45 protein-coding genes are annotated in these 55515 nt (G+C 44.3%); 25 read left to right on the top strand and 20 right to left on the bottom strand.

The genetic code is table 11. The annotated features are described in order from the left end of the window. The coding region (locus CWC03_RS14775; protein ID WP_212748155.1) for a hypothetical protein at window positions 1–361 on the top strand (361 nt) is incomplete at its 5' end. A 19-nt stretch (window positions 362–380) separates the two neighbouring features. Here the strand turns inward: CWC03_RS14775 and CWC03_RS14770 are convergent. Beyond that, window positions 381–989: a DUF2057 domain-containing protein gene (locus CWC03_RS14770; RefSeq protein ID WP_138582539.1), complete on the bottom strand. Its 609-nt coding sequence runs from the start codon at window positions 987–989 to the stop codon at window positions 381–383. A 172-nt stretch (window positions 990–1161) separates the two neighbouring features. Between CWC03_RS14770 and CWC03_RS14765 the strand changes: the two genes are divergently transcribed. The 5 genes from CWC03_RS14765 (at window position 1162) to CWC03_RS14745 (ending at window position 11646) form a co-directional block, all read left to right on the top strand. Next, complete coding sequence (locus CWC03_RS14765; RefSeq protein ID WP_138582538.1) at window positions 1162–1533, top strand: histidine triad nucleotide-binding protein; 372 nt, start codon at window positions 1162–1164, stop codon at window positions 1531–1533. A 228-nt stretch (window positions 1534–1761) separates the two neighbouring features. Next, entirely contained in the window at window positions 1762–2418 is a 657-nt protein-coding gene (locus tag CWC03_RS14760; protein WP_095728838.1) for a helix-turn-helix transcriptional regulator, read from the top strand. 152 nt (window positions 2419–2570) lie between these two features. Then, a complete protein-coding gene (locus CWC03_RS14755; RefSeq protein ID WP_138582537.1) occupies window positions 2571–4730 on the top strand; it encodes an ATP-binding protein in 2160 nt (719 codons plus the stop codon). Window positions 4731–4862: 132 nt separating this feature from the next. Next, the gene (locus CWC03_RS14750) at window positions 4863–8201 is read left to right on the top strand and encodes an amidohydrolase family protein (RefSeq protein ID WP_138582536.1); all 3339 of its coding nucleotides are present in this window, start codon (window positions 4863–4865) and stop codon (window positions 8199–8201) included. 142 nt (window positions 8202–8343) lie between these two features. Beyond that, window positions 8344–11646 (top strand): methyl-accepting chemotaxis protein, encoded by a 3303-nt coding sequence (locus CWC03_RS14745; protein WP_138582535.1) that lies wholly within the window; start codon window positions 8344–8346, stop codon window positions 11644–11646. A 78-nt stretch (window positions 11647–11724) separates the two neighbouring features. Here the strand turns inward: CWC03_RS14745 and CWC03_RS14740 are convergent, their stop codons facing one another. Then, window positions 11725–12495, bottom strand: coding sequence for an amidohydrolase (locus tag CWC03_RS14740; protein ID WP_138582534.1), 771 nt, complete (start codon window positions 12493–12495; stop codon window positions 11725–11727). Further along, window positions 12483–13622 carry a methionine aminotransferase gene (locus CWC03_RS14735; RefSeq protein WP_138582533.1) on the bottom strand — a complete coding sequence of 380 codons (1140 nt, stop codon included), beginning with the start codon at window positions 13620–13622 and terminating at the stop codon, window positions 12483–12485. Before CWC03_RS14735 ends, CWC03_RS14740 begins: the two co-directional genes overlap by 13 nt. A gap of 102 nt (window positions 13623–13724) precedes the next feature. Between CWC03_RS14735 and CWC03_RS14730 the strand changes: the two genes are divergently transcribed. From CWC03_RS14730 to CWC03_RS14720, 3 genes are read left to right on the top strand one after another with little or no spacing between them, the layout of a single operon-like run. Then, window positions 13725–14339 (top strand): methylthioribulose 1-phosphate dehydratase, encoded by a 615-nt coding sequence (locus CWC03_RS14730; protein WP_010376449.1) that lies wholly within the window; start codon window positions 13725–13727, stop codon window positions 14337–14339. Beyond that, a complete protein-coding gene (gene mtnC, locus CWC03_RS14725) occupies window positions 14336–15022 on the top strand; it encodes an acireductone synthase (protein ID WP_138582532.1) in 687 nt (228 codons plus the stop codon). Before CWC03_RS14730 ends, mtnC begins: the two co-directional genes overlap by 4 nt. Continuing rightward, window positions 15019–15561, top strand: coding sequence for a 1,2-dihydroxy-3-keto-5-methylthiopentene dioxygenase (locus CWC03_RS14720; protein WP_138582531.1), 543 nt, complete (start codon window positions 15019–15021; stop codon window positions 15559–15561). The genes mtnC and CWC03_RS14720 overlap by 4 nt, the downstream gene beginning before the upstream one ends. 23 nt (window positions 15562–15584) lie before the next feature. On the opposite strand, the gene CWC03_RS14715 is transcribed toward CWC03_RS14720, so the two are convergent. The 3 genes from CWC03_RS14715 to mtnA all read right to left on the bottom strand — a co-directional run bounded on the left by CWC03_RS14715 (window position 15585) and on the right by mtnA (window position 19339). Then, window positions 15585–15980 carry a hypothetical protein gene (locus tag CWC03_RS14715; protein WP_138582530.1) on the bottom strand — a complete coding sequence of 132 codons (396 nt, stop codon included), beginning with the start codon at window positions 15978–15980 and terminating at the stop codon, window positions 15585–15587. A gap of 299 nt (window positions 15981–16279) precedes the next feature. Further along, entirely contained in the window at window positions 16280–18223 is a 1944-nt protein-coding gene (locus tag CWC03_RS14710; protein WP_138582529.1) for an alpha/beta hydrolase family protein, read from the bottom strand. Between the two features lie 93 nt (window positions 18224–18316). Beyond that, a complete protein-coding gene (gene mtnA / locus CWC03_RS14705) occupies window positions 18317–19339 on the bottom strand; it encodes an S-methyl-5-thioribose-1-phosphate isomerase (RefSeq protein ID WP_138582528.1) in 1023 nt (340 codons plus the stop codon). A gap of 120 nt (window positions 19340–19459) precedes the next feature. Here mtnA and mtnK point away from each other — a divergent pair, with 120 nt between their 5' ends. Next, a complete protein-coding gene (gene mtnK / locus CWC03_RS14700) occupies window positions 19460–20662 on the top strand; it encodes an S-methyl-5-thioribose kinase (RefSeq protein ID WP_138582527.1) in 1203 nt (400 codons plus the stop codon). Between the two features lie 75 nt (window positions 20663–20737). On the opposite strand, the gene CWC03_RS14695 is transcribed toward mtnK, so the two are convergent. After that, window positions 20738–22519, bottom strand: coding sequence for a DUF885 domain-containing protein (locus CWC03_RS14695; RefSeq protein WP_138582526.1), 1782 nt, complete (start codon window positions 22517–22519; stop codon window positions 20738–20740). 385 nt (window positions 22520–22904) lie between these two features. On the opposite strand from CWC03_RS14695, the gene CWC03_RS14690 reads away from it, so the two are divergent. The 12 genes from CWC03_RS14690 to CWC03_RS14635 all read left to right on the top strand — a co-directional run bounded on the left by CWC03_RS14690 (window position 22905) and on the right by CWC03_RS14635 (window position 33878). Next, entirely contained in the window at window positions 22905–23906 is a 1002-nt protein-coding gene (locus CWC03_RS14690; RefSeq protein WP_138582525.1) for a GGDEF domain-containing protein, read from the top strand. Between the two features lie 118 nt (window positions 23907–24024). After that, complete coding sequence (ubiE, locus tag CWC03_RS14685; RefSeq protein ID WP_138582524.1) at window positions 24025–24780, top strand: bifunctional demethylmenaquinone methyltransferase/2-methoxy-6-polyprenyl-1,4-benzoquinol methylase UbiE; 756 nt, start codon at window positions 24025–24027, stop codon at window positions 24778–24780. A gap of 8 nt (window positions 24781–24788) precedes the next feature. Next, window positions 24789–25403 (top strand): ubiquinone biosynthesis accessory factor UbiJ, encoded by a 615-nt coding sequence (locus tag CWC03_RS14680; protein WP_138582523.1) that lies wholly within the window; start codon window positions 24789–24791, stop codon window positions 25401–25403. Between the two features lies 1 nt (window position 25404). Continuing rightward, window positions 25405–27009: a ubiquinone biosynthesis regulatory protein kinase UbiB gene (ubiB, locus tag CWC03_RS14675; protein ID WP_138582522.1), complete on the top strand. Its 1605-nt coding sequence runs from the start codon at window positions 25405–25407 to the stop codon at window positions 27007–27009. Window positions 27010–27069: 60 nt separating this feature from the next. Continuing rightward, window positions 27070–27306: a Sec-independent protein translocase subunit TatA gene (gene tatA, locus CWC03_RS14670; protein ID WP_138582521.1), complete on the top strand. Its 237-nt coding sequence runs from the start codon at window positions 27070–27072 to the stop codon at window positions 27304–27306. 6 nt (window positions 27307–27312) lie between these two features. Continuing rightward, window positions 27313–27624, top strand: coding sequence for a Sec-independent protein translocase protein TatB (tatB, locus tag CWC03_RS14665; protein WP_010376473.1), 312 nt, complete (start codon window positions 27313–27315; stop codon window positions 27622–27624). A gap of 112 nt (window positions 27625–27736) precedes the next feature. Beyond that, window positions 27737–28480, top strand: coding sequence for a twin-arginine translocase subunit TatC (gene tatC / locus CWC03_RS14660; protein WP_138582520.1), 744 nt, complete (start codon window positions 27737–27739; stop codon window positions 28478–28480). Further along, window positions 28477–28977 carry a hypothetical protein gene (locus CWC03_RS14655; protein WP_138582519.1) on the top strand — a complete coding sequence of 167 codons (501 nt, stop codon included), beginning with the start codon at window positions 28477–28479 and terminating at the stop codon, window positions 28975–28977. The genes tatC and CWC03_RS14655 overlap by 4 nt, the downstream gene beginning before the upstream one ends. Then, window positions 28977–29753, top strand: a complete 777-nt coding sequence (locus CWC03_RS14650; RefSeq protein WP_138582518.1) for a TatD family hydrolase — start codon at window positions 28977–28979, stop codon at window positions 29751–29753. The genes CWC03_RS14655 and CWC03_RS14650 overlap by 1 nt, the downstream gene beginning before the upstream one ends. 8 nt (window positions 29754–29761) lie before the next feature. Beyond that, window positions 29762–31600 (top strand): sensor domain-containing diguanylate cyclase, encoded by a 1839-nt coding sequence (locus CWC03_RS14645; RefSeq protein WP_138582517.1) that lies wholly within the window; start codon window positions 29762–29764, stop codon window positions 31598–31600. 1 nt (window position 31601) lies between these two features. Then, a complete protein-coding gene (gene hemB, locus CWC03_RS14640; protein ID WP_138582516.1) occupies window positions 31602–32612 on the top strand; it encodes a porphobilinogen synthase in 1011 nt (336 codons plus the stop codon). Between the two features lie 186 nt (window positions 32613–32798). Then, entirely contained in the window at window positions 32799–33878 is a 1080-nt protein-coding gene (locus CWC03_RS14635) for a hypothetical protein (protein ID WP_138582515.1), read from the top strand. A gap of 234 nt (window positions 33879–34112) precedes the next feature. Here CWC03_RS14635 and CWC03_RS14630 read toward each other — a convergent pair whose 3' ends face one another. From CWC03_RS14630 to agaR, 7 genes are all read right to left on the bottom strand, one after another. After that, window positions 34113–34502, bottom strand: coding sequence for a hypothetical protein (locus tag CWC03_RS14630; protein WP_045987833.1), 390 nt, complete (start codon window positions 34500–34502; stop codon window positions 34113–34115). 244 nt (window positions 34503–34746) lie between these two features. Then, window positions 34747–36834: an elongation factor G gene (gene fusA / locus CWC03_RS14625; protein ID WP_138582514.1), complete on the bottom strand. Its 2088-nt coding sequence runs from the start codon at window positions 36832–36834 to the stop codon at window positions 34747–34749. A gap of 224 nt (window positions 36835–37058) precedes the next feature. Continuing rightward, window positions 37059–38210, bottom strand: a complete 1152-nt coding sequence (gene nagA, locus CWC03_RS14620; protein WP_138582513.1) for an N-acetylglucosamine-6-phosphate deacetylase — start codon at window positions 38208–38210, stop codon at window positions 37059–37061. Continuing rightward, window positions 38203–39111, bottom strand: coding sequence for an ROK family protein (locus CWC03_RS14615; protein ID WP_138582512.1), 909 nt, complete (start codon window positions 39109–39111; stop codon window positions 38203–38205). The genes nagA and CWC03_RS14615 overlap by 8 nt, the downstream gene beginning before the upstream one ends. Further along, window positions 39108–40226 (bottom strand): SIS domain-containing protein, encoded by a 1119-nt coding sequence (locus CWC03_RS14610; protein WP_138582511.1) that lies wholly within the window; start codon window positions 40224–40226, stop codon window positions 39108–39110. The genes CWC03_RS14615 and CWC03_RS14610 overlap by 4 nt, the downstream gene beginning before the upstream one ends. Beyond that, window positions 40223–41509 (bottom strand): D-tagatose-bisphosphate aldolase, class II, non-catalytic subunit, encoded by a 1287-nt coding sequence (locus tag CWC03_RS14605; protein WP_138582510.1) that lies wholly within the window; start codon window positions 41507–41509, stop codon window positions 40223–40225. Before CWC03_RS14605 ends, CWC03_RS14610 begins: the two co-directional genes overlap by 4 nt. Window positions 41510–41520: 11 nt before the next feature. Beyond that, window positions 41521–42291, bottom strand: coding sequence for a transcriptional repressor AgaR (gene agaR / locus CWC03_RS14600; protein ID WP_138582509.1), 771 nt, complete (start codon window positions 42289–42291; stop codon window positions 41521–41523). A 254-nt stretch (window positions 42292–42545) separates the two neighbouring features. Here agaR and CWC03_RS14595 point away from each other — a divergent pair, with 254 nt between their 5' ends. The 3 genes from CWC03_RS14595 to CWC03_RS14585 all read left to right on the top strand — a co-directional run bounded on the left by CWC03_RS14595 (window position 42546) and on the right by CWC03_RS14585 (window position 48198). Beyond that, window positions 42546–43916 (top strand): Gfo/Idh/MocA family oxidoreductase, encoded by a 1371-nt coding sequence (locus CWC03_RS14595; protein ID WP_138582508.1) that lies wholly within the window; start codon window positions 42546–42548, stop codon window positions 43914–43916. Window positions 43917–44019: 103 nt separating this feature from the next. Further along, the gene (locus CWC03_RS14590; RefSeq protein WP_138582507.1) at window positions 44020–46869 is read left to right on the top strand and encodes a TonB-dependent receptor; all 2850 of its coding nucleotides are present in this window, start codon (window positions 44020–44022) and stop codon (window positions 46867–46869) included. 39 nt (window positions 46870–46908) lie between these two features. Next, a complete protein-coding gene (locus CWC03_RS14585; RefSeq protein WP_138582506.1) occupies window positions 46909–48198 on the top strand; it encodes a DUF3472 domain-containing protein in 1290 nt (429 codons plus the stop codon). Here CWC03_RS14585 and CWC03_RS14580 read toward each other — a convergent pair. Genes CWC03_RS14580 through CWC03_RS14555 form a run of 6 tightly spaced genes read right to left on the bottom strand, consistent with a single transcriptional unit; the run spans window position 48195 to window position 54805 of the window. Next, complete coding sequence (locus CWC03_RS14580; RefSeq protein WP_130165138.1) at window positions 48195–48899, bottom strand: response regulator; 705 nt, start codon at window positions 48897–48899, stop codon at window positions 48195–48197. The two genes, CWC03_RS14585 and CWC03_RS14580, sit on opposite strands and share 4 nt — an antisense overlap. A gap of 2 nt (window positions 48900–48901) precedes the next feature. Further along, window positions 48902–50530 (bottom strand): sensor histidine kinase, encoded by a 1629-nt coding sequence (locus CWC03_RS14575; protein ID WP_138582505.1) that lies wholly within the window; start codon window positions 50528–50530, stop codon window positions 48902–48904. A gap of 21 nt (window positions 50531–50551) precedes the next feature. Beyond that, window positions 50552–52060, bottom strand: coding sequence for a tripartite tricarboxylate transporter permease (locus CWC03_RS14570; RefSeq protein WP_010606897.1), 1509 nt, complete (start codon window positions 52058–52060; stop codon window positions 50552–50554). 3 nt (window positions 52061–52063) lie between these two features. Continuing rightward, window positions 52064–52540, bottom strand: a complete 477-nt coding sequence (locus CWC03_RS14565; RefSeq protein ID WP_138582504.1) for a tripartite tricarboxylate transporter TctB family protein — start codon at window positions 52538–52540, stop codon at window positions 52064–52066. 60 nt (window positions 52541–52600) lie between these two features. Continuing rightward, window positions 52601–53563: a Bug family tripartite tricarboxylate transporter substrate binding protein gene (locus CWC03_RS14560; protein ID WP_138582503.1), complete on the bottom strand. Its 963-nt coding sequence runs from the start codon at window positions 53561–53563 to the stop codon at window positions 52601–52603. 12 nt (window positions 53564–53575) lie between these two features. Continuing rightward, window positions 53576–54805 carry an OprO/OprP family phosphate-selective porin gene (locus tag CWC03_RS14555; RefSeq protein WP_138582541.1) on the bottom strand — a complete coding sequence of 410 codons (1230 nt, stop codon included), beginning with the start codon at window positions 54803–54805 and terminating at the stop codon, window positions 53576–53578. Window positions 54806–55515 lie beyond the last annotated feature (710 nt).

The raw sequence follows: 55515 nt of genomic DNA, 5'->3' as shown, positions 1-55515 counted from the left end.
TTCTTATGCGCAGCTCAGGTTGATTAGGCTCTCTGAAAAAGTCTCATTGACTGAGAAAAAGATAGCAGAAGAATCCATCAAGATATGTAAAGACCTCATCGACTATGACATTTCCGATACGCACGCTGCAGTTTATGCGTTTTTCTCCAAATTCGAACGCTTAGAAAAGTTTAAAAGTCGTATGTATATCGAAGCATTGCGAGGTGAGAGTAAAGCCGTTCTAAACATGGCAGAAAACTCCCACCACAAAGAGTTTGTTATATTAACTCCCGAAGTAATCTTAGATGATTCACCCACGTCATGGTTGCTTGACCATAAGAATCTTTGCCGCAGCAAAATTATAACGATGAGAAAAACCTAACAATGCATAGATAAAGGGCTTAATTGCCCTTTATTTTTTCCAAAAACAACTGCTTTTGTTCAGGGGTTGCTTGTTGCCACCAATAGTCCAACATGCCAACCACATCTGGATGTGCTGACTTAGGCGCCGCTGGCGTTACGGCTCTTGTGGTAGTGCTTGGCGTTGAATAACGAGGTGCTGTGGATGTTGAAGGCTCACTTGCTATCGCTGTCGTTAATTTAGGTCTTTCTTGTGTCACCACCAATGTTGTCGCTAACGATTCGTTGGGTGCTTGCAACATAATCAACGGCTGATCTGCAAATGCCTTTGCCGCAACCACATTGTCAGGTCGGTTAAATTCAACCTGATACTCGCCGTCTTGATCGATACTTACTTTTGCCCAAAATGGCTTCGACTCTATGGTTTCGTGGTCGTCATAGCCCACTTCATACAAGTCGGTGTAACGCATTTTGACCGCATACTCCCCTTTTGCCAAGTCCAACTCTCGCACTTTGGAGAAGAATGAGTGTTCAATGGTTTTATCATCAACTTGCAAGGGAATAATTTCTTCAGGAAAACTTAGCAACGCAGCCTGTGAAAGCGGTGATAACAGTAAAACAGCGGTCGCAAGCGTATATTTTAAGCGCATCTATTCACTCCTTCGTGAGTACCAAATCATTATACCTAGATGAGATTACTGCATACCTGCTTATATCTCTACCCTTTTAATTGATGCGCAGCGGGATAACGCACCAAACCTATTGAGTCTCCTTGAGAGTTAGCTATGCTAGAGCAATTCAATATACAGATAAGGAAGGACCATGAGTTCAGAAACTATTTTTACCAAAATTATTAATCGAGAGATCCCAGCAGACATCGTTTACGAAGATGAACAAGCACTCGCGTTTAAAGACATTAATCCACAAGCACCATTTCATGTCTTAGTTATTCCTAAAACAGCAATTGCAACCATCAATGACGTGACTGAAGAAAATGCTCATCTTGTTGGTCATTTGTATGTTGTTGCAGCTAAATTAGCGAAAGAGCACGGCTTTGCAGAAGATGGTTATCGTGTAGTGATGAACTGTAATGATCACGGTGGTCAAACCGTATATCACCTTCATCTACATGTATTAGCTGGAAAAGAAATGGGCTGGCCGCCTTATCAAAATACGAAAAAAGTATCAGTTTAGATTATTCTCTGTTAAGCAATGTAAATAAGTAAGTTATTAACAGAAATTGTTAAAAGCTTACTTATTTCAACAAATTACATTTCAATACATATTCTGTACATAATTTCGATTTATTATTTCACTTTGTTATATAGCGGATTTCTCTATCTTGTACTAAAAATTCTAATACAAAAGGTCTGAATCCCATGTTAGCATTGAGAAATCGGAAAAATTAGAGTGTGTCCTAAAATGAGCAGTAGTGCTTTTTTGTTATTAGATAAAGAACCGGTTAACACCATTGGTATCAATGTGTTACAACCTTTGTTAAAAACCCAAGGGTTGGATGTTACGACTGGAACTGATATCTCAGATGTGCCTGAAGGCACTCGATTACTTTTCATCGAAACCGCAGTGAACGATTCTTGGGGTCAATTAAAAGAACAACTAGTCAACCTCAAAGTCAAATGCGATATCGTACTATTCAACTTAGATGAAAACCCGGAGCTGGCCAATCGTGCGCTGCTAAGCGGGATTCGTGGTGTCTTCTACACGACAGATAATGCCGACGTGCTAATGAAAGGGATCCGTTTGTTGCTTGAAGATCAACTGTGGTATCGCCGTGACGTGATGTGTAATGTGCTAAATCGCATGCTGCAATTTAATAAAGATGCATTACATAAACTAACCGAAGGTGATATCGAACCTGTGAAACTCACTAAGCGAGAAAAAGCAATTATCGCGCTAATGAGTAAAGGTGCGAAAAACAAAGAGATCGCTGAAGAGCTAAATATCAGTCCACATACGGTGAAAACGCATTTGTACAGTGCATTTCGTAAAACCAAATGTCGTAACCGTATCGAACTCCTTTCGTGGGCTCAGCAGAATATTCCTGACGAGATCCGCTAAGCTTCATATGTCTTTAACCCGCTGACGCAAGTCGGCGGGGGCAAGACAGCGCTGACATCACGATATCGAGGCTTCTGCTTCATACGGGCTTTACTGCCTTGGCGAATACCTCTATGCTAAGTTTTTTCGCAACTGAAAGCAGCCTTAGGTACATGCTCGACCCAAAAACCCTCTACCTAACCAGTCTCGTCATGACAGCAATGATGGCACTCCTTACCTTTTTAACATGGCGAGCAAATAAAAGCACACCCGGAACACTGCTCTATATTTTTTACCCTCTGGTTTTGCTCTGTGCGATTTCTTCCTTTGCATTACATGGCTATTTTGACAACTGGGAAACTATTCCCATTGCTAATACCTTGCTGTTCGCGGCTTCCATCATCCACTGCATGGCGATAAGGCAATTTTTAGGGGTGAAAGGCTCATCCTTTAAAGTGTTTCTCGGCGTGACTGCTGGGCTCTTCATTTTGTTGATGTACAGCAGTATTTTCTCTCCAAACTTGAGAGATAGGATCCTTATCTCGGACTTACAACACTTAGCTGAAGCAACACTCCTGCTCTATTTCTTTATTCGCTTTGCACGAAATAAATACCCTAACGGTAGCATAGTCTATATCACCATTTTACTTATTATATTGGTGATATTTACCGGCAGAACCCTATTAATGGGAGAAGTAACGCATTTCACGCTTTTCAAAGAGAACTGGTTTAGCATCACTATTTTCTTCAATGGCGTTCTTGCACCTATTTTTTATGCAACAGGTATGGCGCTGTTATGTAACGAGCAAAGAGAACAAAACCTTAATAAATTAGCATTGAAGGCTCAACAAGACCTTGAGCTGCGCGGTATGTTTTTATCAACGATCAGTCATGAGATACGCACTCCGCTTAACGGTATCTTGGGTAGCGCCCAACTCGTACTGGGACGCACAAAAGATAGTCGCAACAAGGCCTACTGTGAGGCCATCGTAAACTCTGCTGAATCGCTAAACTTATTGATTGATAAAGTACTAGACTACGCCAGTTTAGAGCAAAGTGATGAGGCCTTGTACGAAGAAGACGTTGAGCTTAGAAGTTGGCTACAGAACCTTTGCTTATTGTTAAGTCCGCTTGCAGAGCAAAAGAAGCTGCACTTTGAATTGGTGTACGAGCTGCCCGATCAAGTGTGCTATTACTTTGACCAACAAAAGCTGAGACAAATTCTTATCAACCTCGTTGGTAATGCCATTAAGTTCACTGATAAAGGGGAAGTAAAACTCAAAGTTGAGATTTTAAAAGACCAACAAATTGAGCATAAAGTGCGCTTTAGTATCACGGACTCAGGGCCTGGTATTGATAGTGAAGATATTAATAAACTGACCGAGCCTTATGTACAAAGCAATGCAGGTAAAATTAAGGGGGGTACAGGCTTGGGTCTTGCCATTACCAGTCGCCTACTCAACCGTCTGAATTCACAGCTAGATATTCAAAGTGAGCTTAACAAAGGCAGTACATTCAGTTTTGATTTACTGCTAAATATTGGTGAACTGAGCTTAGTTGAGCAGCGCCCGCTGCACGATAATTGTATCACTGGTCTGAAAGTACTGTTGGTAGAGGACTTAGATCTCAACCAAAAAATCGCTATCGAGTTTATGGCAGAAGACGAGCATAAGGTTAAACTGGCAACCAATGGTAAAAGCGCCATCGAAATGCTAATACAGCATCATTTCGATGTAGTGTTGTTAGACATGAACTTACCCGACCTTTCCGGGCAAGAAGTATTAAAGCAGCTACAAAACTGTGAGCATAAAAACAAACGAACCCCTTTCCTAGCCTTTACTGCTAGCCTCAGCCCAGACGAGGTAAAAGAATACTTGGCACTCGGCATTCGCGATATTGTTGGTAAACCGATAAAGCAAGAAAAATTACGCCAAGCGCTCAGCGAGTCTCAGTCTCCTAAAAAAGCCAACGTCAGCGTGGAATTGCCCGATACTCTTTACGACGAAACAGCCGTAAATGCTTTGAAATCAGGATTTAGTGAAGATGAAGTCTCTTCGATATATAACGAGTTTGTGTTGTCAGCCCGCAATAAACTCATCCATATTCAGCAGCTATTAGAGCAAGATGAAGATCAATGTATTAGACAGCTTCATCGTCAAGCCAGCACCGCCTTACAACTCGGATTTAATCGCTATGGCTCAAACTTGAAAAAAGCAGAGCGCCGCTTATTGGATGGTAAATCCTGTCATGATGAACTCACAGAAGCCATGACGCTATGGCAAGACAGTCTCGCAGCATATCTCCACTTCGTTCGTAAAGAGGCACTGGGTTAATCGTCATTAAACGCATGTTGTTCGACATCATAATAAAACTTGTTCATGCTTAGCGAGCATTTACATTAACGCTAATTTAACCGAGGCAAACCGCTCGCCTTGGGCAATAACTATAAAATTAAGGGAACATCTATGTCATTTTTTAAATCACCATTAGCCATTGCTATTGGTGCTGCTGTGATTGGTTTGGCTCAGCCAGCCAGCGCTGATGATGCCGTTACAGCCACGCAAACAGAAGAGAAGTCAACCAAAGGCTGGGATGTGCTCAACCCACCAGGTGAAAAGCAAACTATCACCATTGATACCAACGAAACCACATGGAGTAACTTAGATGTTAGCCCTGATGGTAAACACATCGTCTTTGATATGCTTGGCGACCTTTACATCATGCCAATTGGCGGTGGTAAAGCAACAGCCTTAACATCCGACATGGGCTGGAACATTCAACCTAAGTTTTCGCCTGATGGTAAATACATCGCGTTTATCTCCGATCGCGCAGGTGGCGATAATCTGTGGGTGATGGACGTAGATGGTCAAAACCTGCGTCAGGTGTCAAAAGAAGTGAATAATATTGTTCACAACCCGGCATGGTCGCCTGATGGTCAATACATTGCTGTTAAGCAAGGTCAAGTAACGGGACGTACCATCCCTGGTGGCTCTATTCGTATGTATCACATCAGCGGTGGTAAAGGCGTGTTAGTCCGCGAGCGTCTACATGGTGCAAAATCGCAAAAGAACGTTGCAGAACCCGCTTTTTCTCACGATGGCAAGAAAATCTATTACTCTGTTGATGCAACCTCAGGCGTGCGCTGGGAATATAACAAAAACTCGCTCGACGCTGTTTTCGAAATTCGTAGTTGGGATTTAACAACCGGTGAAGAAGAGACCGTGATCCGTGGTGCTGGCGGTGCTATTCGTCCAACTGTCAGTCCTGATGGTAAATCTATTGCGTTTGTTAAACGCGAAGATGACGGTAACGAAATGGTCGGTTCCTTATATATTAAAGATCTACACTCTGGCGTCGAAACTCGTGTTTATGCAGGCCTTGATCGCGATTTACAAGAAGCCAATGGCGCACATGGCAACACGCCTTCTTTTGCTTACACGCCGGATGGTAAATCCCTCGTTTTTTGGGCGAAAGGGGTATTCAACCGCGTTAATATTGCATCGCACGAGGTCAACGTCATCCCTACTCGCGTTGTCGCTGAAAAACAAATCACACCGGCACTACGCTTTGCGGTAGATGTCGCACCTGACACCTTTAAAGTCAAACTTGCACGCTGGTCTCAAATTTCTCCTGATGGTGAAACAGCACTATTCCAAGCGCTTGGCTACCTTTACGTAAAAGACATTGCGTCAGGCAAAGTAAAACGCCTCACTAAGCAAACCGACCACTTTGAGTTCTACCCAAGCTATTCTCGCGATGGCAAGTCTATCGTTTACACAACTTGGAATGATAAAGACTTAGGCGCAATACGTGTTGTATCTGCAAACGGTGGTCAAGGTAAAGTGATCACCCAAGAAGCCGGTCACTATATCTCACCAAGCTTTTCACCAAATGGCAAAAACGTGCTATTTAAAAAGGTAACCGGCGGCTACTTGCTAAGCGGTGACTGGTCAATGCACCCTGGTATTTATCTAGTTAATGCTAACGGTGGTGAAGCAAAACGCATTACTAAAAGCGGTGACAACCCGCACTTTGGAGCAGACTCTGAGCGCATTTACTTCTCAACCATGAGTGATGAAACACATCGCGAACTAAAAAGTGTTAACCTCAATGGTCAAGAAGAACGTAGCCACTTCAAAGGTGATTATGTCTTTGATTTTAAAGTCTCTCCAAATGGCCAATACGTTGCATTTATCGAACATTTCAATACGTTTGTTGCACCTTTTACCAGTACAGGTAAAACCTTATCCATTAACAAGGGTGAGAAAGCTTTCCCAGTTAAGCAGGTGTCAAAGTATTCTGGTGATTTCCTAAATTGGAAAGCAGACAGCAGCGCGCTAACTTGGGCATTTGGTCCCACACTTTATCAGCGCAAACTGACTGATACTTTCGCTTTCATCGATGGTGCATCTGACAACACCGATGAGCTAACCGCTGAAGGCATCGACTTGAGTTTTGAGCAAAAAGCGGATAAGCCTGAAGGTATGATTGCGCTAGTTGGCGGTAAAGTAGTAACCATGCGTAATGCTGAGAACGAACAAGAAATCATCGATAATGGTGTTATCCTAATCAAAGAGAATCGCATCGTTGCAGTCGGTAAGCAAGGTGAACTAGACGTTCCTAGCACAGCTAAAGTAATGGATATTAGCGGTAAAACCGTGATCCCGGGCCTTATCGATGCCCACGCACATGGCAGTTACGGTAGCTATAACCTACAGCCACAGCAAAACTGGAATCAATATTCTAATCTTAGCTTTGGTGTAACGACTATCCATGATCCATCAAATAACTCTGCCGAGGTATTCTCTATGGCTGAGCTACAAAGAGCGGGTCTAACGGTCGCGCCACGCACCTATTCTGTTGGACGTATTTTGTATGCTGGACACGCGCCGGGTTATAAAACACCAATCAGTAACCTTGAAGACGCAGAGTTCCACGTTAAACGCCTAAAAGACGCTGGCGCTATTTCAGTGAAGAGTTACAACCACCCTCGCCGTGAGACACGTCAGCAAGTATTGGAAGCGGCGAAGAACATGGAAATCATGGTTGTACCTGAAGGTGGTTCAAAATTCCAACACAACATGAACATGATAGTCGATGGTCACACTGGTGTTGAACATGCCCTACCGATCCCGAATATTTACTCTGATATTGAACAAATGTGGGGGCAAACAAACGTAGGCTTTACGCCAACTTTTGTTGTTGCCTATGGCGGCATCTCTGGCGAAGAGTACTGGTATCAACACACTAATGTGTGGGAAAACGAGCGCTTAATGAGCTTCGTTCCTGAGTATGTGGTAAAGCCAAGATCAATTCGTCCAAGCAAAGCGCCTGAACGCCACTATAACCATATCAATGTCGCTAAAACCGCAAAGCAGCTTCGCGATAAGGGTGTGACTGTACATATTGGTGCTCACGGCCAGCGTGAAGGTTTAGCTGCACATTGGGAATTATGGTCTATGGCACAAGGCGGGTTTACACCTTGGCAGGCGCTTCGCAGCGGTACAATCGACGGTGCAAGATATCTAGGTATGGACCGTGATCTTGGTACGATCGAACAAGGAAAACTTGCCGATCTTGCCATCATAGATGGTGATGTGCTGTCTAACATCCGTGATTCAGAGAAAGTTGCCTACACCGTGATCAATGGCCGTGTCTACGATGCAGCAACCATGAATGAAATCGGCAACTATGACAATAAACGTCAGCCTTTCTTCTTTGAAAATGGCGCGCAAACCCAAATGCACCCAGCAACTGCTGAGTACATGGAAGAAAAAGCCCATACCTATCATTGGAAACACTAATACGTAGCACGATTGCAGCGTGAACCGCTAAATTTACAAGCCCGGCTATCTGGATAGCCGGGTTTTTTATTTTTTGTCTAGATCTTAATCAATACTGTTCTATGCTGTTATAGGTACTTCCATAGCAACAGGGAATTAGGTTATGTCTGGGCTTTCGCAATTTTTTAACTCTCTTAATTTAACTAAAAAGCTGATTTTTGCATTTCTAATCGTCGCGCTAGTGCCATTAATAGTAATTATTTCAATCGCACTTAATACCGCATCGAATGCCATGACAGCGCAAGTTTATTCTCAACTTGGTGCTGTTAGTGAGATCAAAAAAAGCGCGGTTAATCGCTACCTTAAGACAGTTGAGGATAAACTTGATGCCTTTACAGCAAACCCCTTGCTTCCTGTGATTGCACAAGAGTTTATTACCAGCTTTCCTAGCGCTCAGGCTGATATTAACTATGCCAAATTATCGCGATTCTACGATGAAGTGTTCGTACCTAAGTTCAATCAAGAAAACCCCGAAGATACGAGCACAGCAAAGCTAATTAGTGACATTTCAGAGTCTGGGCTTGCGCTGCAAGCACGCTACCTAGCAAGCAATCCCTACCCTGTTGGTGAAAAGTACAAATTGATTGAAACCGGTCACTTAGATAGTTATGACCTTGCTCACCGCAGTTACCATCCATATATGCTTAATATCGCCGATATTTACGAGTTTTATGATATTTTTATCATCGACCCAAGTAACGGGAATATTGTCTACTCTGTATTTAAAGAGGTCGATTTTGCTACGTCACTAGAGTCGGGTCCTTATGCCAATAGTAATCTCGCTTCTCTTTATCGAGAACTGAAGGGCTCAACGGACCCAAAAGCCACTGCGTTTGCAGACTACAAACAATATCTCCCCTCCTATAATGCACCCGCTAGTTTTATCGCCAAACCGATTGTGGTGAATGGCCAAACCGTTGCAATTATAGCTGCACAATTATCTATTGATGCCATCAATGCCATTATGACCGAGCGAGAAGGCTTAGGCGAAAGTGGTGAAACCTACCTAGTTGGCCCTGAAGGTCTGATGCGTTCAGACTCATTCTTAGATCCACAACATCATTCCGTGGTCAATTCATTTCGATACCCTGAACGCGGCCGGGTAGCAACACTTGCAGTCTCTCAAGCATTGAATAATAAATCTGGACAACAAGTTATTCAGGACTATAACGGCGAAGCCGTGTTATCTGCTTATACACCGGTAGAGGTCTTTAATACCCGCTGGGCACTACTTGCCGAGATGGACGAGTCAGAAGCATTCGCTTCCATCACTTCACTCTCTCAATATCTGATGATTATTTTAGCCGTTACTATAGTATTAGTACTGATCGTCGCCTACTGGTTCTCAAAAACGCTTACCAAACCTGTTCACGAATTGGTGGAAACCATGAAGTTGGTTGAACAAGAAGGCAACTTTTCTTTGCGAGCCCCGATTCGAAGTCATGATGAAATAGGCAACAGTGCACAAGCATTTAATTCATTACTGGATGCTTTGCAGCTTTCTATCACAGAAGCTAACCGCGTCATGAATCAAATGGCTTCGGGCAAGTTTGAAGAGCGTATAAAAGTACCTTGTCGAGGCGAACTAGAAACCTTAAAAGATGCCACTAACCACTGCGCCAATACCTTAAGTCGAGCTATTTCTGAGCTCAATGAAATTTCCATTGATATGGCAAATGGTCAGTTTGATACCAAACTTAATGCTCCGATGTCTGGCGACTTAGACCTGCTCAAAAATAATATCAATGATTCCTTGTCTTCGATTAATTCAACCATGAACGGTATAGTTCATGTGATGGCCAATATTGAGCAAGGTAACTTTAAGGAACAAGTAACCGTACCCGCTAAAGGAAAATTAGCGCAACTCAAAGATTCGGTAAATAATTCCGTACGTAGCCTTAGCAGCGCGATTGACGGTATCAGCACGATTATGTCTGCATTGCGTCAAGGCAACTTCTCTGCGCAACTTGATGCTCCACTCGCAGGCCAATTAGAGACGTTAAAGCAAGATATCAACTCCAGCATGGCAAACCTAGACGAAGTGATGAAAGAGATCGGCGCTGTAATGGCTGGTGTCAGCAATGGCGACTTTAAACAACAGGTAGATGTAGTAGCAACAGGCCAATTAGCTCAACTTAAAGATGATATCAATGCTTCCGTCACCGCAGTTGATGTTGCTATCTCAGAAATCTCAACAGTGATGATGGCAATTAGTCATGGTCGATTTGATCGCACCATTCAATCTGCGATGTCTGGCCAGCTTGACAATCTTAAAGGTGATATCAACCGTTCAGTCGAGAACCTAAATCAAGTTATTGAAGAACTCGGCAGCGTAATGGGCGCAATGTCCGAAGGAGACTTTAGTCAAAAAATAGAGTTGCCACTACAAGGTCAGCTGCAACAGCTCAAAGAGAGTGTAAATGATTCGACTTTACAGGTCTCTGGGGCTATCTCCGAAGTCAGCAGCGTGTTGGCTAACGTTGCTCAGGGTGACTTAAGTAATCAAGTAAATGGGGAATATTTTGGCGTGTTTAAGTCTTTGCAAAATGACACCAACACCACAATTAAAAAACTCACCAGTGTAATCGAAGGGATCCAAGCCGCAGCAAATTATGTTGCTCAAAGTGCCGGTGAAATCGCGGCGAGTAACACCGAAATCAGCCAACGCACAGAAGAGCAAGCAGCAAACTTAGAAGAAGCTAGTGCCAGCACTGGCAATATGTTAGATGAGCTCACTAAGGTTTCAAACCAATCTGGTGATGCTGTAGGACTGGCAACAAACGCAGAAAACATAGCCAAAGAAGGAGGTAGTTTATCTGCCCAAACCGTAGCTGCAATAATTGAAGTGAACAAAGCCAGTAAAGACATTAATGAGATTGTATCGGTGATTGATGGACTTGCGTTTCAAACCAACCTGCTGGCACTAAATGCTGCCGTTGAAGCGGCACGAGCGGGAGAAAATGGCCGTGGCTTTGCTGTCGTTGCAAACGAAGTACGAGAGCTGGCAGGGCGTAGCGCCGCTTCAGCAAAGCAAATCAAAGAAATTATCTCAAACAGTAATCAAAAGGTAGAGCAAGGGACTGAACTTGCCAATAGTTCCGGTGAAAAGCTGCAACAAATCGTTGGTGCCGTGAGTGATGTAAATAACAACATCATTAAAATCAATGAGTCGACTTCAATGCAGCAACAAGCCATTAAAGAAGTGGACTTGGTGGTGCAAAGGCTAACGGATCTTATTCAAGAAAACTCTGCAATTACCGAAGAAACGATGGCAGCGGCGAGGCAAATGGCTGAGCAAGCCCATGAAATGCGTACCCAGTTGAGCTATTTCCGTTTATCAAAGAATGATTATAGTGCCACTGGCAGAGAAGGTGAATTGCTTGTGCATCAATATAATGCATCTTAGAACCTGTTGATCTTTGATAGTTAAATCATGCCCAACTAAGCCTTTTAGTTGGGCATGTTATGCATGTACCAATGTGTATTATGCCAGCGTAAATTTATCCGCATCGAGATGGGCTGGAAATTTAGCTTTATACTGCTGCAAGTCGCTCAGTTTTAGCTTTACGGTAATAACTTCTGCTTGGTCATCTGCTGCCGAAACAAGACTATTACCATTGAAGTCAATCGCTTTTGTACCACCATTATGCGCAGTGCCATACCCATCTTCACCTACGCGATTTACCGCAAGCACAAAGCACTGATTCTCGATTGCACGAGCAGCCAGTAAAGTATCCCAATGATTTCGGCGTGCCGCTGGCCAGTTTGCAATATTAATCATAACCTCATAATCGTTCTGATTACGCTGAAATACTGGAAAACGTAAGTCATAGCAGATCTGCGGTAAGAATTTAATGCCTTTTAATTCGAACACTTCACGGTGCTCACCAGCAACCACAAAATCCCCCTCATTACCCAAACAAAATAAGTGTCTTTTGTCATAATGAAGTATCTTTCCATCCGGCTGGCACCACACCATACGGTTGGCCTTTTTATCTCCTTGCGGAACCAGTACGCTGCCTGCTACAACAGCCTGAAAGCGCTGAGCACATTGCTGTAAAAACTCGATGGCTGCATCAGCATAGCGCTCAACATCCGGCTCTTTTACGGCGAAGCCAGTAGCAAATGTTTCTGGTAGAAAAATTAAATCGCTTGGCTCGACATTTTCTAGCAAACGTTCAATATGAGTAAAGTTGGCCTCAGGTGAAAGCCACTGGATATCTGTTTGAACAAGGGTAACGGTTAAAGTTGACATAAGCGTTTTGCAGCCTCTTCTAATGTCTGGTTTTCCTTAGCAAAGCACAATCGTATGACCTTGTCTTCAGGTGCTTGTTGGTAAAAAACACTGAGTGGCACTGCCGCAACCCCAACCTCTTCCACCAGATAGCGACAAAAGGCAACATCATCAAGATCAGAAATTTCACTGTAATCCAAAAGCAAAAAATAAGTCCCTTCACTTGGTAATAGCGTAAATCGGCTTGACGCTAACGCCTTAACCAGCACATCGCGTTTTTGTTGATAAAATCCACTCAGCTCATCAACGTGCTCAGGGTGTTCAGCAAGCATATCAGCCAATGCAAGTTGTGCCGGAGTGAAACTTGAGAACGTTACATACTGATGGATCTTTCTAAACTCAACAGTCATTTGCTTTGGCGCCACACAGTAACCCATTTTCCAGCCAGTACTATGAAAAGTTTTACCAAAGCTTGAGATCACAAACGCACGCTCAAACAATGCTGGATCAGTTAATGCGCTCAGATGAGGCAAACCATCAAAGGTAATATGCTCGTATACTTCATCACTGATCAATAACAAGTCATGTTGATTTAGCAGCTGTTTTAGTTGCTCTAAATCTGACGGCTTTAGCGTTTTAGCCGACGGGTTATGCGGTGTATTGATGATAATAGCACGGGTATTTGGGTTGATACTCGCTGCGACTTGTTGCCAATCAATTTGGTAATGCGGCGCAGTCAATGCAATATGTACGGCTTTTCCGCCAGCAAGTTCAATTGCAGGCTCATAAGAGTCGTAAGCTGGATCGAATACAATAACTTCGTCCCCTTCAGATACTATTGCCTGAATTGCCACGAAGAGTGCTTCCGTTGCACCCGAGGTCACCGTGATCTGTTCTTGTCCTGAAACCCTCACCTGATAACGACGTTCAATTAATGCCGCAACTTGTGCTTGCAAGCTCGGTACGCCGGCAGAAGGCGAATACTGATTTTGACCTTCGCCAACATAGTGGCTCAGTTGCGATTTTAGGTAATCAGGCGCATCAAACTCCGGAAAGCCTTGCGATAAGTTGATCGCACCATGCTCGTTCGCTAATGCCGTCATTTGGCTAAATATACTAATTCCAACCTGAGGTAACTTACTTTTCACTGCAACACTCTCTTTCTTATGGTGCTAATCGTGAGTGGATGCTATCATTGCTCAAAATAGATGTATAGCCGTCCAAACGCATTTAATTTATAGGTGTTAACTATGCACACACAAGCCGCAAAACTCGCGCTTATCGACGCAGGAGCTTGGGTTGCTCAGCAAGGCTGGGTTCCCGCGACTGGTGGTAATTTCTCTATCAAAACAGACTCTGGCTTTGTTGTCACGGCCAGCGGCTTTGATAAAGGTAAATTAACACCAGAACAATTTCTAGAATTAGACGCCACAGGCACCATCATTGCCGGTAGTGGCAAGCCTTCAGCCGAAACTGCATTGCACCTAAAATTATATGAATTATGCGTGGGTGCACAGTGTATATTACACACTCATTCCGTTGCTGCGACTGTGTTGTCGCGATTTATTCAAGGCGAGCAATTTCAGATCTGTGGTTATGAAATGCAAAAGTCACTGTCTGGCATTCAATCCCATGAAGAAACCTTATCCATTGCTATTTTTGATAACGATCAGGATATAGAGCGGCTAGCACAGCGCGTGGCGCAATCTCATCAAACTACACCGGTTATACACGGTGTATTGATCCGAGGTCACGGGTTATACGCAGTGGGCCGTACAGTGCAAGAAACGCGTCGTCATATTGAGGGCTTAGAGTTTTTATTTGCCTGCGAATTAGAACGCATTAAATTGGAGGGGCGCCAATGATCAAAGCCATTTTAACAGATATTGAAGGGACAATTACCCGTATCTCATTTGTTAAAGAGATACTATTCCCGTATGCCGCTGCGCATTTACCGCAATTTATTCGCGACCATCAGCATGACGCCGCCGTTGCCGAGCAAATTAGTGCCGTCAGAGCAGAATTGGATAATACCAACGCTGATATTGATACCGTGATTGCCGCACTACTTGAGTGGATCGCCGCAGATAAAAAAATCACGCCATTAAAACAGCTTCAGGGTCTCGTTTGGCAGTTTGGCTACAAAAACGGCGATTTTACCGGACATTTGTACGAAGATGCCTACCAGTTTTTAACACAACAAAAAGCGGATGGCCGCAACCTCTACGTGTATTCGTCGGGTTCAGTGAAAGCGCAGCAGCTACTTTTTGCGCACTCAGACTATGGTGATATTCGCCCGCTATTTAGTGACTACTTTGATACTAAAGTGGGTGCCAAGCAGGAAGTCTCGGCGTATCAGAATATTATTGCAGCCCTACCGTACCAAGCAGAGCAAATCCTCTTTTTAAGCGATATTGTTGCCGAGCTAGACGCAGCAAAGGCCGCTGGTATGCACACATTACAGCTGTTTAGAGATGCACAAGCAACATCAGCTAAACATCCAGTTATACCAAGCTTTGACCATTTTGATGAAGGGGCATTTTCATGAGTCAACTGACTATCTACCAAGAACAGAATCCAAGCCAAGCTTTGCAACAAGAGCAAGACGCAAACATCATCGCATCTTTGCTCGCAGAGCAAGGCGTACGCTTTGAGCAATGGCAAGCTAACACCGATATCACAGCTGAAATGTCACAAGACGACATTATTAGTGCCTATCAGAGTGATATTGAAAGATTAAAAGCGCAAGGCGGTTATCAAACTGTCGACGTGATTTCACTCGCAAAGGGCAACCCTAGTGCCTCGGAGTTGCGACAAAAATTTCTTTTTGAACATACTCATAGCGAAGATGAAGTGCGTTTTTTTGTTAAAGGACAAGGGCTATTCTGCTTACACTTAAACGATAAGGTTTACCAAGTTTTATGTCAGCAAGGTGACCTAATCTCAGTACCAGAAAATACGCCTCATTGGTTTGATATGGGTAGCGATCCAGAATTTACCGCCATTCGCCTATTCAATAATCAAGAGGGTTGGGTTGCAAAAAGCACGGACTCTGAAATTGCAAAACAGTTTCCATTACTTGATTAATACAAGTCTAAATACTCACAGTGTCAACGAAGCGCTGTGAGTGCTTGCTTACTCATGTTAGGCTCACAACCTTCAACAAAATACACACCGATATGGTTATCACGATAAGCGTGATTATATTTACCGAAAAAATCTGCTTGAAACTTAAATCCAGCGTTATCCAACTCAATCAAAAGTTTATCCACCACATCCCACGACATGGTCAGTGGTGAAAAAAGCAGAGTATTTGTGTGCATGCCGATTGGAATTTCGGCCTCAGAGGGCGATATAATTAAGCTATCTGTCGTATCGATAAACAATTGTTCAAACACCTGAGGGGGACAACTTGCAACTATATGGATGTAGGTTTTTTGCGGCTGAATAGAGTGGCAACTGCATAAGGCCAGTACAACCACACCAATAATGAACCATCCCTTCATTAGCGACTTTCCTTACTTCAAAATCCCCTTAGTAGTACAGCTTGTCCCCAAAAATAAAATGAAGATTTTGTGACTACTTCACGAAAAAAGCGGTAAGCAAAACGAATTTGCGTGCCAATAGCAGGCTATTAGCACGCAAATTCAACGTGATCAGCACCAAGTCAGTACCATAGAGGCGTTACATACTTAAATACTACAGAGTAATCAACAGCATGCTGCAATGTTCAGAAACAAAACTGTAGCTAATATAGCTTTAAATTACAAAGTTCTAAGTAGCTCTTCCTTCACTTCCATAAAAACTATAACTGCAGAGGTTTTTCTAGGAATGCGAGCACTTTCTTAAAGTATTTCAGGCGATGTTCCGGTTTATAGAAACCATGCCCTTCATCTTCAAGTAAGTAATACTGATAAGGCTTATCAGCCTTTTTCAGTGCATCAATTAAAGATTCCGCTTGTTCAATTGGCGCTCTTTGGTCCTCACCACCATGTACGATAAGGACAGGAACCTTAAGCTTATCGACATTATAGCTTGGAGAAAATGCTTTTAACTGTTTCTCATCGGTACCAAGTACACGTTCTAAATATGCGACCCCTGAGCTACGCTGAGCAACATCACCTTCTTCAAACATCAGTGGTAAATCGTATACACCAACAACACCGACTGCGCATTGGAATAAGTCGGGTTCTAATATTGCGCTTTGCAATGCAGAATAACCGCCAAAACTTGCCCCCATAATACAAATCCGCTTTTTATCGACGATACCTTTGGAGATTAAGTCACGGGTTCCATCAATGATGTCATATTGAATTTCCTTGCCCCACTTTTGGTAGCCAAGCGCTTCAAATGCATCTCCATAACCACCAGAACCTCGAAAGTTAACTTGTAATACAGCCATTCCTCTGCTCGCTAGCATTTGTACCTCAGGATCAAACTGCCAATAATCTCTTGGCCCATGAGGTCCACCATGCGGCATAACAATCAGAGGAAGGTTTTTCTTTTCTGCGTTTATTGGTGTTGTGAGATATCCATGAATAGTAAGTCCATCACGGCTTGTGAATTTAACAGGCTCGACTGTGGACATTTGATTTGGTTTAATCCAGCCTCTTGCAGACGCAAGATATTTCATCTTGTTGGCTTTGCTATCATAAAGGTAATAATCCCCTGGGTTGGTATCGCTGCTTGCGAATACAACCACTTGTCCACCATCTCTCGTGCTACTTACAATACGTATTTGATTTCCAGGGATCGAAGCTATCAGAGACTTTAAGCGTTGACTCCAATCAGCACTTTCATCAATAAATGCATAGGTAGGATATCCGGGGTCTAGTTCAATAGCGAAAGGGGATTTATCAATCGGATCTATCCATACTTTTGTTGGATCAACCACTTTATCTTGAAAAACATGAGTAAGTTTTTTGCTTTCTAAGCCCAATTTATAGAAGGCCATGGGCTCACCAGCCGTAGATGCTGAAAGATAAACTGACGTTCCAGATTTATCGAATCCATGCATCCAGAAATCATCTAAGTTGTTTTCTAATGTGAGCTCAGCCCATTTTGAGTCTGCTTCTTCACGGATGAACACTAATGAATTGCCATCATCATCCTCAGACACAACGGCGCGAACCTCTCCTTGGTGATCGGTCAAAAAGCGCCCCATTTTTTTTGGAGAATTTGTCACTTTGCGTCTGACACCAGTATGAACGTTAACCTCGTAAACTCGTGTGGTAGGCTCTTTCGAGCCAGTCCAAGGATAGGTCACAATCAACATCTTGTTTTCGTCATTGATCAAAGGGTCAAGAATATAAGATGTGCCATACAGCGGGGTAGCTTTGCGCAAACGAGACCCCGTTTGTCCCTCACCTTGGTAACCCACCAAATATTTACCACGGCTTCCATCTACATTTACGCCGAATAACTCACCATGAAACTCAGGGTGATCTTTCCAGCCTCTAATATATTCCTTTTCTAATACCACACGGTCATCATTCACCCATTCATAGCGGCCAATTTGAGCATTGTCATTGAATCGCACGGCGTGAATGAGTTTGAATTTATCAAGTTGTAAAAAACCTAATGTGTTTTTACCTTCCCTTTTTGTGATAAAGCTAAGATATTCTCCGTTAGGTGATATCTTTACATCGGAAAACTCACTACCTTTACTAAACGACTCTAGTGGTATTTCCTGTTTAGCGAATGCCTTAGCAGCTAAGGCCAACAACAGCAGAGCAATTAACTTCTTCATCCTGTTTTACTTTCTCCATTTATATCAAAGCACAAAATGGGTACAGTTTAACAAGATTTTGGATTTACGAGTAGTTAAAGTAATTACAAATGTTTAACTTTGTGAAAATACACCTTGGGCAACCTCATCAACCGTAAACAACCCCGTATCCAACACCCATCCGGTGATCAAACTCGCTGGCGTAACATCAAATGCTGGGTTATATACCTCGGCATTGTTGGGTGCCCATTGGCAATCACCAAAACTACCACTGACACCTGTTACTTCGCCTTTGGCGCGTTGTTCAATTGGAATGGCTGCGCCATTTGGACAACTGCTATCTAAAGTTGTGATTGGGGCGACCACATAAAAAGGAATATTATGGAAATGGGCTAACACCGCTAGATTATAAGTGCCGACTTTATTGGCGAAATCACCGTTTGCCGCAATCCTATCTGCACCCACAAAGATTTTATCGACTTTACCCGCCGCCATTAAACTCGCAGCCATATTGTCACAAATTAGCGTGTATGGGATTTGCCATGCATCTAGTTCAAACGCGGTAAGCCTGCCACCTTGTAACAGTGGCCTAGTCTCATCAACCCAAACATGAATGTCACCATGTTGTTTTGCAGCATGATGAATTACGCCAAGCGCGGTGCCTACACCTGCCGTTGCCAGCGCACCAGTATTACAGTGAGTAAGAATATTGTCTCCCGCATTCACAAGCTCCGCACCTATGTTTGCCATACGGTCGCATAGCGCAGTGTCTTCTTCAAATAACTGTTCAGCGGTTGTGATCACTTGTTGTTGCCAATCATTCGCTTGTAACGCTTCACGCAATCTCGCCATGCAGTACATTAAATTCACCGCTGTAGGGCGTGTTGCTTCAAGTTCATCTATCGAACGGGCAATTGTGTCTTTATCTTCTCCCTGTTCGGCAAGATAACCAATTAACAAACTTGCCGCTAAACCAATAAGCGGAGCGCCGCGGACCTTAAGTGTCAGAATTAGCTCGCTCATCGTCGCAACGTCGCGGCATTCATGCCACACCTGTTGATGTGGCAGTAAGTATTGATCCAATACCTGTACCACGCCCGATTCGAATTTAAGACTACGTGCAATTAAGGTTTTCATGACATCCCGCTCTTTCAAAGTGTACTAATGATATTTTACATCAAGATCTAAAGAAGTATAGACATCTAAACATTTAAAAATATAGAATGCTAATAGTAAATATCCACAAGGTGCAGAAACATGTCGAGCTACATTGAATTTGATGCAGAAAAAGTTATTGATTACATTACTAATTTAGGAAGCTTCTTCGATAAAGATGCAACCTTATCTTGTTATGAGTTTGGTGATGGCAATCTGAATTTGGTTTTCCGCGTACAAGATACGCAAGAAAATAGCATCATCGTCAAGCAAGCTTTGCCTTACGCTCGATGTGTGGGAGAGAGCTGGCCACTGACGTTAGACAGAGCCAGAATTGAAGCCAGTGTGTTACAACGCCATGGTGAGATCTGCTCAGATACCACAGTAAAAGTGCTGCACCACAATACAGAGCTTGCAGTAACGGTGTTGGAAGATCTTGGTCATCTACGCATTTTGCGCGGTGAATTAAACCAAGCGAACACCTTTGCAAGACTCAGTAAAGACGTCGCAAGTTACCTAGCGAAAACCAGCTTTTATCACTCAAGTTTTTACTTAACGCCGAGTGAAAAGAAAGCCCTAGTCGCCGAGTTCACCAACCCTGAACTGTGTTCGATCACTGAAGATTTGTTCTTTGACGACCCATACCGCGACGCTGAAAGAAACAACTTTCCTGCTGCATTGCAAGCGTCTGTGGAAATGCTGAGAAGAAATAAGACGTTATTAGTTGAAGTGGCAAAACTCAAAGCCCAATTTCTCAATGCACCAGAAACTTTACTTCATGGTGATGTCCATACAGGCAGTATTTTCGTCGATGCACACCACACTAAGCTAATCGATCCAGAGTTTGGCTTTTTTGGCCCCATAGGCTTTGATTTAGGCTCATTTATCGGCAATTTACTGCTTAACTACTGTGCCCAACATGCTCGTATTACCGCTCTGCCAAAACGTCGAAATATGCAGGTTTATTTACTCGATAGTATCGCCACCACCTTATCTAACTTCTATGCCACTTGGCTTGGACTGGCGAAAACACAAACACGCGATCTCTCATTGCAAGCAGATGGCTATGCGGAATACTTTCTCACTAAGGTATTGCAAGACGCGGTTGGTTATTGTGGGTGTGAATTGATCCGCCGCACCATTGGTCTCGCACATGTTGCAGACATAGATGCGATTGAAGATGAAGATGCGCGCTTAGCGGTACAACAGCGAGCGCTGCACTTAGGTGAACAGCTCATCATTAATGCCAATAAATGCCAAACAACCGATGATGTGTATCAGCTAATTATTAGTTTTGTAAACTAAACTAGCTTAGGCTAATAAAATGATAAAAGCCCAACGCCTTCACTTTGGGCTTTTTTATTTAATGGATAATCTCGATTACTTACGCGCTTGATTCATCGTGGTTTCAATATATTTGTCGATTTGGTCTTCAAGCACGAATAATGGCACAGAGCCATGACGTAAGATTTGATGGTGGAATTCACGGATATCAAATTGATCGCCCAATGCTTTTTCCGCTTTGCGACGTAGCCGCTTAATGGTTAGCTCACCAATTTTGTATGACAGTGCTTGAGCCGGCCACGAGATATAGCGGTCAGTTTCCGTTTTAACATTATGTAAGGACAGGGCAGTGTTGTCTTTCATAAAGTTCATCGCTCGCTCGCGACTCCAGCCAAACATATGCATGCCGGTATCTACAACCAAACGAGCCGCTCGCCACATCTCGTAGGTTAAACGTCCAAAATCACTGTAAGGGTCTTGATAGAACCCCGCTTCGATACCCAAAAATTCAGAATATAACCCCCACCCTTCACCAAAAGCTGAAATATATTCGTTACGACGATATTCCGGTAGGTAATCAAGCTCAGCATTCAAGGAGATCTGCAAATGGTGACCAGGCACGGCCTCATGTAGAGTCAATGCTTCTAATACGTACAACGGGCGCTTATCCAGCGCGTAGGTATTTACCCAATAGTAGCCTGCATCAGTATCACTGCGTGCCCCCGAATAACGCCCAGTCGTATATTTAGGCGCAATGCCCGCAGGTACTGGGGCGACACCGTATGGCTTTCTTGGTAATGTATGGAATAGCTTAGGTAGCTGAGCATCCATCTTCTTTGCTATATATGCAGCTTCTTTAAGTAACGCTTCGGGGGTTTTAGCATAAAACTGTGGATCGGTTCTTAAGAACTGCACAAAGTCGGCAAAAGATCCCTTAAAGCCTACTTTTTTAATAATTTTTTCCATCTCCGCACGGATCCGAGCCACCTCTTTGAGACCAAGTTCGTGGATCTCCTTAGGCGTCATATTCGTGGTGGTATAGTATTTCGCTCGATTCGCATAAAACGCCTCACCATTTGGTGTCGAAGAAATTCCAATTTCAGTTCTCGCGGCTGGACGATACTCATTAACAAAGAAATTAAGGTAATCTTGATATGCTGCGATCACATCCCCTTGAATAATCTTTTTGGCACGCTGTTGCAATGCTTTAAATTCGGCATCAGGCAAACCCGCTTGGTTTTGCGTAAACGGGCCATAAAACTCGGATTTTGTCACATCATCAACTATATAAGCTTCGATAGAACTTTCATAACCTTCAAGCACCGCTTTCGGCTGAGTCAGGCCAACCGCTATACCTTCTTTCATCCAGTCGATATTTTGCTTAAAATAGCGTGGAACCTGCTGCAAACGTGCCAAATATAGCTCGTAACCAGCACGTTTCTTAAAGTCATGACTCGAGATCATAAAAGATAGACCGGAATGAAAACCGTATTCCGAGGTGAGCGGCATATAATGGCTATGAAACCGATATTCATCGACGTTATTCTGCACTTGTGCACGCAATATCGTGAGATTGATTTGGTTTTCCTCACTTAGCGCTGAAGTGTCGATATTATCGAGCTGAGCCAAAAACTGTAGACGCTGTTGATTTGTGGTCGCCAACTTTTCTGCACTGAGGTTTGGTAGTAGAAACTCTGCTTTTGTATCACTGCGACCATAGGCGTTGTTATCACTTCTAAATTTCATAACGCTGCCAGCTATTTGAGTAAACTCAGCGTTATTGTCAGTTCCGGTAATAGCACAACCAGATAAGGCGACAGTTAAATAAACGGCGACGCTTGAACGCTTAGTCCATAGCTTTAATTTTGGTGATAACACGCTGATTTCCTCAATACTTTGTTGTTACTCAGCTCGCGGTAAAATAGCCAAAAGATCATGGTTATCCATCGTTCTGAGCTTTTGTTATGGTGAAATGAACTTTCTGCTAGTCAAAGTAGGAGAGTCCCGTAACAGATGCAACTTAATTCGACAGAATCACGAATATCTCAGATCGAATACAATTTACTCAACCTAGTAAAAATTGATGAGAAAATCAGCAATTCAACAAAAAAATGTAAATTTTCTATTTCAAAGACAAATTTTTTACTTTTAAATTCGGACGATACAGATTAATGTAGGTCTAGTGCAATTAGGACAAGAGTTACACCGAAGGAGTTGGTGGTAGTTCATTAACGTTTGATAATTAATTGTTGTGGTAAATGAAATGATGTTCCATGATCCCATGGCTGTTGCCCAAGAAAAAATGACACAGGTGTGCCTGTTTTTAGAGCAACATCATTTGCCGCCCACGCCTTTAAATTATCAGGTTGCTTATACCCATATTAGCGCCACGAACAAAGATCTCGACTGTGCCATCAATAAAGCCATCAAAGCACACACAAAAATAGACTGTGTATTCATTGAACAACTCTACTATCAGTTTCTAGATCAAGGACAAAAAACACAATCTGAACTGCTTGAAGGCGTTGATTCTTTGGTGACTGAATTACACGAAAATGCGGAAACCTCACAAAAGCAGGTTATTCGCTTTGCCCAACAAGTCAGTCAATGTGTGCATAATTTAGATGAACACAACATTCAAAAGAGTAAGCGCGCACTATCAACACTCACCAAACAAACTGAGCTATTGCTAAAACAGCACAAACAATTTAAACAAGCGTTAATAAAATCGCGTTTAGATTATGAACGTAATCAAAAGTTACTACTCGACTTGCGTAAACAACACTTATTAGACCCACAAACGGGTCTTTATAAGCGTCACTATCTTCATCAAAAAGTGTCCCTATGGCAATCGCAGCAAAAATCCGTCTGTGCGCTTTCTATACAAGTTGATAACCTTGACGACTTTTCAACACGGTTTGGTGATGTTGTGGGTGAAGTTGTGCTTAATCGTATCGCCAATAATATCAAACGTTATGTCGTTGAAAGCGGCTTACCTGGTCGCACAGGTAAAAAAGAATTCACGGTTATCCTTGCCGATGTAGATTTAGATACCGCGAGTGTTATCGCGGAAAAAGTGCGTAAAGGTGTTGAGCGATTAAAGTTTGTTAGCGCGAAAGGGAAAATTCCATTACCCAATGTGTCTCTGGCCCTTGGGATAGCCCAACTTGCACCAGAGCAAGACTTTAATGTGTTGGCAAAACGCGCAGGTTACGCGGCACAGAAAGCACACTCTCTCGGCCAACACTGTTATATTAGTCACTGATCCGCAATATCCTCTTTTGTTTGCATTTTCAACAATACAACACGGATAAGAAATTGCACCTAAGGCTACCAATCAAGTACACTAGCAAGCATAGTTGCAGAGTAATGATGGAACCCACATGAAAGAGTCACAAGACAATACTACCCACTTTGGATACAAAACAGTCGAGACCGACAAAAAAGCCTCTATGGTTGCAGACGTATTTCATTCTGTAGCTGCAAAATACGACATCATGAATGATCTGATGTCATTCGGTATCCATCGTTTGTGGAAGCGTCAAACTATTGCCTGCTCAGGTGTACGCGCTGGTCACAAAGTGCTTGATCTTGCTGGCGGTACGGGTGATTTAACTGCAAAATTTAGTGAGTTAGTTGGTGATAAAGGACAAGTCGTATTAGGCGATATTAACAACTCAATGCTGAAAGTAGGGCGCGAAAAACTACGCGACCTAGGACTTGTTAGCAATATCGAATACGTTCAAATGAACGCAGAAATGCTGCCATTTGACGACAATACATTTGATGTGATCACGATAGCTTTCGGTCTACGTAACGTCACAGATCAAAGCAAGGCACTTCGCTCTATGTACCGAGTGCTCAAGCCGGGTGGACGTCTACTGGTCCTTGAATTTTCAAAGACCGACAACGAAGCACTGGCAAAACTATATGACATGTATTCATTTACGCTACTTCCTGCGATGGGTAAATTGGTCGCGAATGACAGTGAATCTTATCGCTACCTAGCTGAATCTATTCGTATGCACCCTGACCAAGAGACATTAAAATCCATGATGGATGAAGCCGGTTTTGAACAAACTGACTATCAAAATATGACCGGAGGCATCGTCGCCCTTCATCGTGGCTTTAAATTCTAGGAGTTGTTGTGTTAGCTTCATTACTTGGCGCCGTACTTGAAACAGCTTTAAACAAAGGCCTTAAACTCTCACCTGAGCTAAAGCATGTGCTAAGTAAAGGCCAACACAAAGTGCTCAGTGTTGATATTCGAGATCAAAATACTTGTTTAGCTGTGACTTACACAGGCATTAACATTCATGTTCTGTGCCCTTTTGATGGCGAAGCCGATTGTTCAATTAGTGCCGATTTACCAACCTTGCTTGAGCTCAAAGATCCAAGCCAACTCACTGCGCTTATCCGTAAAGATAAGCTCGATCTTGAAGGGGATTTATCGCTCGCACAACTATATAGTAATGCATTAGCAACACTTGATATTGATTGGGCGGAACACCTCGCCAAATATGTCGGTGATGGGCCCGCACAAGTTGCCGTAGATACCTTTCATAAGTTAGCGCATCGCGTAAAGCAAGATGGACAGGTAGCCAAGGTAACCCTAACTGGGTTATTTCAAGATGAGTTGAGGGTTGCGCCTCACCCGCTCGAGTTTCAACAGTTTAAGCAGCAAGTGAGAACATTAAACAATCAAGTCGAAAGCTTAAATCAACGCCTCAGCGCATTACTTCAGCAAAACAAAGGAAATTAGGTTGTCTTTACTTCGCTTGCATCAGATCACCAAAACATTTTTAACCTATGGTTTAGACGAAATCGTCCCTGCGCATAAGCAGCCTTGGTACGGTAAGCTTGCTCGAGCGAGTTTGTTTTGGTTGCGCAACAAACATAAAGATAAACCAGTAGGCACACGTTTGCGTTTGGCGCTACAAACTTTGGGGCCGGTGTGGATCAAGTTCGGCCAGATGCTTTCGACCCGCCGAGATTTACTGCCACCAGATATTGCCGAAGAACTTGCATTTTTGCAGGATCAGGTTCAACCATTTGACCCTGTGATGGCGCAAAAGCTGATTGAGCAAGCACTTGAAATCGACAATATTCATGAATACTTTGCTGAATTTGAATCAAAGCCGTTGGCCTCAGCCTCCATAGCGCAAGTACACGCTGCCAAGCTACAACACAAAGATGAGTTAAAAGATGTCGTGATCAAAGTTATTCGTCCCGATATTGAAAAACAAATCCATGCCGATCTCTCTTTAATGGAGCGTTTCGCTAAAATCGTTGTCAACTTACTCAGCGAAGGAAAACGCCTGCGCCCAGTGGAAGTTGTTAGGGAATACAAAAAAACCTTACTCGACGAGCTAGACTTGATGCGAGAAGGCGCGAACGCAATTCAACTCAGACGCAACTTTGAAGACTCAGATTCGCTATATATCCCTGAGGTATATAGTGATTATTCACGTAAAAACGTGCTGGTGATGGAACGCATCTACGGTATTCCGGTTTCAGACACCGAAGCCTTGTTAGCGCAAGGCACCAATATGAAATTATTGGCCGAGCGCGGTGTGGAAGTCTTTTTCACACAGGTATTCCGTGACAGTTTTTTCCATGCGGATATGCATCCTGGCAATATTTTTGTCTCTCGTGAAAATCCTCATAACCCTAAGTATATTGGCATAGATTGCGGCATAGTTGGCACCTTAAACCGTGAAGATAAACGCTATTTGGCCGAAAACTTTATCGCCTTTTTTAATCGTGATTATCGTCAGGTGGCACAGCTTCATGTGGATTCTGGGTGGGTTCCGGCAGATACCTGCGTAGAAGAGTTTGAGTTTGCCATTCGCACTGTATGCGAACCTATTTTTAACAAGCCACTCGCTGAAATCTCGTTTGGTCATGTGCTGGTAAATTTGTTTAATACAGCAAGGCGCTTCAACATGGAAGTGCAGCCACAGTTGGTATTATTGCAAAAAACCCTGCTGTACGTAGAAGGCCTAGGACGCCAGCTTTATCCGCAATTAGATCTGTGGAAAACAGCCAAACCTTTTTTAGAGCATTGGGTGCAAGAGCAAGTTGGCCCTCTCGCAGTGGCGAAAAAGCTATATGCAAACCTACCATTTTGGGCAGAAAAAATGCCTGAACTGCCGGATTTGATTTACCAAAATCTCAAGCGCCGCCCCCCTCCAACTGTCACACAAAAAGCAGATACTGCGACCAAGCCTCTATTATTGGGCTTAGCAGCGAGCAGTTTTGCAATTATATCGGGATTGAGCTTTATTTTTGACAAGCCTGTCGCAAGTAGCCTACTTGCGATTATTGCCGTGCTAGTATTTATTGGCGCATGGCGTAAAACAGGGTGATTTTTTGCTCGCTAGGCGTATAATCATTATTCATAAGCAGTAAGTATCAATGGAGTTATTATGGGATTCGGTGGGATCAGTATTTGGCAATTACTTATTATTTTAGCCATCATTGTTTTGTTATTTGGAACTAAAAAACTACGCGGTATTGGTAGTGATTTGGGTGGTGCAGTTAAAGGCTTTAAAAAGGCGGTATCGGATGAGCAAGCGGCGACCGACGCTGAGCCAGAGAAGTTAAAAAATACAACAACCGAGCAAGCACAACCTGTATCAGAGAAAGAAAAAGATAAGGTGTAATTCAACATGGGTATGTGGGAGTTAGTGGTCGTTCTTATCGTTGGCCTAATTGTACTTGGCCCAGAGCGTCTTCCCGTTGCAATCCGCACCGTAGCTAGATGGATAAAAACGGTAAAATCTGTTGCTAATTCGGTCAAAGCTGAAGTAAGTGAAGAGTTACGCGTTCATGAGCTACACAATAATTTAAAGAAAGCGGAACAACAGGGAATGCAAGATTTGGCCCCCGAACTCAAGCAATCCGTTCAAGAGTTACAAGATGCGGCTGAATCAGTCAGACATTCTTATAAATCAACCGAAAATAATAAAAACAAAGACTAATCAATCTAGCAGTTAGATAGTTCAGTCAAAGGCTAGCTTTGGGTAATTAGACGCCCAAGCCGCTTCTTTTTCTTATATCTAACTGGAATTATATTCGTACGAGTCAAGTTACATGACAGAATCAGCCCAAAGTGGATTTATAGCTCACCTTGTTGAGTTAAGAAACCGCTTAATGAGAGCGTTATTGAGCGTTTTCGTTATCTTTGTTGCTTTGGTGTACTTCGCCAATGACATCTATGCCTTCGTTGCAGCACCGCTTGTAAATAGCTTGCCTAGCAACACAACCATGATCGCTACGGATGTTACAGCGCCGTTTTTTGCTCCCTTTAAATTAACGCTTTTTGTGTCACTATTTGCCGCTGTGCCTTTTATTTTGCATCAGGTGTGGGGTTTTATCGCACCCGGTTTATATAAACACGAAAAGCGCATGCTTATCCCAGTATTACTATCAAGTGTACTGCTATTTTATGGCGGGATTGCATTTTGCTATTTTGTTGTAATGCCGATTATTTTGGGATTTTTTACCAGCGTTGGGCCAGAAATGATGACGCTATCGCCAGATATCAGCAGCTATCTTGGCTTTATCCTGAAACTATTTTTTGCTTTTGGCATCGCCTTTGAAATTCCCGTTGCCATTATGCTTATATGCTGGAGTGGCATGACAACCCCCGCGAGCTTAAAAGAAAAACGCCCCTATGTCGTTGTTGGCGCTTTTGTTATCGCGATGTTTTTAACACCACCAGATGTTCTATCTCAAACTCTATTAGCACTACCTATGCTACTCTTGTTTGAGTTGGGACTACTTCTAGCCAAGTTTTACAGCGCCAAATCACAACAACAGGAGTCAGAACAATGAAAAAAAACATGATACTGTTCGCACTAGGATTTTCCTCTATATGCGCCGCAGAGCCGTTAAATACACAGGCACTTCAAGCTTGTACTCTGATCGAAAACGATTTTAAACGACTCATGTGCTACGACAATGTGATTGCTAATAAACCAATCACGGAAACACATTTAAGCAAGGCGTCCGTCAACAAAGATAAAGTAAACACACCGCGCAATGAAAAAAGAGCTGAATTGAAAGAAGACGGCTTTGGTTTAGAGCACAAAGTTAAAGTGGCAAGCGAGGAAATCGAAGAGATTACAGCTAAACTAGTAAAAACAACTACTCAAGGCCGCGATAAAATGGTATTCACCTTGGATAATGGTCAAGTATGGCGACAAGTTTCGTCAGAAACCTTTTTTGCCAAGGAAGGAGACACTCTGATTATTGAACGCGCGTCTTTTGGCTCGTTTTTAATGAAGAAAGCAGGCTCAAACCGTACAACGCGAGTTAAACGAGTCAACTGATGAGCACGATGGTCGATGCTGGTGTAAACCTCACCAGCTCACAATTCTCACCCGACTTGGCCGAGGTAATTGCTAGAGCCAAAAACGCTGGCATAGAATCTATGCTTGCCATTGGCTGCGATTTAACAAGCAGCAAACAAAGTATTTCACTCGCCGAGCAATACCAGCTTTACTGTACAGCAGGAGTCCATCCTCACGACGCAAAAGATGCACCTGACACGCTCTACGATGATCTCCTCACACTTTTAAAAAGTAGCAACAGGGCTGTTGCAGTTGGTGAATGTGGTTTGGACTTTAATCGCGACTTTTCACCAAGGCCGATACAACAAAGCGTTTGCTTGACGCAATTGCAGTTAGCAGAAGTTATTGATTATCCAGTGTATTTACATGAAAGAGATGCGCACGATGCGCTATTTGCGCTACTGCAAGAAGTTAAAGTAGAAGGGGTACTACACTGTTTTACTGGTGACCATGACGCGCTACGACGTTACTTGGATTATGGGTTAATGATAGGTATCACAGGTTGGGTTTGCGATGAACGTAGAGGGCAAACACTACAAGATCTAATCCAATACATCCCCCTCGACCGTTTGCTTTTAGAAACTGATGCCCCCTACCTAGTACCTAGAACAATTAGCCCAAAACCCAAATCTCGCCGCAATGAGCCAATGTATTTATCTTATGTGGCTGAGCAAATTGCACACCTAAAACAATGCCCTGTCACAGAAGTGATGAGCACGACTTCGGCTAATTTTAAACAGCTGTTTGTGAGGTAAAGCCAGTAATGCGCATTGTGTTGTCTTTACTTATATTGATATACAGCTCTGCTGTATCTTCTGCCGTTACTATTTCAGAGTCATTTAAGGTAGAACACCAAGTAAAGCTAAGTTACACACTGAGTAAATATGCATCTTTAAACGAACTGCTTGCGGCTCCTGTCGAATGGCATAGCAGCACCCAAATCCCCACAGGCCTTCGACCTGTAGCGAAGTACTTATGGTTAAAAATAGCGCTGCACAATACCAATAACTCGCTCACACCGGTATTGGTAAGTATAAACAACAATCTCATCGATGCGGTAACTGCCTATCATGTCAGACCGAACCATCCAATATTCAGCTTAGATATGAGCGATGCCTTGCCACTGATTAAGCGGCCACTAAAGTATGAATCTCTCGTTGTTCCGCTTGAGCTGCAGCCACAGACGCAAAGCCATTTATACTTGCAGATCAGTGATGAGGGGATTATCACGGCTCCTCTTGCAATTTGGGAGCCGAATGAATACCTGCAATTTAAGAGTAAATTTAATCTTATTTTTGGTGTTTTAGCAGGCTTTGTACTAGCACTCGCCTTAACCAATGCCACACTCTATTGTGTGACAAAAAAAGGTTACTTTTTATGTGCTACTTTGTTTATCGCTACGGTATGGCTTTTCAATGCACATATCTATGGCTTTGGTTACCGCTACTTTTACTCTTCGTGGCAGTGGTTTCAACAGTATGGTCAAGGTATGATGACGTTACTACTCAGCGTACTGCTGTTGCCTGCTTTGAGTTACTGCTCTGAAAGACCTTTGCCTGTACACCCCCAGCTGACGAAAAGAAAGGCTATTCTAGCGACATTGTGCTTGTTTCTGCTCATTACTTTTTTACCGGTTTCTCAGTCTCTCCTGCTAGCGCTTGGCATCAGCTTTGTTGTCTCAGTATTGATTATCTATACGCTCGCTCGTGTTAACCACAAGAGCCGAAATATCTTAACCGCCATTGCGCTCTGCCACTTTATCGTAATTAGCTACCCGTTTACGGTGGAGCTGGGGGTTCAGTCCGGTAGCTTTTTGAACCATTTGGGTTATTTTGGTATTTTTGCCGTTGAAACCACGTTGCTTAGCTACCTGCTCATACGTTTATATATATTTCAAAGAGATGAAAAGCTGGCCAAGCAACAGCAACGGCTAGCTCATACTCAAGCTGAAGATGCCCTATTAAAAGAAAAGCTTAAATTACAAGAACAGGCCCAGTACGACTTAGAGTCCAACATAGAGGAACGCACTTTTGAACTTCAAGTGACATTAAGGGAACTTGAGGACAAAAACCGTGAGCTGGAGCGCATGAACATGGAAGATCCCCTCACAAAAGTGAAAAACCGGCGCTATTTCGATAAGCGCTTGCAGATGGAAGTGCGTCGTTCAAGACGAGAGCAGACAGCATTGAGCCTTGTTATATTCGATATCGATCACTTCAAAAAAATTAACGACAAATATGGCCACTTAGCTGGCGATCAAGCAATTTGCGAATTTGCCAACTTAATAAAATCACACTTGCGGCGACCCCATGATGAAGTGTTCCGCTATGGTGGTGAAGAGTTTATTTTGCTACTTCCAAACACACCTGAAGAAGGTGCGCTTGAAGTCGCTGAGCGTCTAAGAGTAGCAACAGCAGCGCTCAACATTCAATTTGGTGAACATATCATTGAGATGACGACTAGCGCTGGTATCTATAGTGCAGTGGTTAGCGATCCACATAACCCACAGCTTTACACTGACAATGCGGACAAAGCTTTGTATCAAGCAAAACAGCAAGGCCGTAATCGTGTTGTTACTTTCAAACCTAATCAGGAGAACTAACGTGGCTCAATCAGGACTCGATCTTTTCCCCCTAACTCGCATGCGCAGAATGCGCCGCGATGACTTTTCAAGACGTCTAATGAGCGAAAATACGCTAACGGTTAATGACTTAATCTATCCAGTATTTGTATTAGATGGCGACTCTAAGCGTGAAGCTATCCCATCAATGCCAGGTATTGAGCGTTTATCTATTGACCTATTAGTTGAGGAAGCCAAGCAACTGGTAGCGCTAGGAGTTCCCGCCATCGCCTTATTCCCAGTGACACCTGCAGAGCAAAAATCGTTACTAGCAGAGGAAGCATATAACCCAGAAGGGATTGCACAAAGAGCGGTACGTGCTATTAAAGCAGCATGTCCTGAGCTTGGTGTGATCACCGATGTTGCATTAGACCCATTCACAGTCCACGGCCAAGACGGTATCTTAGATGAAGATGGTTATGTCATGAATGAAGAAACCGTGGAAGTACTAGTCAAACAAGCGCTTTCGCATGCAGAGGCAGGTGCCGATATCGTCGCTCCTTCCGATATGATGGATGGACGAATTGGTGCTGTTCGTGAAGCACTTGAGCAGTGCGGTTTTATCCATACTCGTATTATGGCCTACTCTGCTAAGTATGCATCAAGTTACTATGGACCTTTCCGTGACGCGATTGGCTCTGCAGGTAACCTAAAAGGCGCAGACAAGAAAACCTATCAAATGGATCCTGCTAATTCTGACGAAGCATTACGTGAAGTGGCTTTGGACTTACAAGAAGGTGCTGATATGGTGATGGTAAAACCAGGCATGCCATATCTAGATGTTGTCAGGCGCGTTAAAGATGAGTTTGGGGTACCAACATTCGCTTACCAAGTAAGTGGTGAATATGCGATGCATAAGGCTGCGATTGATAACGGCTGGTTGGCTGAGAAGCCTGTTGTACTGGAATCTCTACTAGCATTTAAGCGTGCTGGTGCAGATGGCATTTTGACTTATTTTGCAAAACAAGCCGCAATTTGGCTGAATGAAAAATAGTCTGCATGTAGGTAGGCGAGTCACCACCTACCTTCCTTTCCTTAAATATACTTTAACTTATGCTTATTAGTTGAATTTACCTGCAACAAGGACTAGCTTTCAATAACCAAGAATAAAACAAGCATAATATGCTTGTTTTATTTTGCAGTAGGTAAACTATCGTTTTATACATTAAGGAAAATGAATATGAAAAATATATTAATCACAGCAGGACTGCTTTTTGTATCGTATAACAGTACAGCTTTTGATCCAAACACAGCTTTCTATGATGCAAAAATATGTACCAACTGCAACTATTCTGAAGCCAAGGTAATTGCAAGAAGCTTCGAACCCGTTGTCAACTGTAGTAGAGGTCCAACTGGCCCCTGGGAAGACGTATGTAGCGCAAGTACTAGACGTATTGTAGTTAAAAATTTAGCAACAGGAGCAGTATACGGCTTCTCTCATGGATATAATTTTCAAGGTGGAGCTTATGAAGATATGCAGAGATATGTGGAACCAATAAATAACCTTCCCAGTGATGTTAATTTAATGCTACAACACGCTATTAATGCTTCAAAAAATATTCAAGACGCTGTACAGCAGGTAGAATCTACATTATCTCTTGATCTTTTAACCTCCCTCAGTCTAAATAGCAATGAAAGCTTGGCTTTAAACTCTTGCACCAACTCCCCTTCTTACGCAGCTTTCAAAGCCTCCAGAAGTAGCAGCGCTTTTTCAAAAGTACAAAGAACCGCTCAGCAGAAATATGATAGTAGTGCGGTGAACCGCAGTTCATATACTTTATCACGATTCACTTCTGTAGGTTTTACCGCTGGCGCAGGCTCAGTTGGCATGCAAGGCTCTTTTGAGCACCTGGCACAGTCTAACTCAGCAGTGACTAGATATGTCTCTGATAGTGATGTGCCCCATGCCGAAAACCAAGTTGGTTATGTTATCTCCCTAAAATCTGGAGGTGTTATTGAGCTCGCTTTGGACACATCGAGAACAAGGTTTGAGGGGTTAACACTTGCAAGTCTAAGTGCGAACTTCACGCATGTATCAGAAGTAAGCTCCTGTCTTGCCGCGGCATTAGACGAAACTCTTCCAAAAGTGGTTTATTCCCCAGATGGCGCTCCCACTGGATCTGGTCCTAGCTTCAATAATATTCCTCTAGTTTCCCCAAACGGAGGAAATGGCCGAGGTGGAGATGGCCAACAATGTATACACAGATATTATGACCGTAACCGAAATGAGTTATTCGCTTTCCTTGGCGCTTGTCCATAAATACGTAAACCGCTTTTCATTCTATTTGTAGATCGTTTCTATATTTATCTGTTGGTAATGGCTACAAAGCAATACTAACAGATAAATTAAGTGGCCTACTTTGATGCAGGAACATATTGCTGACAATCACCAAGCAAAAAACTAGACAATTTAAATAGGCAATTTTGGCCTAGCTAACTTCAGCCCTGAACTTATTAAAGTATTAATACGGATTGGTATTATCAACCCAAATTTTCACTTCAATAGACTGATAGCTTTGTGTAGCTCATCATGATTAATTTTCCAGCTAAAAAATCGTATCATGTGGCCATCATCTAAGTGTACTTCTGGAATGCTCAAGATACCAAAAGAGCATAATTTAATAGTCTTGATGTGCTCTGCGTGAATGTATTTAGTCTTACCTAAAAAGTTATAGCTGACTCCCGCTTTATCTATATGAAGAAAACGCTTTCCGGTTAATGATAGTACCAATAATGATAGGGTAAAAAATAGTAAGGTAAGTGTAACTATTTGCAATAATGAAGAAGGAATATCTAAGATAGAAAACAGCGCATTACCCAGCCAGATAAGGGACAGTGCCAGTACATAGAAAAGCCAGTTTATTTCCAGCTCTAAAGTTCTCATTGAGTATCTCCTTTATTTACCCAACCACAATCAAATTTGAGCCTACGACGCAATAACGTGACCCAATTTATTGAAGAAAAGCTAATGATAAAGTGCCAATGTTCCTAAAGCAAGAACTTTAAAATTAATAAAACATGAAATAATCGTGACGACTTTCAGACAGGGCATTAAACCTGTAAATAGTTGAATTTAAAAACAAAAAAGGCCGCCAATGGCGACCTTTTAATGCTACATAAGTAATTAATTACTTAGCGGCTTTTTTCTCTTTCTCAGCTGCGATTACCGCGTCAGCAACGTTTGCTGGACATGGTGCATAGTGTGAGAATTCCATTGAGAACTGACCACGACCAGACGTGATTGTACGTAGGTGGCCGATGTATCCAAACATTTCAGATAGTGGTACTTCACCCTTGATGCGAACGCCCATTGCGCCAGCTTCTTGGTCTTTGATCATACCACGACGACGGTTAAGGTCACCAATTACGTCACCTACGTTGTCTTCTGGTGTGAACACGTCAACTTTCATGATTGGCTCAAGAAGTTGTGCACCCGCTTTAGGGATAGACTGACGGAATGCGCCTTTAGCAGCGATTTCGAACGCGATTGCAGATGAGTCAACTGCGTGGAAGCCACCGTCGAATAGTTCTACTTCAACGTCTAGTACTGGGAAGCCTGCAAGTACACCCTCTTCCATCATTGACTTGAAGCCTTTCTCAACCGCTGGCCAGAATTCCTTAGGAACGTTACCACCAACAACTGTAGACTTGAACGTAAAGCCAGAACCAACTTCACCAGGCTTGATACGGTAGTCAATCTTACCGAACTGACCAGAACCACCAGACTGTTTCTTATGCGTGTAGCTATCTTCAACTTCTTTAGTGATAGTTTCACGGTAAGCAACCTGAGGCTGACCAACGATTAGGTCTACACCGTATGTACGCTTAAGGATGTCTACCTTAATGTCTAGGTGAAGCTCACCCATACCTTTAAGGATAGTTTCACCTGAATCTTCATCAGTCTCAACTTGGAATGAAGGATCTTCTGCAACCATCTTACCGATCGCGATACCCATCTTCTCGTTACCACCTTTATCTTTAGGTGCAACAGCGATTGAGATTACTGGATCAGGGAAGATCATCGCTTCAAGTGTACACTCGTGCTTAGGATCGCATAGCGTGTGACCTGTTTGAACGTTCTTCATACCAACAACAGCGATGATGTCACCCGCTTGTGCTTCAGTAAGTTCAGTACGCTCGTCCGCTTGCATCTCAACCATACGGCCGATACGCTCTGTTTTACCAGTTGCAGAGTTAAGGATAGTGTCACCTTTCTTCATGCGACCTGCGTAGATACGGATGAACGTAAGTGCACCGAAACGGTCGTCCATGATTTTGAACGCAAGCGCTTTAAGTGGTGCATCAGCGTCAACAGTTGCTACTTCACCAGTAGGCTCACCTGTTTCTGGATCTGTTAGCGGCTGAGGATCAACTTCTGTAGGAGACGGTAGGTAGTCAACAACTGCGTCTAGTACTAGCTGCATACCTTTGTTCTTGAATGCAGAACCACAGAAAGTTGGGAAGAACGCAAGGTCACGAGTACCTTTACGGATACACGCTTTGATTTGCTCTAGTGAAGGAACTTCACCTTCCATGTACGCTTCCATTAGGTCGTCGTCTTGCTCAACAGCAGACTCAACTAGCATCTCATGGTATTCTTCAACTTTGTCTACCATGTCAGCTGGAACGTCAGTAATTTCGTAGTTTTCAGGAAGACCTGTGTCATCCCAAACGTATGCTTTCTTCTCAAGTACGTCTACAACACCACAGAACTGGTCTTCGATACCGATAGGAAGCGTCATCACTAGTGGGTTAGCACCAAGTACTTTCTCAACCTGACCAACTACGCGGTAGAAGTCTGCACCCATACGGTCTAGTTTGTTTACGAAGATTACACGTGCAACTTCTGATTCGTTCGCATAACGCCAGTTAGTTTCTGATTGTGGCTCAACACCACCAGAACCACAGAATACACCGATACCACCGTCAAGTACTTTAAGTGAACGGTATACTTCTACTGTGAAGTCAACGTGTCCAGGAGTATCGATAACGTTTAAACGGTGGCCTTTCCACTCACAAGTTACCGCCGCTGATTGGATTGTAATACCACGCTCAGCTTCCTGCTCCATGAAATCAGTAGTAGACTCACCGTCGTGTACTTCACCAGTTTTGTGGATTTTACCAGTAAGCTTTAGAATACGCTCAGTGGTGGTAGTTTTACCCGCATCAACGTGCGCGAAAATACCAATGTTTCTGTATTTCGATAAATCTGCCATTGTTTTACTCTATTTAAAGTAGAAAAATTATTCGGCGGGAGTATATCACCTCTTGTAGCGAACATCATCCTTGAAGTCGTCTAAAATGCAATCAATTCGCGAAAAAGTTTCTAATGCGAAACTTTGTGACCCATTTTTACCGTATCGCTTACTGCTAGGCCACTGTATTTAAGAAAATTCCGTTGTATTTTGTCAATTTCAGGGCGGTGAGCTTGGGTTTTTGTTTAAAATATCTGCTTTCCAAACAAGTTGGCATGCTGGACTTGGAAGGCATCATCTAGCAAAGAAAAGTGCGCTATTTTACCCACTTCAATGCTACCAAGTTCATTGTCCATATTTAAATAAGTTGCGGGTACTAAACTTGCCATATTAATGGCTTCTAGAAGCGGAATGTTGGCCAATTCTGCTAAATTCTTCACTGCTTTTTCAAGTGTTAGTGTACTGCCGGCCAAACTGCCGCTATGAGTTTTCGCCACGCCACCCTTAACCACAATTGGCATTTCACCTAATTGATATTCACCATCTTTAAGGCCACCAGCATTAATACAATCACTGATCAAGGCCATCTTTTGCTGACCTTTGAGGCGGTAGATCAACTGTAAAATCGCAGGGTGTAAATGAATACCATCGGCAATCACTTCCACCAAGGCTTGGCTATCAAGTAACAACGCACCAGCACAGCCCGGCTCACGGTGATGAATGCCGCGCATGCCGTTAAACACGTGCACCCCGCCGCAGGCACCATGTGCTAGAGCTGCATTGGTTTGCGCAAAATCCGCATCACAATGACCTAACATCACCCGCACCCCATGTTTACTTAGGTACTGCGTCATCTTAACGCCATTAGCCTTTTCGGGCGCGAGTGCTACCGCTTTAAGCGCACCATCAGCCGCGCTAATCATTTCATCAATTAAGGCTTCGTCTAACGACTTAAAGAAAGCTTCGTTATGGGCACCTTTGTGTTTTTCACTAAAAAATAAGCCCTCACTGTATCCGCCCAGCACCTGAGCGCCCGGCATCTTTTGCTTATAGGCGGCTCCAATAACCTTCATCGCGGCAATAGTTTGTGGCCATGTAGTCGTCACAGTGGTTGCCAAAAAACCAGTGACGCCATGTTTGAGCAACGAGGTGCTAATGGTTTCGATACTGGAGAGTTTGCCATCAATAACATCACAGCCCTCGCGACCATGAATATGCAAATCAATTAACCCAGGCCACATGTCGAGTTTGGGATAAGACTCGGTATTATCAGGCGCGTCCTTCGCTGGAATAATCGCGTGAAAACGCTCACCCTTTATTACCGCAACGTGCGCTTCAAGGACGCAGGTAGGGGTATAGATACAACGGGGCTGAATATAACGAAGCTGCTCAAGCATGTACTTTGCTCCCAAGTAATGCCGCACCCAATGCGCCACTCGCATCACCATGCTTGGCTCTAACAATATCTGGCACTGATACCGCGGAAAATACATGGGGCTCGATGGCTTTTGGGAGCGCCTCTACAAGTTCATCAATCAGCGACATACCACCGCCAAGCACGATAACTTCTGGGTCATATGCTTTAATTAAATTTGCAAACGCCGAGCCCAACAGATCCATATAACAATTAAAAGCATGGTGAGCTTCACTTTCTCCAGCCCGCATCGCTGTGATAACTTGTTCTGAGGTAAGTGTTCGCGTAGTGAAATGTTGATACAAACCGGCAAGCCCTGGCCCTGCGACATAGCGCTCTAAACATCCTTGCAGTCCACAGCCACACGCTAAAATAGGTAGGTGATATTTTTGCTGTAACACCGCAGAAAGTGGATGGTGGCCATATTCTCCGGCGATCCCCTGGGCACTTTTATACAACGCGCCATCAATACAAAATCCACCTCCAGCACCGGTGCCTATTATTGCCCCGAAGACCTTTTGATATTGCTTACCGGCTCCAAGACTGGCCTCTGATAATGCAAAGCAACGGCAGTCATTTTCAACCGCGATGGGCCGTTCCAGTTTTGCAACGAGATCAGCCTTAACTTCTTTACCATTGGCGCAAGGGACATTTGCTGATAGCACGCGCTGCTGCGCATTTACTATCCCCGGCATACCAATACCAACCTGTCCTTTACAACCATATTTGTCATCGGCTTGCTGCACCAAAGTGACGATTTGCGCCAAAAACACCTCATAACTGTGCTTTGGTGTCGCCACACGCCAAGACTCTAAGCGTTGTAGCTTTTCATCAAACACCGCAATTTCAATTTTGCTCCCGCCAACATCCACTCCATAAATCATACTTCACTCCCAAATGGATGAATGACTACGCCCTGCACGACTCTATTCACTTCCCCCGACGGGCAAGGATTGTCCGGTGAAATACCGAGATTCAGCGCTTTATAGAAACTTAACTGCTGTGCAAACAACATATACAGTAATCCTTGCCACACATCTTCTAGTGGTGGCACTTTAGGACAAAGTGAATGCACCGTCATGGCTGTACCGTCACGCTGCAATTCAGCAACTAAATCTTGATCGTACAAGCTGGTATAATCATCACTTGAGATAAAACATACCACGACAGTTTTGCTATTGATAAGTGATTTTGGACCATGACGGAACCCAAGCGGTGACTCGCTCACGCTCATTACTTGGCCTGCCGATAACTCAAGCATTTTTAACGCAGCTTCCTTTGCAAATCCCAACAAACAGCCAGAGCCTAGGTACACCAAACGCTCAAATGGTTGTTGTGCAAATGCACGGATATTTTGCTGCTCTGTCGCAGCTAACATGCTTTGCGCTGCATTGATCAACTTATCCACGGAGCCGTCATCCACTGCAAAAAGTTGTAGCGCTGCAACCATCATTGACGAATAGCTACTCGTCATTGCAAAACTTTGGTCAAGCGTAGGTTCCGGTAGCAATATACTTGTTGCATTGCTTGTCTGCAGCGCTGCTTGATGCAACTTTCCATCACGGTTGCAGGTGATAAAAAGGTGCTGGCTGTTACTAACCAGCTGTGTTACCAACTCTACGGCCGCCACACTTTCTGGACTGTTGCCAGAGCGAGCAAAGGATACCAATAAACACGGTTTGTCTGTCGCTAGGTATTGCCTCGGTGCAGCAACTAAATCTGTTGTGCTCACAGCCCGCACACTTTGGCGCATGTGTGTATTAAGATGAGTGGCGATAGCGTCACCGATATAAGCGGATGTACCCGCCCCTGTCAAAATAACCTGAGTATCAGGGTCATCTAGAAAAGGAGCTAACTCCACCAAAAGCCTAGGCTTTACGCTCGCGACTAATTGAGCGGTCTCTTGCCACATCTGTGGCTGCTGAGTGATCTCTTTTGCGGTCCAATAGGCATTTCGTGTTTTTAATTGCGCAACTTCGTGTCCTAGTAAAGTGTTCATGACGCTTTCTCCATGGCAAAACACGCGTTTGAATAGCGAGCTACAACACGTTGAATTTTGGCAATCACCAACGCTTTGGCATCCCTTTCTATTTCACCACGGCGTACTTGTTGATATAGCTCTGGAAAATATTGGCTGATAAGCGGCAATGATAAAGTCTGCTGCGCTAGGTTTTCGAGCATGGTTGCTAACGCCTTTTGCACCGCTTCTTGATGCCAGTAATAACGGATACGGTCGCTAAAGCTAAATTGGCGCAAGAACCGGAGTTGCTGTGGCTTGCCGTGATAAAAACGCTGCCAACTCGTAGGCTCTGCCAACATGACCTCATCCACTACCTCAATAAATTGGCTATGCATGGGTAGTAATTGCTTTTCAATATGGTGAAGCGCAAATAACCCTTCGCGCAGCGCAAAGGTCAATTCAGGCCCGACTTTCAAAATGGCAAAATGGTCAGCCACCAAAGACTGATAAGCACCTGCCGTTTGATAATCTGTTGAATGCGCTTCGAAAGCGATACGGTCTACGGTACGAATAAAGTCTTTTAGTGCGCTTGCTTCATGCGGTTTGTAGTCAAAAACTTGGGTGTTATCAAACTCAACTCCCGGCTGCACCACCATAGCAACCACGCGTTGCCAAGCATCCGTTAATCCCTTGTTTGCAAAGAGTTCACGATGGCAAGCTAGAGTTTCTTGCGCAGCAACTTGGCTGGTCGGTTGTAGACTGTCAATCTGTTCATCCGCTCCACCTGGAGGAGGAACTTCCGTACCAATCACATAAACAATATCGCTACGACCAAACGCCGCGATCGCGGCTTCTTCCGCTGTTTGACACAACAAGGCAGCGCGATTAGCCACTATATAATCGCTTAACACCTCAGGATCGTCAGCACAAGGCATGCTGGCATCTAAGTGGATCTTCTTAAAACCGGCCTTCACATATTCAGCGACTAAGTCACACGCTTTGGCCATTGCGGCTTGGCTATTTTCACTCGTCCAACAGACTGGTCCCAAATGATCACCGCCAAAAATCAGTAACTGCTTATCAAAACCAAGCTCGTCGGCCATCTCTTCGACTTTGGCAATAAAATCCGCAGGACGCATCCCTGTGTAACCACCAAATTGGTTAACCTGATTGGCCGTGGCCTCAATTAACAGCAGCGTATTTTCCTGCTTGGCATATCTTATCGACGCTTCCAGCACCCAAGGGTGAGCTGAGCAAATGGCATAAATACCTGAGTTTTTCCCTGATTTATTGGCTTCGATTAGGGCTTGAAAACGCCGCATATGATCACCTCTTAAGACGTTATTAAATGTACCTCAATTCCGGCGGCAACCAATTGCTGATGAATATCAGCTGGAATACCACTGTCCGTTACCAAAACGTCAATTTCTTCGCAGGCGATAATACGATGTACACCTTTACGATCGAACTTGCTGGAGTCCGTCACCACTATGACTTGCTTTGCAGCTTTACACATCTCGCGGTTAAGCGCGGCTTCTGGCTCAAAGTGTGTTGTTACACCAACATCAACAGAGAATCCATCAACACCGAGCACCAGACGGTCAAAGTGATATTGCTTTAGCTGATCTTCTGCGTGACTGCCATAAAACGACAGCGACTTTTTACGCAGTGAGCCTCCGGTCATCAACACTTCAACGCCATCGGCTGCAACGAGTGCTTGCGCCACGTTAAGACCATTAGTCATCACCACTAACTGTTGATGCTCAGTCAGCTGCTTCGCAACCTCTTCTGTGGTGGTACCAGAGTCTAGAATAATAGACTCATTATTGCCTATAAGACCCGCCACTAACTTTCCGAGCTCGACTTTCACTTGGTGATGATGATCGTGCTTTTCCGTTATGGTGAGCTCTTTGGTTAACCTAGAACTCGCAACGGCACCGCCATGAGAGCGAACCAACAATCCTTTATCATGTAAGGCATTGAGATCATTTCTGATCGTCACGGTTGATACACCAAATTGTTCTGCCAGCTCGGATACTTCTACTCGTTCCGTTTGACCAACGAGTTGAACGATTTCGTGGCGTCTTTCGATGGTGTTCAGCATGACACCTCCTTTCGTTTTGGTTGAATTTAGTCTACACACCTTTCACTTGCTTTCAATTTATTTTTTTAACTTTAAACAAAAACAGACGCAAACATCTGTTTTATAATGATTTAAATTTACATGAGAAATAAACCAAAAATAAAACGAAAGAATGTGAAAGATATTTTTCTTGCGTTCAAAATAAAACTGCCGTAATAATAACCAAAAATAACATTTCGTTTTTAACAACAAGAGTGAACAACTAAGAGGTTATTATGGGTGATCTAAACCGCCGGCGATTTCTTCAATCAATGGCTGCTATCGCAGCAACAAGCGCAGTGGTTGGCTGCGCAAGTAACAATAATAAGACGCCGCTTACACCAAAGCCACAAGGAAATTCAGTTCAAGGTCTAGTCGTACCGAAACTGGATGTCGTGCGAGTGGGCTTTATTGGTGTGGGTCAACGTGGTGTTGGCGCGGTAAAACACTTTTGCCATCTTGATGGTGTCGAGATCAAGGCCATTTGCGATACGCACCAAGAAGTCGTCGATAGAGCCGTTAAAATTGTTGTCGACAAGGGTTTACCCAAGCCAGCAACTTATGGCAAGAGCGATATGGACTATCGCCGCATGTTGGCGCGCGATGACATTGATATTGTGATCATCTCTACCCCTTGGAAATGGCATACGCCTATGGCGGTAGACACAATGGAAAGTGGCAAACACGCTTTGGTTGAAGTGCCAGCTGCAGTGACCATAGAAGAAGCGTGGCAATTGGTAAATACCGCAGAGCGCACGCAAAAGAACTGCATGATGTTGGAAAACGTTTGCTATGGCCGCGACGAGCTGATGGTATTGAACATGGTTCGCCAAGGGCTATTCGGTGAGTTACTACACGGTGAGGCAGCTTATATCCATGAACTTCGTTGGCAAATGAAAGAAATTGAGCATAAAACCGGCTCATGGCGCACACACTGGCATACCAAACGCGACGGTAATCTCTACCCCACTCATGGCTTAGGCCCAGTTTCTCAATATATGAATATCAATCGTGGCGATCGCTTCGACTATATCTCGTCCATGAGCTCACCAGCACTTGGTCGTGCAGCCTATGCCGAACGTGAATTTCCAGCAAATCATGAACGAAACCAACTGAACTATATTGCTGGAGATATGAACACCAGCATCATTAAAACCATCAAAGGTCGTTCGATTATGGTACAGCACGATACCACTACCCCACGCCCTTACTCCCGCCATAATTTAATTCAAGGTACTAACGGCGTATTTGCAGGATTCCCCAACCGCATCGCGCTTGAGAACGGCGGGAGTAAGAGCTTTCACGAGTGGGATTACGACATGAATGATTGGTACGGTAAATATGACCATCCACTTTGGCAAAAAATGGGGGCTGAAGCTGAGCGCAACGGCGGCCATGGTGGCATGGATTTCTTAATGTTCTGGCGCATTATTTACTGCCTTCGTAATGGCGAGCCGCTAGATCAGGATGTTTACGACGCAGCTGCTTGGTCAGCGGTCTTCCCTCTTTCAATGGACTCAGTTGCAGACAGAAGTAATAGCAAGGACTTCCCGGATTTCACTAGGGGCACATGGCGCACTGCAGCACCACTAGGCATTGTCACATAACTAACCAAAGGTTAAATACGTTATCTATAGCAAGTACTAACAATGCCTGAATAAGCGCTCGTATAGTGGGCGCAATAATAACAACACTCAACAGGACAACAAGATGAAACACACTTTAAAACTGTGTGCTGTGGGATTGGCCGTGAGCTGTGCCCTGTCCCAATACGCGCATGCACAGGAAACAGAACAGAACAACGGATCCGACGAGCAAGATAAAGCCAAGCAACAAGTCGAGAAAATTGAAGTACGTGGCGTACGTTCCAGTATCAAAGAGTCACTCTTTCTCAAGAAAAACGCCGTCGGCGTAATGGATGCCATCGTTGCCGAAGACATTGGCAAGTTCCCAGATCAAAACCTAGCTGAAGCGCTACAACGAATGACAGGTATCGCCATTACCCGTAACGCAGGTGAAGGACAAAACGTCACAGTGCGGGGTCTTGGCGGGGACTTTAACGTTACCACCATCAATGGTCGTAGAATGGCATCTGAACACACTAGCCGTGACTTTAACTTCGATTTGATTGCGCCTGAGATGGTTCAAGCATTAGAAGTGTACAAGTCACCACAAGCACAAACGCAAGAAGGGGGGATTGGTTCAGTCATCAATATAAAAACCCGCCGACCGTTAGATATGGATGGCTTTACCCTCGCCGGAAGTGCCAAAGCCATTTACGAAGAACGTACCGGCGATACCAACCCTCAAGCCTCCTTCCTCATTAGTGACACCTTTTTTGACAATACCTTTGGCGCGCTATTCACCGCCGTTTATTCAGAGCGAACACAACGCGAAGACTCCTACGAGGGACAAGGGTTTTACGATCCTGAAGAAAATACCGACGTGCGAGTCCCTGTTGACAGTAACCGAAATGGTGAGCTAGATGAGGGCGAGAAAGTACACCCCTCAATGATCCCTGGATATGTACGCTACTCGAATTGGCAAGATGAACGTAAGCGCATTGGCGCAAGCCTTGCGTTACAATGGCGTCCAACGAATGATATTGATGTCACCTTTGATAGCTTATACTCAAGCTACAAAACCGACGGTGAAAAATATCAAATCTCTTTCGTCACCTATGATGAGCCTTGGACGCCGGGGATCCCTGCAGTAGGTGAGTTAAAATTTAATGATGATGGCAACGTCAACTACATTGAGTTAGTCGATGGTGCAATGGCTGAGTTACTGAACGTCTCAGAGCCTCGCAATACCGACACTTGGCAAGCCGGTCTTAACTTCAAATGGTATGCTACCAGCGATCTAACGCTTGAATTTGATGTGTCTAAGTCCCGTGCTGAGCGGATCAATGATGGCGACAACCGCTACATCGTGGCACGTGGCTTTGTTGATACTATCACCATAGATCAAACAGGCGACAACCTCCTGCCAGATGTGACCATGTCACCAGCACTTAATGCCGATCAACCCTTTGGGGCTCACTACAGCTACAACTATGGCACGGAAGTAATAAGTGATGTTGAAGAGCTAAGGCTCGAAGGGACATTTATTCCTGAATGGGAATTTGTCAAAGACGTCAAGTTTGGCTTTCATTACGGTAAGCAAACTAAAGCCAGAGACGTGAGCAAATCAAATAACCCATCGATGTTTAGTAATGGTGGGGCTTATTTTAAGAACTCAGATTACGACAGCTTTGATAACTCAAGCGTAGAAAAGCTCGGTGGCCTTAACTTATTTAGACTACCCGCAGATGTACTTGTACCCGCCAACTTTGATAACTTCCTAGATGGTGAGCCGGGCATGCACCCTGCACCGTGGGCCAGCTTCGACTACGACAAACTCTATGCTTTTTATCAATCCATTAATGCCCAAGCCGCAGATGAAAAAATTAGAGCTTCCAAGAGTCCTAAAGATTCCTACGAGCTTTCTGAGTCAACGTTTGCACTTTATTTAGAGACCAATCTAGTCGGCGAGCTGTCGGAAATGCCTTACAACTTAAACCTAGGCGTAAGAGCAATCAAAACCGAGATCACCTCTGATGGCTACGTTTTTGATTACCCAAGTCTGGTATACAACGTAGAAGAAGACGAAGATGGCGATATTATCTATCGCATAGAAGGGGATATTGCCGATTATTACTCCGATTCTTACGTAGAAGATGACTACACTGATGTACTGCCTAGCATGAACTTTAAGTTAGAAATAACAGACTCACTGTTATTTAGAACCAGCGCGGCTAAAGTTATCACCAGACCTAGCATCGATTTTCTAACCCCATATAGCTCAATTAATTTCAGTAAGTTTGAGTTTAACCTTGCCAACCCTGGGATCAAGCCACTTAGAGCAGACCAACTTGATTTGGGACTAGAGTGGTACTTCTCTGATTATGGTGCGCTCACCTTTGCAACGTATTACAAAGACATTAAATCGGTTATCGCTCAGGGACGTATCGGTACGATAAAAGTAGGTAAATTCATAAAAGACGGCGTTGAAGTTGACGGTCCGGAATTTACCCAAGTATCTCCACGTTCAGAAGCAGGAGCAGAGATCAAAGGGTTCGAAATTGCTTACCAACAGTCGTTTGAGGAATTGCTACCAGCACCATTTGATGGCCTAGGTATGCAAATCAACTACACATTTACGGATAGTAAATACGACGACCCCGAAAAAGACGAGTTACCGTTCGCTGGTATGTCTGAGCATTCTTACAATGCGGTTATCTATTATGAGAAGGATGACTACCAAGCGCGTATCGCTTACAACTGGCGAGATGATTACCTGAAGTATCCAGATGCGTGGGGCGGCCCAGAATGGGCCGCGGATTATGGTCAGTTTGATTTCAGTGCCAGCTATAATCTTACTGCAAAGACACGGATTGACCTAAACGTGACCAACCTCACCAATGAGCGTCAATGGTCATACATTAAAACCCAAGAGCAAGTGAGCCACTTGAGCCGTTACGGCCGCAGTATCAGTTTAGGCATTAACACTTCTTTCTAAATCAATATGGGGCAACGCGCCCCATTCAAGGAACTTAAGATGAAGAATACAATAATGACACCGATACTGCTGTGCGCCTCGCTATTTGCCTCAGCACAAGAAGCTTATATCAGCAGTTACGGTAATGCTTGGGTCAACAACGATATTGACGCCAGCAGGCAATATATAACTCAAGCCGGAATTGCCCCATGGCAAGATAAACAGCTTAGGTTTAATCACTATTTTTATGCTAATAATGTTGGTACCTACACCCTCTATTTACATCTAGAGAAACCAAGTACACCAAGTACATTGCTGGTAAAGCATAACAATAAACAAGTGACGCTTAACCTCGATAGACAAAGCCCAACTAAGGTTAAAGTCGGTGACTTTGCCGTGACGCAAGTTGGCTATCAAACCGTCCAAATAGCCGGTGACACATTAGCCAAAGGGCGAAACAGTACCTTCCCCGCCATTACCGGGCTTAGTCTTGATGGCGAGGCCATGACCACCGCGCCGAACTATGTCAAAGAAGACTTTTACTGGGGTCGTCGCGGCCCTTCAGTACACCTTTCCTATACCGTACCTGACAAAAAGGACTATAACTGGTTTTACAACGAAGTAACGGTGCCATCTGGCTATGATCCACAAGGTTCGTATTTTATGGCGAATGGTTTTGGCGAAGGTTACTTTGGTATTCAGGTAAACTCCCCCACCGAGCGCCGCGTGCTATTTTCGGTTTGGAGTCCATATCAAACGGATGATCCGAGCACGATTCCTGACAATCTTAAAATCAAATTACTCGCTAAAGGCGACGGCGTTTACGTCGGTGAATTTGGCAATGAAGGTTCTGGAGGACAAAGCTATTTACGTTATAACTGGCAACCGGATACGACATATCGCTTTTTAGTCAATATCGAGCCCAGTACAACGAATACAGGCCATACTGAATATCGCGGCTATTTTTATGCGCCGGAAACCGGTCAATGGAAGTTGATCGCAGCCTTTAGCCGCCCTGAAACCAACACCTATGTTGCAAGACCGCATAGCTTTTTGGAAAACTTTTTACCCGAAGCTGGACAGTTTGAGCGTAAGGCATTTTATAACCGCCAGTTTTTGCGTGACACCCAAGGTAACTGGGTTGAGTTAAATCAAGCTAAATTCACTTATGACGCCACCGCCAGAAAAGGGTCGCGTTTGGATTATCAAGGTGGTGAGGAGCAAAACCGTTTTTACTTACGTAACACCGGTTTCTTCACGGGACCCACACCTTATCTCAGCGAATTCACTCGCCCTAGCAGCAATGATGCGCCAGTGATCCCATGGCAGTCACTACAGGCCCACCCTTAATTTAAATGATAGCTTCTCTCTGGTCGGCCAATGCTACCGTAGCTTTGGTCGGCTTTTACTTCTTCTATACTAACCAAAAACTCTAAATAGCGCCGAGCGGTTGAGCGACTCACCCCCACCAATTCTCCCATTTGAGTTGCTGTAAACACCTGCTTGGGCTGGCTTTGAAATGCCGTACGAATTTTTTCCAAAGTAAGTGGGTCAACACCTTTAGGTAGTCTAGCCGTACTTTGTACGTTCGCCTGTTCACTACCAAATAAGGTGTCGACCATAGATTGCGTCACTTCATTGGCACCATCTAAACACTGCTGACGTGCTTCAAAGCGGGCGAGTGCGAGGTCGAGCCGTTCCAAGATCAGCGGTTTAACTAAAAAATCGCAGACTCCCAAACGGATCGCTTTTTCTAGCGTCGCCACTTCTTTTGCTGCGGTGATCAGCATCACTTCGCTTTTACAGCCTTGCTCGCGTAGCATCTTTAAAAACTCAAGACCGTTACCATCGGGTAGATAAATATCCAATAAAATTAAGTCGGCTTGTATCGCACTCAACAGTACCGTCGCGGTAGAAACATTGTCGCTACTGGCCACCACCCGATATTGCCCTTGCCTTGCGCTACTTGGTGTTGCCGGTGTCACTAGGTATTGCGCTAATAATTGTGCCACAGCTACTTCATCTTCGATGATCACCACAGAATAAGTCATTGTTATTGCTCTTTTACTTGCTTGGGAATAAAGACCGTGATCCTTGCACCAAGTAATTCAGACTCCCCAACCTCTAAGGTTCCGTGGCAGGAATCAAGATTTGTTTTTACGAGATATAAGCCAACACCATGTTGGTCGCCGGACTTAGTACTAAACTGCGGCGTAAACGCCTCTTCGACGTTACCAATCAGTCCAGTGCCGCTATCTTCAACATCAAAGATAATATCCTGAACCGTTTCATCCACTGTTACGACCACTTTGGCAGGCCGCAGCTGTGCCGTCGTTCTCGCCGCTTCGATGGCATTATCAATGAGATTACCTAATATTGAAACTATTCGTTCCAACATCTCTTTTTGATGGATAGCACACAGCGCACTGTCGGAACTCACCTCGAGTGCCACATTATGCTCTCGTGCTTTATGGTATTTACCGAGTAATAAGCCCGCGATCACTGGCTCTTGTATATAGGTGAGGAGGTTTTCAATTTGCGCTTGTGAGCCTTGACTTTCTTGACCTATCAGCTCAATCGCTTTGTCATATTGCGCCATTTGGATAAGCGCACCAATGGTATTTAACTTGTTTGAATAGTCGTGCGTTTGCACTCTCAACAGTTCTGCAAAAGCCTGTACTTTAGTGAGCTGCTTAGACACGTACTCTAGTTCATCGGAGGGCCGCATACTCAGTAAAATTCCTTCGTGTTGACCTTGCACTTGCAGCGCAAACCGCGACAACACCAAACGCTTGTCAGCAACAAATAGCTCAAAACCAACCAAAGGGCGATTGGGATTATGCAACAAGAAGTCGCTATGCTCTGGCAACAGATCGCTCAGGTGCAAACCTTGCTTACTCAAGCCGCGAGGCTTTTCGAGAATTTCACATGCTCGTTGATTCAAACGGCGCACGCTGCCATCAGGGTCAAGCGCGATAATCCCCGTGCGTACAGTATTCAGTATCGCCTCTTGCTCTGCAAATAAGCGCCCAATTTCATCTGGTTGCAGGCCAAAAATGGCTTGGCGGACACGTCGACCAATCCAAATCGCGGCAATGACACTGAGCAGTAACACCGCTGCAGCTCCAACAAAAACGGCAATGCTGCGCTGCAACACCAACGACTCGACGGAGTGCACTAAAAAACCTACCGAGACTAAACCAATCACCTCACCAGCGGGAGAGTACACAGGCACTTTGCCGCGAATAGACTCACCTAAACTACCCTGTGCAGTTGAGATATAACTCTCTCCAGACAGTGCGGCTTGGCTATCCCCTCCGACCATAGTGCGACCAATTTTTTGCTCATCGGGGTGGGCAATACGTCGCGTTTCGGTGTCACCAATGACGATAAAATCTGCGCCAGTTGCCTGGCGCAGCAGCTCAACATTAGTATTGAGGCGTTGGATCTGTGAGCTATCCCTATCTGTTATGAGTGCCGTCATAACATCTTCACGAACCGCCACCGCCTTAGCCAAAGCCAAGGCTTTTTCTCCCACTTCCTGGTGTAAGCTTTGCGTAATAACCTGATACACCAGCGCGGTAAATAAGCATGCTTGGATCACACACAAGCCCACAACCCAAGTGATCAGTCGCGTTTCTAAGCGTTTTGGTCTGCGTGCTAATTTTTGTGATTGCGACACACCTATTTCCTCACTGCGGGGTTACTGCGCAACTTTTCGTTGCTGGAAGTACTCTTTTAATGGGATCAACAACACTAACATGGCAAGCGCAAATATGCCTAAAGTTAATGGCCGCTCCCAAATAAAGCTAATAGAGCCATCCGAAATCATCATGGCGCGACGGTAATTACGTTCGATCATATCGCCGAGAATAAACCCAAGGAGCAAAGGTGCCATCGGAAAACTCAATAATCTCAGCACCACCGCCACCAAGGCAAAACCCACCATCATAAACAAATCAAAGGTATTAAATGACACCAGATAAACGCCAATCAAGCTAAAGAATAAAATCATCACCGTAAGGACCGAACGTGGCAGTGTCAAAGCCTTTGCAAAATAAGGGATCAGTGGCAAATTTAAAATCAGCAGCACAATGTTGCCAAAATACATGCTCACAATTACCGACCAAAATACCGTAGGATTGTCCTGCATTAACGTAGGGCCCGGCTGAATACCATAGGCAATCAACGCCCCTAACATAATCGCAGTGGTGCCAGACCCCGGGATCCCAAGCGTTAACAAGGGCACAAACGACCCAGTACAAGCAGCATTGTTTGCCGACTCAGGTGCCGCTAAGCCGCGGATTTCACCACGCCCAAAACGCTCACGAATGGCTTTTGGTGCCAAATTTCGCTCTGTCGCATAAGCCATAAAACTCGCAATCGTTGCGCCTGCCCCTGGCAATACACCAATGATAAATCCTAAAATCGAAGAGCGCCCCACAACTGGCGCCATTTCTTTCACTTCAGCGCCAGATAATTTTGTTGAGCCAATAACGGGGGTGTCATCATCATTCGAACCTTGATTAGCTTTTTCTGGACGGATCACGTTGATCAGCGCCTCAGACAATGCAAAGGTTGCCATTGCGACCAACAAAAAGCTTACGCCGTCTAGCAAGTCTGCCTGACCAAAGGTAAAACGCTCAGTACCAGATGAAGGGTCTATTCCCACCGTCGACAGCATCAAGCCAAATACAGTCATCATCATGGCTTTTAAAAATTGCCCTTTTGCAGAAAAAGCAGCAATCGCAGTCAAGCCCAAAAACATCAACATCACATAGTCTGGAGACTGAAAACTTAAGCTCACTTTTGCAAGCAGTGGTGCGGCTATCATGAGCATCAACGCACCAATCGTTCCGCCAGTAAATGAAGCATAAGCGGCAATAGCCAAAGCCTTACCCGCATGCCCTTGTTTTGCCATTGGATAGCCGTCAAATGACGATGCCACAGTACCAGCTACACCGGGAGCATTAATCAAAATAGAGGAAGTCGAGCCACCAAAAATTGCGCCGTAATATACGCCCGCCATTAAGATCATACCGGAGTCGGCACCGATGTTGTAAGTGATAGGGATCATCAACGCAATCGCCGTGATTGGCCCTAAGCCGGGCAACATGCCGATAAAAGTACCGACAAAGCAGCCAACAATTACGTACAATAAGTTTTGCCACATAAAGGCCGTGGACAGGCCAACTAAAATACCGTCTAACATGGCTTAACTCCAAAACTCACCTGGAACCAGATAGATCCCAAGTAGCTGCGTCATAATGGCCCAAAACACGATAACCACAGGCACTGACGCCAATAACAAAATTTGCTTACGTCGCTCACCCATAATTAAAAAGCCACAGCCTAAAAACAAAATGGTCGAAACAATAAACCCGAGTACCTCAAGCACACTGCTGTAGATAAGCATCAATACAATCAGTGCTGCACATTGGGTTATGGTTGCCTTGGAGATAGTCTCCGCTCCTTCACGTATATCAAGCGCAGGGACGCCTTTAAACAGTGTTGCAGCAATCGACAAAAGACAAACAACAATGCCAATCAGCGCGTATACCTTAGGCAAAGTTGCTGAGTTTACCGCCTCGTATTCTTCAAAAGGCATAATCGGGATTTGCCAAGCAGATACCGCATAGAGTGAAAACAGAATTAAAAACAGCACTGGGCCTAACAATTCTCGGTTTAACATAGTGAATTACCCACTTTTAGGTGGTGCAGTAACCTCACTGCAGCCACCTATTTAATTTAATCAGCGTCTAACGAAACCCAATTCTTCCATCACCACTTTCAGCTGCGCTTCTTGTGCCTCTAGCGCCTCAATAAACTCGTGCTGTGGCTTGAATAGATTCAACCAACCGTTGCGTGCACGCACCGCTTCCCACTCTTTGCTTTGCACCAGCTTTTGTAATCTCACGGTATATTCGTCGAGTTGTGCTTGGGGGAGATCCGGAGCCGCAAAAAAACCACGCCAGTTAACAAATTCCATGTCATAGCCTAGAGACTTCAGGGTTGGGATCTCTGGATAGTCCGCGATAGGCTCTGGCGCAGTAACAGCAAGAATGCGCGCCTGACCACTTTTTGCCATGTCGAGCGCTTCACTTAATCCGGTCGAGAGCATCTTCACCTCGCCAGACAATAAACCGGCCTTGGCTTTGCCACCGGCATCGTAAGGAATGTAACGCAGCTTACGACCATCGACGCCTGCCGCTTTTACTGCTTGTGCTGCAACAAGATGATCCATACTGCCGCGAGCAGAACCACCCGCAACGGTCACAGAGCCTGGGTTTACTTCTAGACGAGCAATCACCTCCTTCCAGCTCTTAAAAGGCGAATCATCACGCACCACGAATGCACCATAATCGGCAATTACGCTGGCAACGGGCGTTAAATCACGATAACTGTAAGGGATCTTACCCGACAACGCACGCAGCACGATTGGCGTTGAATTAACCATCAACATATCGCCTTTTTTATTGCCCGATTCAATCAAATAAGCAATAGCACGGCCGCCACCACCGCCTGACATATTCTGAAACGACGCATTGGACTCAAGCCCTGATTTCACTAACGCCTCGCCCACAGCTCGAGCCGTGGTATCCCAGCCACCACCTGGACCACCGGGAATTAAAAAGTGGGTATCCGCTAATACCTGAGTAGACATCATCGCCACGCCAGCCATAGCCAACTTGAGATGCTTTAATGCAAACTTCATAACCTGCTCCCGTTAAAATAGATACTGCAAGCGTGCAGCGAAACCAAATCCTGAATCTTCGTCACCAATCAACGCGGTACTTCCAGCTCCTGAAACATCCGCATAGACAAGGTTAGCCATGAACTTTAAGCTGCTGGAGTGGTAATAGGTGCCGCCCAGTGTGTAGGCGTCGACTTGCGTACCTTGGTTGGCGTTTTCAGCATCCATACTGGAAATACGTGCAACCAACTCCCACGCATTTTTTACCCCTTTAGGCTGCTTAAATACCGCAGAGCCTGCGGAATATTGTTTGTGTTCACCGGTCAGGAAATAGCTCAAGGACAAGTGATAACCCGAAATATCTCCCCCATCTAAAGCAGAAGTAGGGTCGAGAGTATCTAAGTTGCGTGTGGCATATTCGGCCTCAAGCATAAAGGCGTTGTGTTGATAAGCGAGCTCTAACCCGGCTTGTGACATGCTATCAAGGGCAACTACATCACCGCCTGCAGCATAATCCACGAGGCGTACTTTGGCTTCGCGTACTTCACCGCGAGCAAGGCGATTCCCCAGCGTTGCACCGCCCATATCACGGTACGAACCCCAACCACCTAAATGCAGGGTTTTACCGGGAGTGTGTTGCGACCAAGTCAAACGCCCCGAATAAGCAAGTGCCAGACGGTCATCTTGGTCACGCCCAGATGCACCAAAGGCGTCGTTTTTATATACCCCTAACGCATAGCGAAAACCGGAATCTTTAAAATATTGATAAGCTGATGCGCCCCATCGAAAGTAAGGAGAAAACGTATCAGCGATGGAGCTGCGCTCTATGGTATCGATGTGTTTACTGCTGGTGAGCGCATTCAGGGTGATATCTTCTCTTAATTTACCAAACTGAAAGCGCGGGCCGTTGTTCCAGCCGGTATAGCGCACTCTTACTGTGACTATCTCGGCATCGCCTTCGGCAAAATCGAGTAGCAACTTGTGCTCCCAATCGCCCTGCTCGCTCTCAACATAGGTGCGGATCCGGCGCGGAAAAAAGTCGCTGGCGGCATCGCCCTTATTATCGGCGCTATATGCACCACTAAAATGGTTAAAATCGAGTTGTACACGTCCACCAAACTCAAGGTTTAGTGATTTATTGGACTGCAATTCCTTTAATTGCGCTTCTAGCTTTGCAACCTTGCTGGCTAGTGCTTCATCTTGTTGTGCCAAAACGGGGCAAGCAGTTACTGCAATTAATGACATTGCTGCAACTGGCTTCATTATTGTTGTTCTCATTGCTCTGTACTCATTTGTCTTAAACGTATTGTGACTAGCGACTACAACCTGCTATCAAGTACGAGCTTATTGTTAACCCTCAATTAACCATAGATTGCGGAAATAAGTTGATTAAGTTGAGTAAAACGCGTTTAGTGCATAAAAGTCATGAGCAATATGCACAAAACCCAAAGTAGTGTGGAAATAAATAACAAGTGAAGCGAAAGTATGACTACTGCGTTAACCCAAGATATGAATGGTGCATTAACCTAGCTTTTCTCTGAAGCTCTGGAAACGGTGAGCCTATAAAGCTCGATATAGAATAAGACTTTGCCCCACTAGAATAAGCAGAAATAAGACATACAACACACCAAAAACCATCACATTAATAAAACAATACACTCAATAAATTTAAATTTGGTGTAATTCCAACCACTTAGATCTAAATAAGAATTATTTTCAAAAAGAACGTTGACAGCCCCTCAAATCTAATTGATAATCACTATCAACAAGGCGAGAGTGACGGCTCAACTTGTTATCACAATAGTTTCTTGACCCGAAACAAGGCTGGTATCCACAACTACCAAGGACGTTAGCAGGCACTTGCATTGCTCCTCGTATTTAGACGCTAACTCCACTTTTTACTTGCTACATTGCTCATATCGGTGACGGTAGATATGAAATCAAAAAGCCCTGCTCAGGGCTTTTTTTATGCC

Origin of the sequence: Pseudoalteromonas sp. S2755 (assembly GCF_005886535.1) — a bacterium.
Lineage (GTDB): Bacteria > Pseudomonadota > Gammaproteobacteria > Enterobacterales > Alteromonadaceae > Pseudoalteromonas.
This window is presented reverse-complemented; position numbering and strand designations above follow the sequence as displayed.

Excerpts from the sequence above, each read along its gene's own strand:
- CWC03_RS14770 (WP_138582539.1), bottom strand. The coding sequence starts at position 989 with ATGCGCTTAAAATATACGCTTGCGACCGCTGTTTTACTGTTATCACCG.
- CWC03_RS14765 (WP_138582538.1), top strand. The coding sequence starts at position 1,162 with ATGAGTTCAGAAACTATTTTTACCAAAATTATTAATCGAGAGATCCCA.
- CWC03_RS14760 (WP_095728838.1), top strand. The coding sequence starts at position 1,762 with ATGAGCAGTAGTGCTTTTTTGTTATTAGATAAAGAACCGGTTAACACC.
- CWC03_RS14755 (WP_138582537.1), top strand. The coding sequence starts at position 2,571 with ATGCTCGACCCAAAAACCCTCTACCTAACCAGTCTCGTCATGACAGCA.
- CWC03_RS14750 (WP_138582536.1), top strand. The coding sequence starts at position 4,863 with ATGTCATTTTTTAAATCACCATTAGCCATTGCTATTGGTGCTGCTGTG.
- CWC03_RS14745 (WP_138582535.1), top strand. The coding sequence starts at position 8,344 with ATGTCTGGGCTTTCGCAATTTTTTAACTCTCTTAATTTAACTAAAAAG.
- CWC03_RS14740 (WP_138582534.1), bottom strand. The coding sequence starts at position 12,495 with ATGTCAACTTTAACCGTTACCCTTGTTCAAACAGATATCCAGTGGCTT.
- CWC03_RS14730 (WP_010376449.1), top strand. The coding sequence starts at position 13,725 with ATGCACACACAAGCCGCAAAACTCGCGCTTATCGACGCAGGAGCTTGG.
- mtnC (WP_138582532.1), top strand. The coding sequence starts at position 14,336 with ATGATCAAAGCCATTTTAACAGATATTGAAGGGACAATTACCCGTATC.
- CWC03_RS14720 (WP_138582531.1), top strand. The coding sequence starts at position 15,019 with ATGAGTCAACTGACTATCTACCAAGAACAGAATCCAAGCCAAGCTTTG.
- CWC03_RS14715 (WP_138582530.1), bottom strand. The coding sequence starts at position 15,980 with ATGAAGGGATGGTTCATTATTGGTGTGGTTGTACTGGCCTTATGCAGT.
- CWC03_RS14710 (WP_138582529.1), bottom strand. The coding sequence starts at position 18,223 with ATGAAGAAGTTAATTGCTCTGCTGTTGTTGGCCTTAGCTGCTAAGGCA.
- mtnA (WP_138582528.1), bottom strand. The coding sequence starts at position 19,339 with ATGAAAACCTTAATTGCACGTAGTCTTAAATTCGAATCGGGCGTGGTA.
- mtnK (WP_138582527.1), top strand. The coding sequence starts at position 19,460 with ATGTCGAGCTACATTGAATTTGATGCAGAAAAAGTTATTGATTACATT.
- CWC03_RS14690 (WP_138582525.1), top strand. The coding sequence starts at position 22,905 with ATGATGTTCCATGATCCCATGGCTGTTGCCCAAGAAAAAATGACACAG.
- ubiE (WP_138582524.1), top strand. The coding sequence starts at position 24,025 with ATGAAAGAGTCACAAGACAATACTACCCACTTTGGATACAAAACAGTC.
- tatA (WP_138582521.1), top strand. The coding sequence starts at position 27,070 with ATGGGATTCGGTGGGATCAGTATTTGGCAATTACTTATTATTTTAGCC.
- tatB (WP_010376473.1), top strand. The coding sequence starts at position 27,313 with ATGGGTATGTGGGAGTTAGTGGTCGTTCTTATCGTTGGCCTAATTGTA.
- tatC (WP_138582520.1), top strand. The coding sequence starts at position 27,737 with ATGACAGAATCAGCCCAAAGTGGATTTATAGCTCACCTTGTTGAGTTA.
- CWC03_RS14655 (WP_138582519.1), top strand. The coding sequence starts at position 28,477 with ATGAAAAAAAACATGATACTGTTCGCACTAGGATTTTCCTCTATATGC.
- CWC03_RS14650 (WP_138582518.1), top strand. The coding sequence starts at position 28,977 with ATGAGCACGATGGTCGATGCTGGTGTAAACCTCACCAGCTCACAATTC.
- CWC03_RS14645 (WP_138582517.1), top strand. The coding sequence starts at position 29,762 with ATGCGCATTGTGTTGTCTTTACTTATATTGATATACAGCTCTGCTGTA.
- CWC03_RS14635 (WP_138582515.1), top strand. The coding sequence starts at position 32,799 with ATGAAAAATATATTAATCACAGCAGGACTGCTTTTTGTATCGTATAAC.
- CWC03_RS14630 (WP_045987833.1), bottom strand. The coding sequence starts at position 34,502 with ATGAGAACTTTAGAGCTGGAAATAAACTGGCTTTTCTATGTACTGGCA.
- fusA (WP_138582514.1), bottom strand. The coding sequence starts at position 36,834 with ATGGCAGATTTATCGAAATACAGAAACATTGGTATTTTCGCGCACGTT.
- nagA (WP_138582513.1), bottom strand. The coding sequence starts at position 38,210 with ATGCTTGAGCAGCTTCGTTATATTCAGCCCCGTTGTATCTATACCCCT.
- CWC03_RS14615 (WP_138582512.1), bottom strand. The coding sequence starts at position 39,111 with ATGATTTATGGAGTGGATGTTGGCGGGAGCAAAATTGAAATTGCGGTG.
- CWC03_RS14610 (WP_138582511.1), bottom strand. The coding sequence starts at position 40,226 with ATGAACACTTTACTAGGACACGAAGTTGCGCAATTAAAAACACGAAAT.
- CWC03_RS14605 (WP_138582510.1), bottom strand. The coding sequence starts at position 41,509 with ATGCGGCGTTTTCAAGCCCTAATCGAAGCCAATAAATCAGGGAAAAAC.
- agaR (WP_138582509.1), bottom strand. The coding sequence starts at position 42,291 with ATGCTGAACACCATCGAAAGACGCCACGAAATCGTTCAACTCGTTGGT.
- CWC03_RS14595 (WP_138582508.1), top strand. The coding sequence starts at position 42,546 with ATGGGTGATCTAAACCGCCGGCGATTTCTTCAATCAATGGCTGCTATC.
- CWC03_RS14590 (WP_138582507.1), top strand. The coding sequence starts at position 44,020 with ATGAAACACACTTTAAAACTGTGTGCTGTGGGATTGGCCGTGAGCTGT.
- CWC03_RS14585 (WP_138582506.1), top strand. The coding sequence starts at position 46,909 with ATGAAGAATACAATAATGACACCGATACTGCTGTGCGCCTCGCTATTT.
- CWC03_RS14580 (WP_130165138.1), bottom strand. The coding sequence starts at position 48,899 with ATGACTTATTCTGTGGTGATCATCGAAGATGAAGTAGCTGTGGCACAA.
- CWC03_RS14570 (WP_010606897.1), bottom strand. The coding sequence starts at position 52,060 with ATGTTAGACGGTATTTTAGTTGGCCTGTCCACGGCCTTTATGTGGCAA.
- CWC03_RS14565 (WP_138582504.1), bottom strand. The coding sequence starts at position 52,540 with ATGTTAAACCGAGAATTGTTAGGCCCAGTGCTGTTTTTAATTCTGTTT.
- CWC03_RS14560 (WP_138582503.1), bottom strand. The coding sequence starts at position 53,563 with ATGAAGTTTGCATTAAAGCATCTCAAGTTGGCTATGGCTGGCGTGGCG.
- CWC03_RS14555 (WP_138582541.1), bottom strand. The coding sequence starts at position 54,805 with ATGAAGCCAGTTGCAGCAATGTCATTAATTGCAGTAACTGCTTGCCCC.